Below are 54,641 nucleotides of genomic sequence, written 5' to 3'. Positions count from 1 at the left end.
CCGGCGTCCGCGCTGGCGTGCTCACACCTGGAGCCCGGCCGTGAGCAGGTCGACGAAGCCGACCTCCTCCTTCGCCACACCGAAGACCTCGGCGCGCAGCATGGTGCGCTCGGCCCAGGCCCGGTGGGGCTTCACCTCGTTCATCTTGTTCGTGTAGGCGGAACGCATCACGCCGCCGCCGCCGCGCTCGGGCCGCAGGATGTCCTGCGCATCGCAGAACTCCTCGTGCGAGACCACCGACAGTGCGTGCACGGGCGTGACGTGGGCGGGGTGGATGCAGGTCTTGCCGAGCAGCCCGTTGGCCCGGTCCAGCTCGATCTCGCGCAGCAGCCCGTCCAGGTCGTGCTCGATCAAGGCGGTGCGCAGTTCCTCCACGCCCTCCTCCAGGAAGGGGCTGCGGCGCAGCTGGGGCTTGAAGAGGCGCTGCTGGCTGCGGAAGTACTCCCAGACGGGCCCGGTCACCGTGAAGCCGGTGCCGTCGGCCCGGCTGAGGACGTTGACGACGTCCGCGATGACGCCTGCCACGATCTGGACGTCGTAGGCGGTCATGTCGGGCGTGCGCCGCAGGCCGTAGGCCGAGCAGAAGTCGGTCACGCCGAGCCGCAGCGCCAGGACGCGCTCGCGGTGGCTGTTGACCGTGCGGGAGATGCCGGCGAGGGCCTCGACGCGGGTTTCGAGGTGGAGGAGGTCCGGGGTCTCCAGGACGGGCATGGCGTACAGGCGGGGCAGTCCGCTCAGCGCCTCCGCCTCGGCGACGGCTTCGAGGAAGGCGATCCCGCGGTTCTCGTCGAACTTCGGGAGTACGAATCCGGCCAGTCGCCGCACGGAGCCGCCCAGCCGGCGTACCAGGTCGGGTATCTGCTCGGGCGTGCGGACGCGGATGAAGAGCAGCGGGAGCTCCGCGCCGTCGGCGTCGAGCTCGGAGAAGTGCCGGACGAGGTTCTCCTCGGCTCCGGCTACATCGCCGTCGCTGATGGAATCCTCCAGGCAGAGAACCATCGAGACGACTCCGCGGCCGGCCTGCTTGCGGATGTCGGCCGCGAGCGTGGGCCGGGTGGCCGGGCTGTAGAGGGTGGCTCCCAGCGCCGCCGCGAGGACGCGGGAGGGCGAGGCTCCGGTGAATTCCGCCGGTTCCTGGTGGAAGAGGTCCTTACGGACGGTGGGCGATATGTGCCCAAAGTGACGCATGTGCTTCCCCCGTACTGCCTCGGCGGCCCAACTGGCATGGCCGGTAATAGTACGTACGAACGTGAGTCAAGAGTTCCTCAAGCACATGAAGTTCAGGTAACCCTCTTGCACCATGCCCAGGTCTCGCGTTCGAGACAAGGCCCTACGGGGGGCCGCATTGTCCCTGTCCACCCCGGGAGGGCAGGATGACGTGCATGACGCACGCGATGCAGAAGGGCTCGAACATCCCGGTGGCCGCCGTGGCGGTCCGGGCGGTGCTGCGCTGGACCGGCGGCCCCGAGGTGCCGGACGTGGACGCCTCGGCACTGCTCGTCGGCCCGGACGGCCGGGTGCGTTCGGACGAGGACTTCGTCTTCTACAACCAGCCCCGGCACCCCTCGGGGGCCGTCTGGCGGCTCGGCAAGAAGCAGATCGGTGACGCGATCACCGACGCCGTCCAGGCGGACCTGCGCACGGTGACGCCCACGGTGGACCGGATCCTGGTGGTCGCCTCCGCCGAGGACGTCCCGTTCCAGCGGGTCCACGACCTGCGGATCCTCCTCTACGACGCCACCGCGACCGGCGGCTCCGAACCGCTGGCCTACTTCGACGTACGGCCCGAGACCGGCGCCGAGACGGCGCTGATCTGCGGGGAGCTGTACCGGCGCGGTGAGGGATGGAAGTTCCGGGCGCTCGGCGAGGGCTACTCCGACGGACTGGTGGGGCTCGCGACCGACCACGGGATCTCGGTCGACGAGAACGCCGCCGAGGCCGAGGCGGCCCCCGCGGCAGGCGCCGGCACCGGTCCCGCCTCCGGGCCCGCTTCCGAGCAGACGGCGATGATGGCCCCGCCCACCCAGGCCCCGCCGCCCGTCCAGCCCGCCTACGGGTACCCCCAGCCGGTGTCCCCGGCTCCGGTGCCGGGTCCGGGCGGCGATCCGTCCTTCCGGCTGCCGGTGCAGGGCCCGCAGTTCATCCGTCGCTGACGCCACTGACGCCGCTGACCAGCTGACTCCGCCGTCGCCGGCGCCGGACCGAGGGCCCCGCGGACGATCACCCGTCCCGGGGCCCCGGTCAGCTCTTGGTGCTCTTGTAGCCCCGCCCCCACTGGAGCCCCCAGCCGTACAGCCGGTCCAGCTCGGCCTGGAACCCGTACACGAACTTCACCTCGCGCCGGACCACGAGCTCCCCCTTGACCTTCTCCAGGGAGACGACCGCGCAGGAGCGGGCCTGCGGGTGCCGCTCGTCCAGCGGGATCTCGATCCGCGGCCCCGTGACGGGGTAGAGGGTCACCATGGCGTGCGTCCGGTCGAAGGCCGGGGTCTGGTCGTAGATGTAGACGAAGACCAGCAGCCGCTTGATCTCGTCGGCGTGGTCGAGGTTGACGTAGAGGGTCTCCCCCGACGCCGAGCCGAACCGGTCGTCCCCGCTGAGCTTGACGTACGGCGGGTCGTTGAGGTCGCCCAGCAGGTTCCCCAGCGGCTGCACGGCGCCGCGGGTGCCGTCCGTCAGCTCGTACAGGCAGCCCATGTCGAGGTCGACATTGACCATGCCCTGGGTGTGCGCCTGCACCATGTCCGGCTTGAACAGCTTGAACGGATGCCGGAAGAGCTGGCCGCTCTGGCCGGAGCGGCCTCCGATGTCCGAGGTGCGCATGCGCCAGGACAGATTCACGCGCAGATTGCCGTGGACGGCTCCCTGTTTGGTGAGCGACACGGTCGCATGTCGCTTGGTCAGCTCGATCGCGTTCGACGAGGCACTGCCCGACTGGAACTGCACGGCCCGGCTGCCCATGATGCCGTCGAAGAAGCCCATCCCCTACCCCCCTGGTCCCCTGATCCCCTGATCGCCCTGAGCCTACGGAAGCGGGGCGGCCCGCCGGGTCCTCGGACCCGGTGGACCGCCCCGCAATGGAGCGTTCCGCATTACCGGCGCGGTCATGCCTCGGCGGTGGAACCCTCCAGTTCCATGCGCTTGTTGCGGCGCACCGAGGACCAGAAGGACCATCCGATGAGCAGCACGCCGACGAGACCGGTGATGATCTCGTTGATCTCGTACTGGATGGTGACGAGCAGGATCACGGCGAGGGCGCCGATGGCGTAGTGCGCGCCGTGCTCCAGGTAGACGTAGTCGTCGAGGGTGCCCTGGCGGACCAGGTAGACCGTCAGCGAACGGACGTACATGGCACCGATGCCGAGGCCGAGGGCCATGAGCACGATGTCGTTGGTGATGGCGAAGGCGCCGATGACCCCGTCGAAGGAGAAGGAGGCGTCGAGGACTTCGAGGTAGAGGAACATGAAGAAGGCGGCCTTGCCGGCCATGGCGGCGGCCGAGACGGGCTTGCCGGTCCGCTTGGCCTCTTCCTCCGCCTCGTGCTCGGCCTCCTCCTCTTCCTCCAGCTTGTTCTCGAAGTAGCCGGAGAGGCCGCCGACGACCATGTAGGTGATCAGGCCGAGGATGCCGGAGATCAGGACGGTCTGCGCCTTGTCCACGTGGACGCCACCGTGCTGGTGGGCGTTGGCCCCCACGGTCATCGAGGCGATGACCAGGACGATCAGCGCGATGCAGGCGGACAGCATGTCGACCTTGCCGAGCTTGGCGAGCGGACGCTCCAGCCAGGCGAGCCACTTGATGTCACGGTCCTCGAAGATGAAGTCGAGGAAGATCATCAGCAGGAACATGCCACCGAACGCGGCGATGGACGGGTGCGCGTCCGTGACGAGCTGCTCGTACATCTCCTTGTCGTTGAGGGCCAGTTCCACGGCCTCGATGGGCCCGATCTTGGCGCTGATCGCGACGATCACGACGGGGAAGACCAGCCGCATGCCGAAGACCGCGATCAGGACACCGACGGTGAGGAAGATCTTCTGCCAGAAGGCATTCATCTTCTTCAGGATTCCGGCGTTGACCACCGCGTTGTCGAAAGACAGCGAGATCTCGAGGACCGACAGGATCGCGACGATACCGAAGGCCTGCCACCCCCCGTAGAACACCGCTGCGACCAGACCGAGCGCAGTGATTGCGAACGACCAGCCGAAGGTTTTGAGAACCACTGGCACCCCATCGTCTTGTACGGCTTTACGAAACGTTGACCCCGAAGTCTAGAGCGATGCCTCGGAGCCCCGACGCGTACCCCTGCCCCACCGCACGGAACTTCCATTCACCCCCGTACCGGTAGACCTCGCCGAAGATCATCGCGGTTTCGCTGGACGCGTCCTCGGACAGGTCGTAGCGGGCCAGTTCCTGACCGTCGGCCTGGTTCACCACACGGATGAAGGCGTTGCTGACCTGGCCGAAGCTCTGTCGGCGGGAGTCCGCGTCGTGGATCGAGACCGGGAAGACGATCTTGTCCACGGCCGCCGGCACCTTGGTGAGGTCGATGATGATCGACTCGTCGTCGCCTTCACCCTCGCCGGTGAGGTTGTCCCCCGTGTGTTCGACGGAGCCGTCGGGGCTCTTCAGGTTGTTGTAGAAGACGAAGTACTCGTCCCCCAGCACCCGTCCGCTGTTGCAGAGCAGCGCGCTGGCGTCGAGGTCGAAGTCGGCTCCCGTGGTCGAGCGCGCGTCCCATCCGAGGCCGATCAGAACCCTGGTGAGGTTCGGTGCGGCCTTGGAGAGGGAGACATTGCCCCCCTTGGCGAGTGTGACGCCCATGTTGTGGTCCTCCCCGGACGACGGTGTGGCGGTATGGCGATGTGCCGGTGTGGCGGGTGTGGTGCGGTGTGGCGGGTGTGGTGCGGCGTGGTGCGGCGTGCCGCCCGCGGTGATGTCCGCGGGTAAAGCCGGTCCGGCGCCGTACACACAGTGCACGGCGCCGGACGGACGGACTGTTCTCAGGCTCAGACGTTGACGCCGAAGTCCTGCGCGATGCCGCGCAGGCCCGATGCGTAACCCTGGCCGATGGCGCGGAACTTCCACTCCGCACCGTTGCGGTACAGCTCGCCGAAGACCATGGCGGTCTCGGTCGAGGCGTCCTCGGAGAGGTCGTAACGGGCGAGCTCGCTGTTGTCGGCCTGGTTCACCACGCGGATGTACGCGTTGCGGACCTGGCCGAAGCTCTGCTGGCGGCTCTCGGCCTCGTAGATCGAGACCGGGAAGACGATCTTGGCGACGTCGGCCGGAACGCCGGCCAGGTTGACCTTGATCGCCTCGTCGTCGCCCTCGCCCTCACCGGTGGTGTTGTCACCGGTGTGCTCCACCGAGCCGTCGGGGCTCTTCAGGTTGTTGAAGAAGACGAAGTTCGCGTCGCTGGTGACCTTACCCTGGTCGCTGGTCAGGATCGCGCTGGCGTCGAGGTCGAAGTCGACACCGGTGGTGGTGCGAGCATCCCAGCCCAGACCGACGATGACCGCCGTCAGGTTAGGCGCGGCCTTGGTCAGCGAGACGTTGCCGCCCTTGCTGAGGCTGACTCCCACGGGTCCTCCATTGGGTTCTGTGTGTGGGGCGGTGCCCCGTCGTGCAGAGGCCCTCCCGGCCGTGACCGGGGGAGCTACCGGATCAACGTTTCGATCCTAGTGACGGGTTCCCGCCTGTAAGCGGTTTTCGCAGGGAAAATGCGTGTACGGCCCGCTCGGGCGCGCTCAGAGACCGTCGAGTGCCTTGATGTACTCGTTCAGGTCACGCGCGTCGGGCAGTCCGTTGACGACAGTCCAGCGCACGACGCCGTCCTTGTCGATGATGAAGGTGCCGCGGACCGCGCATCCCTTGTCCTCGTCGAAGACGCCGTAGGCGCGCGAGGTCTGCCCGTGCGGCCAGAAGTCCGACAGCAGCGGGTACTCCAGGCCCTCCTGCTCCCCGAAGACCCGCAGGGTGGGCACGGAGTCGTTGGAGACGGCCAGGAGCTGCACGTCGTCGTTCTGGAAGCGCGGGAGCTGGTCGCGCAGCTCGCACAGCTCGCCGGTGCAGACGCCGGTGAAGGCGAACGGGTAGAAGAGCAGCACCACTGCCTTCTCGCCCCGGAAGTCGGAGAGCCGCACGGTGGCGCCGTGGTTGTCCTTGAGCTCGAAGTCCGGGGCCTTGTCGCCGACCTCGATCGCCATCTCTCGCATCCCTTCGTTCCCGCATCCCCGCGTTGGGCTGTTCGGGTGAGTCACAGACTAGGCCCTGGACGTGGGCAGGTCATGGAACGCACACACCCCGCAGACCGGGGTCACCTGGTCGGCGGGGTGTGGAAGCGTGTCCGCTCGGCAGCGGGCGCGGCTCAGCGCTTGGACTTGGCGGCGGTCTTGGGCGTCACCAGCTTGGTGGCGGCCCACTCCTTACCGACACTGATGCTCCTGGTCTGCGAAAGGCCGGCGGTCTCGGCGGCCTCGCTGATGTCGCTGGCCTCGACGTAGCCGGGGCGGCCCGTCTTGGGGGTCAGCAGCAGGATCAGTGCGCCGTCCTCGACCAGCTCTGTGGCGTCGACCAGCGTGTCAGTCAGATCGCCGTCTTCCTCCCGGAACCACAGCAGCACCGCGTCGGCAACGTCGTCGAAGTCCTCGTCGACGAGGTCGTTGCTGATGTGGTCCTGGATGGACTCACGGAATTCCTGATCGACGTCTTCGTCGTAGCCGATCTCCTGGACCACCTGTTCGGACTGGAAACCCAGCCGGGCGGCCAGGCTCTCCGCGTGGTCCGCGGTCGCGCTCACGGGGTGCCTCCTGCTCATGTTCGGTGAATGTCTTCGGCGGCGCGCGTACGCGCAGCATTGGGCGTAGTCCACACGGGCGCGGCGGATCGCGCAAGTACCCGGCCGCCGAGACCGTCGAAACGGTGACGATTGCGGCCGTCTCGCCGCAACTTTCAGGCTTCCCGTGTGCACCTCTCGTGATTCATCCCACACCATTCCAGCTCATTCGGCATCATCGTCGACGCCTGAGGACTTTCCTACCTGTTTGAGGGACGAACGGTCTTACGAAGTCAGTGCCCGTCTTGGGCGTAAGGTTGCGGTTTGGCCGGACTCGCGACGGATCCCCGCCGATCCTTCCCTCCCGGGTTCCCTGCGGTTTCCAGGGATTACCCGGTGGTAAAGATGAAGATTTCGGCCCAGCGTAAGAGCATGGGAGGCGGCGAACCCAAGGCACGACTCCCCCGACAGCGAAGGAACAGCGTGGCTTCCGCATCCGATCGCAATCCGATCATCATTGGCGGCCTGCCGAGTCAGGTCCCGGACTTCGATCCGGAGGAGACGCAGGAGTGGCTCGACTCCCTCGACGCCGCAGTCGACGAGCGGGGCCGTGAACGGGCCCGCTACCTGATGCTGCGGCTGATCGAGCGGGCCCGCGAGAAGCGCGTGGCCGTGCCCGAGATGCGCAGCACGGACTACGTCAACACGATCGCCACCCGGGACGAGCCGTTCTTCCCCGGCAACGAGGAGATCGAGCGCAAGGTCCTCAACGCCACCCGGTGGAACGCGGCCGTCATGGTCTCGCGCGCCCAGCGTCCCGGTATCGGCGTCGGCGGCCACATCGCCACGTTCGCCTCCTCCGCCTCCCTCTACGACGTGGGCTTCAACCACTTCTTCCGGGGCAAGGACGAGGGCGACGGCGGCGACCAGATCTTCTTCCAGGGTCACGCCTCCCCCGGCATCTACGCCCGCGCCTACCTCCTGGACCGGCTCACCGAGCAGCAGCTCGACTCCTTCCGCCAGGAGAAGTCGAAGGCCCCGTACGGCCTTTCGAGCTACCCGCACCCGCGCCTGATGCCGGACTTCTGGGAGTTCCCGACCGTCTCGATGGGCCTCGGTCCGCTCGGGGCGATCTACCAGGCACGGATGAACCGGTACATGGAGGCGCGCGGTATCGCCGACACCTCCAAGTCCCACGTCTGGGCGTATCTCGGCGACGGCGAGATGGACGAGCCGGAGTCGCTGGGCCAGCTGTCGATCGCTGCCCGTGAGGGTCTGGACAACCTGACCTTCGTCGTCAACTGCAACCTGCAGCGCCTCGACGGCCCGGTGCGCGGCAACGGCAAGATCATCCAGGAGCTGGAGTCGATCTTCCGCGGCGCCGGCTGGAACGTCATCAAGCTCATCTGGGACCGTTCCTGGGACCCGCTGCTGGCCCAGGACCGCGACGGCATCCTCGTCAACAAGATGAACTCCACGCCCGACGGACAGTTCCAGACGTACGCCACCGAGTCGGGCGAGTACATCCGCGAGCACTTCTTCGGCGGCGACCAGCGGCTGCGCGCGATGGTCGAGAACATGTCCGACCAGCAGATCCAGCACCTGGGCCGCGGCGGTCACGACCACAAGAAGGTCTACGCGGCGTACGCGGCGGCCAAGGCCCACAAGGGCCAGCCGACGGTGATCCTGGCCCAGACGGTCAAGGGCTGGACGCTCGGCCCGAACTTCGAGGGCCGCAACGCGACCCACCAGATGAAGAAGCTGACGGTCGACGACCTCAAGCGCTTCCGCGACCGTCTGCACATCCCGATCACGGACGCGCAGCTGGAGGGCGGGGCCCCGCCGTACTACCACCCGGGCCCGGACTCCCCCGAGATCCAGTACATGCACGACCAGCGCAGCGCGCTGGGCGGGTACGTGCCGACCCGCGTGGTGCGCGCGAAGCCGCTGCAGCTGCCGGACGACAAGACGTACGCGGCTGCCAGGAAGGGGTCCGGGCAGCAGTCGATCGCCACGACCATGGCCTTCGTCCGCATCCTGAAGGACCTGATGCGGGACAAGGAGATCGGCAGGCGCTTCGTGCTGATCGCGCCCGACGAGTACCGCACCTTCGGTATGGACGCCTTCTTCCCGAGCGCCAAGATCTACAACCCGCTGGGCCAGCAGTACGAGGCGGTCGACCGCGACCTGCTGCTCGCGTACAAGGAGTCCCCGACCGGCCAGATGCTGCACGACGGCATCTCGGAGGCGGGCTGCACGGCCTCGCTGATCGCCGCGGGTTCGGCGTACGCGACGCACGGCGAGCCGCTGATCCCGGTCTACGTCTTCTACTCGATGTTCGGTTTCCAGCGCACGGGTGACCAGTTCTGGCAGATGGCCGACCAGCTCGCGCGCGGTTTCGTCCTCGGCGCGACCGCCGGACGGACCACCCTCACGGGTGAGGGCCTCCAGCACGCCGACGGTCACTCCCAGCTGCTGGCCTCGACGAACCCGGGCTGCGTGGCGTACGACCCGGCCTACGGCTACGAGATCGCGCACATCGTCAAGGACGGTCTGCGGCGGATGTACGGCCCGGAGGCGGAGGACGTCTTCTACTACCTGACCGTCTACAACGAGCCGATCCAGCACCCGGCCGAGCCGGCGGACGTCGACGTGGACGGCATCCTCAAGGGCATCCACCGGGTGTCGCAGGGCACCGCGGGCGCGATCGGGGCGCAGCTGATGGCCTCGGGCGTGGCGGTGCCGTGGGCGCTGGAGGCGCAGCGGATCCTGGCGGCCGACTGGGGCGTCCGGGCGGACGTCTGGTCGGCGACCTCCTGGAACGAGCTGCGCCGCGAGGCGGTCGAGGTGGAGCAGCACAACCTGCTCCACCCGGAGGAGGAGCAGCGCGTCCCGTACGTGACGCGGAAGCTGTCGGGTGCGGAGGGGCCGTTCGTGGCGGTCTCGGACTGGATGCGGGCGGTTCCGGACCAGATCTCGCGGTGGGTGCCGGGTGCGTACACCTCGCTGGGCGCGGACGGCTTCGGCTTCGCGGACACCCGCGGCGCCGCGCGCCGCTTCTTCCACATCGACGCCCAGTCGGTGGTCCTGGCGACGCTCACCGAGCTCGCCCGGGCGGGGAAGATCGACCGCTCGGTGCTGAAGCAGGCGATCGACCGGTACCAGCTGCTGGACGTGACGGCGGCGGACCCGGGCGCTGCGGGCGGCGACGCCTGACGCCTGCCGCGGGCCGGACGGACGAGCAGGGCGGGTGGGGCTGAGACCGAGTCACCGGGTCCGGCCCGCCCCCGCCGCAGGCCGGGTCCGAGTACCGGCGGAGCGGGTCCCGGCTTCGGCCGGGGCCCGCTCCCCTTTACGGGTTCCTTACGATGCTCGGCATGAAGGAACCCTCCCGCCAGCTGCTGTGGGAGCGGCGGAGCCAGACCCCGCTGCTCCTGCTCGCCGTGGCTTTCGCCGTGGCGTACGCCGTGCCCATCGTCACCCCCGACGCGCGTGCGGAGGTGCACCGGGCCTGCACGCACGTCGAATGGGTGGTGTGGGGGGCCTTCGCCGTCGACTACCTGGTCCGCCTCGCCCTCGCGGCGGACCGCAAGCACTTCGTCCGGACCCACTGGCTGGACCTGGCCGCCGTGGTGCTGCCGCTCGTGCAGCCGCTGCGCCTGCTGCGGCTGGTCGCCACCCTGATGCTGGTGGGCCGGCGGGCCCGGATGGCTCCGCAGATCCAGCTGACGACGTATGTGGCCGGGGCCGTCGTGGGGCTGCTGATGTTCGGCTCGCTGGCGGTGCTCAGCGTGGAGCGGGACGCCCCCGACGGGAACATCAAGAACCTGGGCGACGCCGTGTGGTGGTCCTTCACCACGATGACGACGGTCGGGTACGGGGACCATTCGCCGACCACCGGCCTCGGCCGGGTCCTGGCCGTCGGTCTGATGCTGTCGGGGATCGCCCTGCTCGGTGTGGTGACCGCCAACATCGCCGCGTGGTTCATCTCCCGCTTCGAGCGCGACGACCGGGCGGACATGCTCCAGCTGGCGGCCATCCGGGAACTGCAGGACGAGGTACGGGCGCTGCGCGGTGAGGTCGCCAAGCTCGGCGGAACCACGGCCGCTGCCACGGGCTCGGCGGCAGCCGTGGCCGTGGCAGCGACCACGGTCGCGACCGTGGCCGTGGCCGATCCGCCGAACGCACCGGCGCAGCGGGAAGCTACCTCTCCCACACCTTGAACGCCCGCACCTGGTAGGGCGACTGGGGCAGCCAGACCCCGTCGCCCGGATAGGTCTGGAACTCGCCCGTCTCGGCGCACTCGGCCGACTGGTAGGTGGTCACCGGGCGCCCGGTGCGGTTGGTGAGCGACTGGGCGCTGGTCCCGGCCGGCAGCGCGGTGCAGCTGTTGATGTCCAGGTTGCTGAGCTCGTGCGTCTGCCGGGCTCCCTTGAACTCCGGTTTCGCCCACAGGCACAGCTGCCCGGTCGCGCAGGCCCCGAGGGTCGGCGGGCCCGCGGCGTGGGCCGTGGTGGCCGTACTCGGGATGAGGGCGGTGAGGGCCAGGACGGTCGCGGCGAGGGTGGTCGTGGTGGTGGCGCGGGTGCTTCGACACGTACGCATGACGGGTCAACTCCTTGTTGACGGCGGGCGCCCGGACCGTTTCCGGAGCTCCGCCGACACCACGCTGACCTGCGACGACGGGCGGACGGAAGAGGCCCCGGGCGGGTCCACCCAGATAGGCGACAGCCCCGGCGCGGCCCTCCGGCATAGCCTTCATACGTACGGAGTTGACGCTTCCGGGAGCCGGGGGCGCCGGGCTCGCGGCCGCCCCGGCCGGGGTGCGGGCCCCGCCGGGCCCGCACCCGAACGTGTCATGCGCGAGCGCTCCCGCGGGCCGGCCGAGGACCTCGGACGGCGCGTCGCAAACGGCTTAACGCAGCGGCCGCCACCCCGTCGGTCACCGATACGCTGACCGCCCACTCGGCGTCAGAAGGGAGCCCCGCCGTGATGACCGACGAGCGGTCGGCGACGGCCGCGCCGGTGACCGGACTGCGCGAGCGCAAGAAACGGCGCACCCGGAACGCGCTGCTGCGCGCCGCCCTCCTGCTGTTCCTCTCCCAGGGGTACGAGCGCACCACCGTCGACGAGATCACCGACGCCGTGAACGTGTCCCAGCGCACCTTCTTCCGTTACTTCGCCAACAAGGAGGAGGTCGTCTTCGCCCTCCAGGAGCTGGTCGAGTCGCGGTTCGTCGCCGAACTGCACGCCCGGCCGGCCGCCGAGGGGCCCTTCGAGGCGCTGCGGGGTGCGGCGCTCGCCGCCTGGGACAGCGTCGAGCTGGCCCTGTCCGAGGTGGTCCCGGTCGATCTCTACATGCGCAGCTACCGGTTGATCGAGTCCACCCCCGCCCTGCTCGCCGTGCACCTGCGGCGCTCCACGGAGCTGGAGGAACGGATCTCCCGGCTGATCGGCGCCCGCGAGGGACTGGACGTGGACGCCGATCCGAGGCCGCGGGTCGCGGTCGCCGCGTTCTGCGGCGTGATGCGCGTCACGGGGCGGCTCTGGGGGCAGGGCGAGGACACCAGTGTGGAGTCGATCCGAGGGCTGACGGAGACCTACCTCGACGGGATCGGCCCGGCGCTGACCTCCAGTTGGCGCGGGTCCGCGTAGCCCGTCGGCCCGCGCCGTCCGGTGCGCCGACGCGCCGGCGGGTCCTCCTCCCGGGCCTCACGGAGTCCCACGGTCGGCCGTGAGTCCTGTCACCCGGCACGCCTGTGGCGTAAGACGTCTCATAGGCTGGTCACAGTGAACGTGCCCGGCCTTGCCCACCCCACCGCCCTCGGCGCCGACCCGCGCCCTGCCGCTTTGCGTGCCCTGCTCGCGCTGGCGGTGGTCTTCATCATGCTGGCGACCACCGGCTGGACGGCCGTGCACCGGCCCGAGAAGGACACCCCGCTGCGGGTCGCAGCCCTCGGCGCCTGGGCCAAGGCCCGGATCGACGGCCGCCCGGTGCCCCCCGCGGACGCCCCCGCACGTACGGTGGCCCGTTTCTTCGCGGGCCTCGACGGTGCCCAGCGCGCCCGGCTCGCCGACGGCTATCCGCTCGTCGTGGGCAACCTCGACGGGGCCCCCGCGGCCGTCCGCTACCGGGCCAACCAGCAGGGCCTGGAGCAGGCCCGCCGGGTCGAGGAGGCCCGCAGCCACGATGTCGCGCTGACCCCGGCCGACCGGTCCACGGCCACCCGGCGCTCCCACCGCTTCGCCTCGCTCACCGAGCCGGGCCGCCAGATCCTCGCCTTCGACCCGAGCGGCAACGGCCGCGTGGCCGAGGTCTTCGGTGACCTCGCCGGGGCCGAGCGGGTCTCGGTGATCGTCCCCGGTGTCGACACCGACGTGCTCACCTTCGAGCGCAGCCAGCGCCGCCTGACCTCCCCGGTCGGCATGGCCGAGTCCCTCTACGAGGCCCAGCGGGCGGCCGAGCCGGACAGCCGGACGGCGGTCATCGCCTGGGCCGGCTACACCGCCCCCACCGGCATCGGCGTGGACGCCGCCACGGGCCGCATGGCCGTCGACGGCGCCGTCCTGCTGAAGTCGCTGACCACGGCCCTGCCCGGGGACGCGAGCGTGGCGCTGTTCTGCCACAGCTACGGATCGGTGGTCTGCGGGGTCGCGGCGCACGAGCTGCCGCGCCGGGTGACCGACGTGGTGGTGGCGGGCAGCCCCGGGATGCGCGCGGAGAACGTCGCCGGGCTGCACACCTCGGCGCGGGTCTGGGCGACGCGCGACGAGGGCGACTGGATCGCGGACGTTCCGCACCTGGAGGTCGGCGGTCTGGGCCACGGCGCCGATCCGGTCTCCCCGGCGTTCGGCGCGCGGCTGCTGTCCTCGGCCCGGGCCAAGAGCCACACCGGCTATTTCGCGCCAGGTACGGACTCGATGGACAACTTCGCCAAGATCGGAACCGGCGCGTTCGCTTCCGTTGTCTGTGCGACCGGGAACGATGCGTGCCGGCGCGGGATCTCCGGGACAGAGCAGGACTGACGCGCGTAGAGGCACGGAAATCGGTCCCCGCAACCGGGGGGACGTGCGGGGGCGCCGCCGTTTACGATGTGCCGCATGGGTGACGTACTGGCCGGAAATCATGCCGTCTGGGAGTTCGACTCGGACTCGGTGCTCATCCGCTTCGCACGGGGGATCAGAACGCCGAGGCTGCCACGACTCTGGCATGCCCTGGGCTCGCGCCGGATCCCCCTTGAAGCGGTGTCCGCCGTGACCGTGACCGTGACCGGCAACAAGCGGGACACGGTGGTTCTGCGTGCCCTGCCGCGGCCGGGCGCGGATCCGCTGATGGAGGCCGCCGCCGGGCAGCTCAAGGAGGCCTGCGACCCGTACCGGCTGGTGCTGCCGGGCGACCGGGCGCCGGCCGCCACGGCGTTCGCCGACGCGCTGCGGTCCCGGCTCGGGCCGGAGGCCGCCGAGCCGTCCGCGCGCTTCCTCGTCGACGTGCCGCAGCCGCCGCTGCACCTGAAGGCGTACGACGCCCGGGTGGGCTTCGACGGCTCGGCAATCACCTTCCACTGGTCCCGTACGGGCGCCTCCAGCACCAAGTGGAAGGCGGGCGACCAGCGCTTCCCGCTGGCCGCGCTCACCGGCGTCGAGTGGAGCTCCCCGGAGGGCCCCGGCGGGCACCTGCGGCTGCTGCTGCGGGACACCACCGGTGACCCCCGCCCGGACCACGACCTGGCGGCGGCCGTCTTCGGCACGGGCTACGGGGCGGTGCACGACTCGCTGCCGTTCGCCGCGGCCGTCCTGGCCGCCCTGCGCGCCCGTACCCCGGTCGCCTCCGTGCCACGGGCCCGCTCCGGCGACGACCGGCTGCGGCACCTGAGCGAGCTGCACACGGCGGGGCTGCTCACGGACGCGGAGTACGCGGCGCTGCGGGACCGGTTCGCCGCCGAGTCGCTCTGAGCGGGGCCCGGCGGCCGAGACGGCCTAGCCTTCCCGTGCCGCCGAGGTGAAGCTCATGTCCGGGTAGCGGTTCCCGGCGACCTGCGCGGCGATCGGCTCCAGCAGGTCCAGCTCGGCCCGGGTGAGGGTGATCCGGGTCGCCCCGGTGTTCTCGCGCAGCCGTCCGGGCTTGCGGGTGCCCGGGATCGGGACCACGGTCAGCCCGTGCACCTTCGCCCGCTGCTGCACCCAGGCCAGGGCGATCTGCGCCGGGGTCGCACCGCGCTGCGCGGCGATCTCCCGGACCGGGACCAGCAGCTCCGCGTTGGCCTTGGCGTTGTCGCCGTTGAAGCGCGGCTGGTAGCGGCGGAAGTCGTCCTGCGACAGCTCCGCGGACGCGTCCGCGAAGGACCCGGTCAGGAAGCCCCGGCCGAGCGGGGAGTACGGCACGAAGGCCACACCCAGCTCCGCCGCCGCGCCGACCGCGCTGCGCTCCACGTCCCGGCTGAACAGCGACCACTCCGACTGGAGCGCCGCGATCGGGTGCACGGCGTGCGCCTCGCGCAGCTCCGCGCCGGTGACCTCGCTGAGGCCCAGGTGGCGGACCTTGCCCTCCTGCACCAGCTCCGCCATGGCGCCGACGGACTCGGTGAACGGCACGGCCGGGTCGCGCCGGTGCATGTAGTACAGGTCGATGACGTCCACGCCGAGCCGGCGCAGGCTGGCCTCCACGGCCGCGCGGATGTAGGCGCGGTCGTTGCGGACGCCCCGGTACTGCGGGTCGTCGGTGCGCTCTATGGCGAACTTCGTCGCCAGGGTGATCTCGTCCCGGTGGGCGGCCACGAAGGACGCCAGGAACTCCTCGTTGCGCCCCCGCCCGTAGACGTCCGCGGTGTCGAAGAGGGTGACCCCGGCGGCCAGCGCCGCGTCCAGGGTCTCCCGGGCCGCCGCCTCGTCGGTGTCCCCGTAGAACTCGCTCATGCCCATGCAGCCGAGCCCCTGGACGCCGACCAGCGGGCCGCCCTTGCCGAGCTCGACCTGTTCGAGGGTGGTGCCGTGCTCCGTCATTGCTGTGCCTTCCCCGATACCGTTTTCATGGCGTACATATCGATCTTGTAGTCCAGTACGGCGAGCGCGTCCGTGAGCTCCGTGATCCGCGAGCGCACCTCGCGGCGCGTGCGTTCCAGCAGCTCCCGGCGTTCCCCCACCGTGTGCTCGCCCTCGCGGACCAGTTCGGCGTACCGCACCATGTCCGCCACCGACATCCCCGTGGCGCGCAGCTTGCCCACGAAGGCGAGCCAGTCGAGGTCCTTGTCGGTGAAGCGCCGCTGCCCCGAGTGGGAGCGGTCCACGTGCGGCATCAGGCCGATCCGCTCGTACCAGCGCAGGGTGTGCTGGGTCAGACCGGTCCGGGCCTCGACCTCGCTGATCGTGTACCGCGTCTGCGTCAGGCTCTGGCTCATGACTCCACGCTAAAACCCTTGAGTGCACTCCAAGCAAGTAGGCTCGGCGACATGGACAGCGCGGAGGACGGAAACGGCATGGAAAGCCTGCGGATCATCGAGACCTGGCCGGTGCCGACCGCCGCGGCGGCCGTCGTACGGGCCGACGGGAGCCTGGCGGGCTCCCACGGGCCCGTCGACCACCGGTTCGCCCTGGCGTCGGTCACCAAGCCGCTCGCCGCGTACGCCGCCCTCGTCGCGTACGAGGAGGGGGCGATCGAGCTGGACGAGCCGGCCGGGCCCGAGGGGTCGACGGTCCGTCACCTGCTCGCGCACACCAGCGGCCTGGCCTTCGACGAGCACCGGGTGTCGGCCCCGCCCGGGCAGCGCCGGCTGTACTCGAACGCCGGTTTCGAGGAGCTCGGCGACCACATCGCCAAGGCCACCGGCATCCCCTTCGCGGAGTACCTGCACCAGGCGGTCTTCGAGCCGCTGGGCATGGAGCGGACCACGCTGGAGGGCTCGCCCGCCAAGGACGGCGTCTCGACCGTCGCCGACCTGCTGCGGTTCGCCGCCGAGCTGCAGGCGCCGCGGCTGCTGGACGTCCGTACGGTCGCCGAGGCCACCTCCGTGGTGCACCCCGGGCTCAAGGGCGTCCTGCCGGGCTACGGGCACCAGTCCCCCAACGACTGGGGCCTCGGCCTGGAGATCCGCGACCACAAGTCCCCGCACTGGACGGGCGTTTCCTCCTCGCCGCGCACCTTCGGCCACTTCGGCCAGGCCGGCACCTTCCTGTGGGTGGACCCGGACGCGCGCGCCGCGTGCGTGGCGCTGACCGACCGCGCCTTCGGCCCGTGGGCGGCCGAGGCCTGGACCCCGTTCACCGACGCGGTGCTGGCCGAGCTGCGCTCCCGCTAAGGGCTGTCCCGTAATCCCCGGTGGATCAGCGCACGGCGTCAGAAGCGGTGCATCGCAAGGCGGAGGGGCGTCCTCATACTGGGCGTATTCGGGCGTTCCGACAACGCGGCGAGGTGCCGTAGCTGACGTCGTGCGCCCGCCGGGGATTGCGGGACAGCCCTTAGGCCGTCTCCTTCGGATCAGGCCGGGTCGGGGAATTCCCAGATCAGCAGCTCCCCCGGGGACCCGGCGACGACCTCCAGGTCCCGTTCGGCGGTGATCCGCACCGAATCCCCGGGGCCCAGCTCCGCCCCGTCCAGGCGCACGTCCCCGCGCACCACGTGCAGGTACACCCGGTCGGCCGCGGGTACGGCGACGCGCTCGCCCGCGCCGGGCCGCCGGACGTGCAGCACGGCGCCGGCCCCGGGGACCTCGTAGGGCGCGGCGTCGGTGACCCCCCGGACGACCCCGTACGAGGGCTCGCCGCCCGCGGCGAGGGGCGCGAGCCACATCTGCACGAAACGCAGCCGCCCGGCGCCGTCGTTGCGCTCCACGTGCCGCGCCCCGGATCCGGCGCTGAGCCGCTGTACGTCCCCGGGCCGCACCACGCTCTTCTCGCCGGTGCTGTCCTGGTGGGTGAGTTCGCCCTCGATCACCCAGGTGACGATCTCGGTGTGGCTGTGCGGGTGCTCGTCGAAGCCGGAGCCCGGCGCGAGGGTCTCCTCGTTGCAGGCGAGCACGGGCCCGAAGCGCAGATTGTCCGGGTCGTAGAAGGCGCCGAAGGAGAAGGCGTGCCGGGTGGTGATCCCGGCGGCCGGGTCCCCGCCCTCGTACCGGTCGGCGCCGGGGCGAACATCAATCATGGACGCCACGGTAGACCCCGGCGCGGGCCGGGGCGCGGGCCGCAGGCGGGACCGGACTCCGCGTACCCGTCCCGATAAGGCAGTCTTGTCACGTGCCCCAACCCGAACGTGAGCATTCGCCCGCCACACATGCCGCGCATCCCGCTCCCGCCCATCCGCACACCGCGACCCTCCGCCGACTGGAGAAGTCCGCGGGCCGGCTGGCCGCCAACGCGATCGCGCGCATGGACGAGACCCTGCCGTGGTACCGGGCTATGCCGCCCGAGAACCGGTCCTGGATCGGCCTGGTCGCCCAGGCCGGTATCGCCGCGTTCACGGAGTGGTTCCGGCACCCGGAGACCCCGCAGGCCATCTCCACCGATGTCTTCGGGACGGCTCCGCGCGAGCTGACCCGGGCGATCACCCTGCGCCAGACCGTCGAGATGGTCCGCACCACGATCGAGGTCATGGAGTCCGCGATCGAGGAGGTGGCGGCCCCGGGCGACGAGTCGATCCTGCGCGAGGCGCTGCTGGTGTACGCCCGGGAGATCGCCTTCGCGACCGCCCAGGTGTACGCGCAGGCCGCCGAGGCGCGCGGGGCCTGGGACGCCCGGCTGGAGTCCCTGGTCGTCAACGCGGTGCTGTCCGGCGAGGCGGACGAGGGTGCGCTGTCGCGGGCGGCGGCGCTGGGCTGGAACTCCCCGGAGCACGTGTGCGTGGTGCTCGGCACCGCGCCGGAGGGCGACAGCGAGCTGACGGTCGAGGCGATCCGGCGCGCGGCCCGTCACCACAAGCTCCAGGTCCTCACCGGCGTGCTCGGGGACCGGCTGGTCGTCATCGCGGGCGGCAGCGACAACCCGATCCAGGTGGCCAAGTCGCTGATCGGACCGTTCGCGGCGGGTCCGGTGGTGGCCGGACCGGTGGTGTCCGACCTGCTGAACGCGACGAAATCGGCGCAGGCCGCGGCGGCCGGGCTGAAAGCGTGCACGGCCTGGCAGGATGCCCCTCGGCCGGTCCTGGCGGACGATCTCCTGCCGGAACGTGCCATCGCCTCCGATCCCGCCGCCAGGGATCAGCTGGTGGAGGAGATCTACAGACCACTGGAGGAGGCGGGGTCCGCGCTGCTGGAGACCCTGAGCGTGTACCTGGAGCAGGCGAGCAGCCTGGAAGGGGCGGCGCGGATGCTGTTCGTGCACCCCAACACGGTGCGCTACCGGCTGCGACGTGTGACCGACGTCACCGGATGGTCTCCTTCCGATGTCCGCTCGGCGTTCACGCTGCGAATCGCCCTGATTCTCGGGCGTCTGGCCGACGGCGACCCCCAGTCCTAGACTTTTGTCGGACATCAACAATTACCCCGACGGTTCTTCGTCCCTGTCCCCACGGGCGGCAGGGACCATCCACAAGAGAGAGTGTGAGGGTGCTCGTACTCGTCGCTCCCGGCCAAGGCGCTCAGACGCCCGGCTTCTTGACTCCCTGGCTCGAACTTCCCGGTGCCGCTGACCGCGTCGCCGCGTGGTCGGACGCCATCGAGCTGGACCTTGCCCACTACGGCACGGACGCAGACGCCGACGCGATCCGCGACACGGCCGTGGCCCAGCCCCTGCTGGTCGCCGCGGGCCTGCTGTCCGCGTCCGCGCTCGGTTCCCCGACCGCCTTCGGCGCCGTCGCAGGCCACAGCGTCGGTGAGATCACCGCCGCCGCCTACGCCGGCGTGCTGTCCGAGGCCGACGCGCTGTCGTTCGTCCGGACCCGCGGTCTGGGGATGGCCGAGGCCGCCGCCGTCACCGAGACCGGCATGGCCGCGGTCCTCGGCGGTGACCGTGACGTGGTCGTCGCCCACCTGGAGAAGCTGGGCCTGACGCCCGCCAACATCAACGGCGCGGGTCAGATCGTGGCCGCCGGCACGATGGAGCAGATCGCCGCTCTGGAGGCCGACAAGCCCGAAGGCTCCATGAAGGTCGTCGCCCTCAAGGTCGCGGGCGCGTTCCACACGCACCACATGGCCCCCGCGGTCGCCACGCTGGAGAAGGCCGCCGAGGCCCTCACCCCGGCGGACCCGGCGCTGAAGTACGTCTCGAACAAGGACGGCCTCGTCGTCGCCACGGGCGCCGATGTCGTCGCCCGCCTGGTCGGTCAGGTCGCCAACCCGGTCCGCTGGGACCTGTGCATGGAGACGTTCGCCGAGCTGGGCGTCACGGGGATCATCGAGCTCTGCCCCGGTGGCACCCTGACGGGCCTGGCCAAGCGCGCGCTCAAGGGCGTACCGACCGTGGCTCTGAAGACCCCGGACGATCTCGACAAGGCCGCGGCGCTCATCGCCGAACTGACGGTCTGAGAGAAGGAGCCCACACAGCATGTCCAAGATCAAGCCGGCCAAGGGCTCCCCTTACGCCCGCATCCTCGGTGTCGGCGGCTACCGCCCGACCCGCGTGGTGCCCAACGAGGTCATCCTCGAGACCATCGACTCGTCCGACGAGTGGATCCGCTCCCGCTCCGGCATCGCGACCCGGCACTGGGCCTCGCCCCAGGAGACCGTCTCCGCGATGTCGGTGGAGGCCTCGGGGAAGGCGCTGGCCGATGCAGGTGTCGCCCCGGAGCAGATCGGTGCCGTGATCGTCTCGACGGTCTCGCACTTCAAGCAGACCCCGGCCGTCGCGACCGAGATCGCGCACCGGATCGGCGCGGGCAAGCCCGCCGCCTTCGACATCTCCGCCGGCTGTGCCGGGTTCGGCTACGGCCTGACCCTGGCCAAGGGCCTGGTGGTGGAAGGTTCCGCGGAGTACGTCCTCGTCATCGGCGTGGAGCGGCTCTCGGACCTGACCGACCTGGAGGACCGCGCGACGGCCTTCCTGTTCGGTGACGGCGCCGGCGCCGTGGTCGTCGGTCCCTCGGACGAGCCGGCCATCGGCCCCACGGTGTGGGGTTCGGAGGGCGACAAGTCCGAGACGATCAAGCAGACCGTGCCGTGGGACGAGTACCTCGGCAAGGACGGCGGCGAGAAGTTTCCGGCCATCACCCAGGAGGGTCAGGCGGTCTTCCGCTGGGCCGTCTTCGAGATGGCCAAGGTGGCCCAGCAGGCGCTCGACGCGGCCGGGATCACCGCGGACGACCTGGACGTCTTCATTCCGCACCAGGCGAACATGCGGATCATCGACTCGATGGTGAAGACTCTGAAGCTGCCGGAGCACGTCACGGTCGCCCGTGACGTGGAGACAACCGGCAACACGTCGGCCGCCTCGATTCCGCTCGCTATGGAGCGGCTCCTGGCGACCGGAGCGGCGAAGAGCGGCGACACCGCGCTCGTCATCGGCTTCGGGGCGGGGCTCGTCTACGCCGCGACGGTCGTTACCCTCCCCTAGGGCCGGGATCCACATCCCACCCTGTTCCACCTCAGTTAGCTATAGAAGGAGCGCCACATGGCCGCCACGCAGGAAGAGATCGTCGCGGGTCTCGCGGAGATCGTCAACGAGATCGCCGGTATCCCCACCGAGGACGTCGCGATCGAGAAGTCCTTCACCGACGACCTGGACGTCGACTCGCTCTCCATGGTCGAGGTCGTCGTCGCCGCCGAAGAGCGCTTCGACGTCAAGATCCCGGACGAGGACGTCAAGAACCTCAAGACGGTCGGCGACGCCGCTGACTACATCCTGAAGCACCAGGCCTGAGCCTGACGAGCGTTTGTCGCCACCTGGCGGTGGCGCCGTGACAATTCAGCACCCCCTGAGACGTGGAGAAAGAATTCCTGTGAGCCCGACCAATCGCACCGTGGTCGTCACCGGTATCGGCGCAACCACTCCGCTGGGTGGCGACAGCGCTTCGACCTGGGAAGGTCTGCTTGCCGGCCGTTCCGGCGTGAAGCCCCTGGAGGGCGAGCGCTTCGCCGAACTCCCGGTACGCATCGCCGCTCGGGCCGCCGTCGACCCGAGTGAGGTCCTGCCCCGGCCGCTGGCCCGCAAGCTGGACCGCTCGGCGCAGTTCGCCATCATCGCGGCCCGCGAGGCGTGGGCCGACGCCGGTTACACCGCCCCGGCCGGCGAAGAGACGGAAACGGGCGCCTTCGTCGCGCCCCAGCGTCTGGGCACCGTGATCGCCTCCGGCATCGGCGGTGTCACCACCCTGCTCGACCAGTACGACGTCCTGAAGGACAAGGGCGTGCGCCGGGTCTCCCCGCACACCGTCCCCATGCTCATGCCGAACGGCCCGTCGGCCAACGTCGGCCTGGAGGTCAACGCCCAGGCGGGCGTGCACACTCCGGTCAGCGCCTGCGCGTCCGGTGCCGAGGCCATCGGCTACGCCGTCGAGATGATCCGTTCCGGCCGCGCCGACGTGGTCGTCGCGGGCGGCACCGAGGCGGCGATCCACCCGCTGCCGATCGCCGCGTTCGCCAACATGATGGCGATGTCCAAGAACAACGAGAACCCCGAGCAGGCCTCCCGCCCGTACGACAAGGCCCGTGACGGCTTCGTACTGGGCGAGGGCGCGGGCGTCGTCGTCCTGGAGTCCGCCGAGTTCGCCGCCGCGCGCGGTGCCCGGGTCTACTGCGAGGTGCTGGGACAGGGTCTGTCCGCGGACAGCCACCACATCGCGCAGCCGGAGCCGACCGGCCGCGGTGTCGCGGCCGCGGTGCAGAACCTGCTCGACAACACGGGTCTCGACCCGGCCGAGCTGGTCCACCTGAACGCGCACGCCACGTCCACCCCGCAGGGTGACACGGCCGAGCTGAAGGCCCTGCGCAAGGTGCTGGGCGACGACCTCGACCACATCGCGATCTCCGCGACCAAGTCGATGACGGGTCACCTGCTGGGTGGCGCGGGCGGTATCGAGACCGTCGCGACGGTGCTGGCGCTGTACAACCGGCTGGCCCCGCCGACGATCAACATCGACGACCTCGACGAGGACATCGACGCGGACATCGTCGTCGGCGAGCCGCGCAAGCTGCCGGCCGACGGCCCGATCTCCGCGATCAACAACTCCTTCGGCTTCGGCGGCCACAACGTGACCCTGGCATTCCGCACGGTCTAGTACGTCCGAGCTGCGCGAAAGGCCCACCCGGTGAATCCGGGTGGGCCTTTCGCGTGCTTATTGCGTGCCCGCCGCATGCCTGCCGCGGGCTCAGACCACCTGGTGGAGCCAGCGGACCGGGGCACCCTCGCCCGCGTAGCGGAAGGGCTCCAGTTCGTCGTCCCACGGCTTGCCGAGCAGCTTGGCGATCTCCGCCTCCAGGTCGGTCTCGCCGCGCGCGGAGCGGGCGAGGGCGGCGCGCAGCCGGTCCTCCGGGATCAGGATGTCGCCGTGCATACCGGTGACGGCGTGGAAGATGCCGAGCTCCGGGGTGGAGCTGTAGCGCTCGCCCTCGGCGGTCGGGCACGGTTCCGCGGTCACCTCGAAGCGCAGCAGGTGCCAGCCGCGCAGCGCGGAGGCGAGTTTCGAGGCGGTGCCCGCTTCGGCCTGCCAGGAGAACTCGGCTCTCCAGGTGCCCGGGGAGGCGGGCTGTCTGATCCAGTCGAGGTTCACCCGCACCCCGAGCACGCCCGCAACAGCCCATTCCACATGCGGGCAGAGCGCGCGCGGTGCGGAATGCACGTACAGAACTCCACGTGTCGTCACCGGGACCTCCAGTGTGGGACGAGGTCGGGAATAAACTCCAGAAAACGGACAGTATGTGACGTGATGTAATGTAACGGAAATTATTTGACATTGCGCTACGGGACCTGCGGCCGAAACGCCACGGGAAAAAGCTACCGTGCGTCAGGGGTCATGGTGTGACGTACGGTCGCTCCAAGACCCGTAAACACAGAGCTTTCACTCAGCAGGACCCCCCGAACGATGTGGGGACGACAAGGAGGCCCCTTCCCATGCGCACCACCGCTCCGCGCCGCGGCGCGCGCCGGACCCTCGCGGGCGCGGGCGCGGCGGTCGCCCTGCTGGCCGGGGCGGCCACCGGGTGCAGCTCGGGCGGGCCGGGCGAGCAGGGCGGAGAGAGCGGGGCGCAGGGCGCACCGCGCTGGAACACGGCACCCGCCTCGATCGCGGCCGTGGGCGACTCCATCACGCGCGGTTTCGACGCCTGTTCGGTCCTGGCCGACTGCCCGGAGGTCTCTTGGGCCACCGGGAACGACCCCGCGGTCCGCTCCCTCGCCGCCCGGCTGCTCGGGGACGCCGAGGCGCCCGCCCGGAGCTGGAACTACGCGGTGACCGGCTCACGGATGGCGGACCTGCCGGCTCAGCTGGCGGGGGCCGCCGCGCACAAGCCCGACCTGGTCACGGTCATGGTGGGCTCGAACGACGCCTGCCGGCCCTCGGCTTCGTCGATGACGCCGGTGGCGGAGTTCCGGTCCGGTTTCGAGCAGGCCCTCGCGGGCCTGCGGGCCGCGTCCCCCGCCTCCCAGGTGTACGTCTCCAGCGTGCCGGACCTGCAGCGTCTGTGGGAGCAGGGCAAGGACCTCCCGATGGTGCGGCAGATCTGGAAGCTGGGGATCTGTCAGTCCATGCTCGCCGATCCGCTGTCGGCGGCCTCGGGGGCGACGGCCCGCCGCGAGCAGGTGCGGGCGCGGGTGGTGGAGTACAACGAGGTGCTGCGCGAGGTCTGCGCGAAGGACGCGCTGTGCCGCTACGACGGTGGCGCCGTGTTCCAGTACCCCTTCGCGGCGGATCAGTTGAGCCGCTGGGACTGGTTCCATCCGGGCAAGGACGGGCAGGCACGGCTCGCGGAACTGGCGCACCGCCAGGTGACGGCGGCCGAACCGCCGCGTTGACGCCCCGGCACCCGGCGGGTCCGGGGGCGGGAGTCAGGGCCCGCCCCCGGACCGGTTCTCAGGGGTGATTTCCGGCCATACGGCGTGTCACGCGATGTCGAGCGTCGCGGTCAGCCGGGTGTCACCGTGCGAGTGGCTCGCGCGCACCTCGTAGGTGCCGCCGATCCGCCGCCAGCCGCGGGCCTCCTCGTCCCAGATCTCGAAGGCCCGGGCGGGCAGGGCGATCTCGGTCTCGACGCTCTCGCCGGGGCCCGCCGCGACGCCCGCGAAGGCGGCCAGCCAGCTCGCCGGGCGCTCGGCACCGTCGTGCGCGGGCGCCAGGTAGACCTGGACGACCTCGCGGCCGGGGCGGGCACCCGTGTTGGTGAGGCGGACCCGGACCGTGTCGCCGGTGACCTCCAGGGAGTCGTACGTCCAGTCGGTGTAGCCGAGTCCGTGCCCGAAGGGGTAGGCGGGGGTCACGCCGTGCTTCTCGTACGCCCGGTAGCCGATGAAGAGCTCCTCGCGGTAGTCCAGGCGCCCCTCGGTGGGGACGACCTCGGTGACGGGCGCGTCCGCGAACCGTGCGGGCCAGGTGGTGGGCAGCCGTCCGCCCGGCTCCGCGTCGCCGAGGAGTACGTCGGCCAGCGCTGCCCCGCCCTCCTGCCCGGGGAACCAGGTCAGCAGGACGGCGGCCACGTCCTCGCGCCACGGAAGCTCCACCGGGGAGCCCGTGTTGACGACGACCACCGTGTTCGGGTTCACGGCGGCCACCGCGCGCACCAGGTCGTCCTGGCGGCCGGGCAGGGTGAGGTCCTGCCGGTCGAAGCCCTCGGACTCCACGCGCTCGGTGGTGGCGACGACCACGACGGCGGTGTCGGCCTCGCGCGCGGCGGCCACGGCCTCGGCGATCAGCTCGTCGGCGTCGCGCCGCGGGCCGAGGTGGAGCAGCGAGAACATGATCGCTCTGAGCGGCAGCGCGGACATGTCGGGGACCTGGAAGGTCAGTGACACCTCGACGGGCTCGCCCTCGGTGAGGGTGAGGCGGGCGCGCTCGTCGGGGGCGCCGAAGAAGGCCTCGAAGGGGTCGGCCTCGTTGCCCATCTCCTGGACGCCGCTCCACAGCTGCTCGCCGCCGACGGCCAGGGCGAAGGCGCCGAGGCCGCGGGTGCCGAAGGCGTGCTCGCCGCTCTCGCGCGGCACGAACGTGCCGCGGACCTCGATGCTCGCCATGGTCTCGTACGTGACCCCCGCGGGCAGGTCCTCGCCGATCCACTGGACCTGGCCCGAGGGCAGGCCGCCCTCGCCGAGGACGGCTCCGGAGGCGTCGCGGCAGACGGCGTGGAGCTCGAAGCCCTGACCGGCGGGGGTGAGCTCGTCGGAGGGGTCGGCGCCGACGGTGTAGGTGAGGGCCCCGTCGGGGAGGGCGGCGGTGAGGCCGTCGAGCGGGGAGACGATCCGCTCGGGGAAGACGGTGGCGCTGCCCCCGCCGAGGACACGGGCGTCACGGGCGGCGGCGCCGGAGAGGGCAACGGTGCGGCCGGCGGCCCCGTCGAGCGGCAGCGCCCCTTCGTTGCGGACCAGGACGAAGCCGCGGGCGGCGAGCTCGCGGGCCAGCGCCTGGCCGTCGATCGGGGCCGGGGCGCTCTCCACGGCGGCGGGGGCGCCCTGTAGGACGCCGACGCGGGCGGCGAGGCGCAGGACGTTGCGCACGGCCTCGTCCACGGCGGCCCCGGGGACCTCGCCGGCGCGGACGGCCTCGGCGAGGGCGGGGCCGTAGACGGTGGTGGGGCCGGGCATGGCCACGTCCAGGCCGCCCAGGATGTCGCCGGCGGTGGAGCGGGCGGCCATCCAGTCGGAGACGTTGCAGCCGTCGAAGCCCCATTCGGCGCGCAGGACTTCGTTCACCAGGTACTGGTGCTCGGTCATGGTCGTGCCGTTGACCTGGTTGTAGGCGGTCATGATGCCCCAGGGGTGGGCATTGGCGACGATGGCCTCGAAGGGCGCCAGGTACAGCTCGCGCAGCGGGCGCGGGGCGATGACGCTGTCGACGGTGAACCGGTCGGTCTCGGCGTCGTTGCCGACGAAGTGCTTGACGGTGGTGCCGACGCCGCCGTCCTGGACGCCGTTCACATAGCCGGAGCCGACGGCGCCGGTGAGGTACGGGTCCTCGGAGTAGCACTCGAAATGCCGGCCGCCGAGCGGGGACCGGTGCAGGTTGACGGTGGGCGCGAGGAGGACGTGCACGCCCTTGCGGCGGGCCTCCTGGGCGAGGAGCCGGCCGGCGCGGCGGGCGAGCTCCGGGTCCCAGGCGGCGGCGAGCGCGGTCGGGGACGGCAGGGCGATGGACGGGTCGTCGGCGGTCCAGCGCACGCCCCGGACCCCGATGGGCCCGTCGGAGAAGACCAGGGACTCCAGCCCGATCGCGGGGACGGCGGGCAGGGACCACATGTCCTGGCCGGCCAGGAGCCGGGCCTTGGTGTCGAGGTCCAGTTTGCCCAGCGCCGCCTCGACGGCGTCGTTGCGGCTCTGTTCGCGGACCTGATCGGCATCGGTCACAGCCGTGCCTCCTCGTTGAGTGCGGTTGCTCGGTGCGGTGCCCCCATCGTGGACCGGGTACCTGTTGAACGGTAGGGTTCGTAATGTGTTCGTGATATTTGGATGCCGTACGGTCCTGTGGGCAGGGCAGAGCGCGTGAACGGGAAGGGGTGCCGGGTCGATGGTCAGGGCGAGGAGCGAGGAACGCCGCGGGGAGATCGTCCGCGCGGCCGTCGAGGTGATCGCGGAGCGCGGCTACCGGGGCGCGTCCCTGGCCACCGTCGCCGAACGCGTGGGCCTGACCCAGCAGGGGCTGCTGCACTACTTCCCGGCCAAGGAGGACCTGCTGGTCGCGGTGCTGGAGGAACGCGACCGCTGGGACACGGGCGGCGGCTCGCGCTCCGCCGCCGGCACCTGGCGCCTGGACCTGCTGGACTCGCTGGTCGAGTACAACGCCATGCGCCCGGGCATCGTGCAGACCTTCTCGGCGCTGCTGGGCGAGAGCGTCACCGACGGGCACCCGGCCCGGGAGTTCTTCACCGAGCGCTACGCCCAGGTCCGCTCGGAGATGGCCGCGGTGCTGCGCGCCGAGTTCGGCGACCGCCTCCCCTCCGGCCTCACCCCCGAGCAGGTGGCCCCGCTGCTGACGGCGGTCATGGACGGCCTCCAGTACCAGTGGCTGCTGGCCCCCGAATCGGTGGACATGCCCGCCGCCTTCCGCTCCTTCCTGACCCTGCTGCGGGGGCCGGAGTCCTAGGACTCAGGGGTGTCTAGCGCTGTGACCGGCAAGGTTCACCGGGTTGCGACGCCCGGCACGGCACTAGTCGACCTGGAGCTCGCCCATGCGGCTCCAGCCGGTCGCACCCGCGATGGTGGTGCTGACGATCTCGGGCGTACGGGTCACCATCGGCCGCATGGTCTCCAGCGCGGCGCTGAAGTGCTCGGAGGTGACGTGCGCTTCGGCGGCGTCGTCCTGGAAGGCCTCGACCAGCACGTAGGTGTTCGGCTCCTCCAGGCTGCGCGACCACTCGAACCACAGGTTCCCGGGTTCGGCGCGGGTGGCGCGCGTGAACGGCGCGACCTTGTCGGGCCACGCGTCGACGTATTCGGGCTTGACGGGGAATTTCACCACGATGAAGATCACACCGGCATTTTATGCAGGTTGATCCACACCGCGGGCGAACTTCCACGGCCCCGGCCGAGTCACGCGCCGCCGGGTCTACGCCGCCACCCCGCCCGGGATCGCCCCCTCCCCCGCCGCCCTCGCCCTCCTGGCCCTGCTCGAGGAGGTCGCGGCCGGGCTGGCATCCTGACCCGGTGAAGATCGCCGCAGCGCAGCTGACCTGCGCCCCCGCCGATGTCCGGGCCAACGTCGCACGGGCCGCGGACCTCGCCGCCGCGGCCCGCGCGCAGGACGCCGAACTGGTGGTGTTCCCCGAGTTCACGCTCACCGGCTACGAGCTCGCCGCGCTGGCCGCCGACCCGGGCCTGTGGACGGCCGCCGACGACCCCCGGCTGGATCCGCTGCGCTCCGCCGGGATCGCCACCGCGGTGAACGTCGCCCTGCCCACCGGCGGCCCCCGCCCCGCCATCGCGACGCTGGTCCACGACGCGGACGGCGCGCACGTGACGACGTACGCGAAGCAGCACCTCTACCGGCACGAGCAGGAGGTCTTCGAGCCGGGCCGGGACGACGGGCGCTTCGAACTCGGCGGGATCCGCTTCTGTCTGGGCATCTGCTTCGACAACCACTTCCCCGAGCTGCCGGGCCGGGGCGCCGCCGACGGCTGCCGGGTCCACCTGGCGAGCTCCCTGTACGGCACGGGCGACGGGATCCACGAGCGCGCCACCGTGTACCCCGGGATCGCGAAGGAGCACGGCCTGTACGTGGTCCTCGCCAACCACGTCGGCCCGGCGGGCCCGTGGACCGGCTGCGGCCGCTCGGCCGTGTGGGGTCCGGGCGGCGTCCTGCTGGCCGAGGCCGACGACCGTACGCCCTCGGTGGTGACGGCCTCGGTCGCGGCGGTCCCGGTGTGATGAGGTGGGGGCCATGAGCGACTTCGAGACGATCACGGTTCCGGAACGCCTCCACGGATATCCGGGGGTGGCCTTCGGCGGCTACGTGGCGGGCGTACTGGCCGCCCGGGCCGCCGCGAAGGACGTACGGGTGGACTTCCGGCGGCCCGTGCCGACCGGTGCGCCGGTGCGGCTCGCCGCGACCGCGGACGGCGGGTGCGAGCTGACGGACGGCGAACTGCTGCTGGCCGCGGCGACCCCGGCCGAAGCGCCCTCCGCCGACTCCCCCGAAGCCCCGTCCTGGGACCGGGCCGTGGCTGCGGCCGAGGCCTTCCGGGCGGACCCGCCGGACGGTCAGGCCGACTGCTTCGGCTGCGGCCTGGACCGGACGCCCGCCACCGGGCTGCGCCTGCACTGCGGTACGGTGCCGGGCCGCGAGCTGGTCGCCGCGGCCTGGACGCCCGCGCCCGGACTCGGTGGCGCGGACGGGCTGCTGCCGCCCGAGCTGGTGTGGGGCGCGCTGGACTGCCCCGGGAACGCGGCCGGGCGGCTGCTCGACGGCCGCCGGGCCGGTGCGGTCACGGCCGCGCTCGGCGCCCGGCTGCTGCGGCCGGTGCCGGTGGGCGAGGGGCTCGTCTCGTACGCCTGGATGCTGTCGTCCTCGGGCCGCAAGTACACCGTGGGCACGGCCCTGGCCACGGCCGACGGCGAACTGTGCGCCGTCGCCGAGGCGCTGTGGGTGGAACCCCGCGGGTAAGGGTTCACGCAGAATCGGGCAGCAGGTGCTTGCTGCCCCACTCGCCCAGGGCCTCCAGCGCCGTGTTCAGATCCTGGCCCAGCGGGGTCAGGGAGTACTCGACGCGCGGCGGGACCTCCTCGTACACCTCGCGGTGCACGATGCCGTCGGTCTCCAGCTCGCGCAGCTGTGCGGCGAGCACCTTCTCCGAGACCCCCGGGACGAGGCGGCGCAGCTCGCCGAAGCGGCGGCGCGGGCAGCGCTCCAGCTCCCACAGGAGCGACACCTTCCACTTGCCGTCGATCACGGACATAGCCGCAGCGATCCCGCAGTGATCCGCACCGGGCCTTCGCGTCCCCGCCATCGCGCACTCCTCCCACCTGCTCGCTCACCTTGGGGTAACCACCCACTCCAAAGTGCGTACTTGAGCGCCTCACGCCCTGCAACCAGGCTAAACGGCATGACCGACAACACATCTGAGAACTCGCTCACCCTGCTCGGACTCGGCGACATGGGCACCGCCCTCGCGCGCACCTGGCTCGCCGCCGGGCACTCCCTGACCGTCTGGAACCGCACCCCCGCCAAGGCCGGGGCGGTGGCCGCCGAAGGGGCCGTCGTCGCCGCGAGCCCCGCCGAGGCGGTCGCCGCGAACACGCTGGTCGTGGTCTGCCTGCTGGACGACTCCACCGTCGGCTCCGCCCTGGACGGCATCGACCTGACCGGCAAGGACCTCGTCAACCTCACCACCGGCACCCCGGGCGAGGCGCGCGCCCGCGCCGCCTGGGCCGAGGAGCGCGGCGCCCGGTACCTGGACGGCGGGATCATGGCCACTCCGACGATGATCGGCGTCCCCGAGGCCGGCGGGTACGTCTTCTACAGCGGCTCCCGCGCGCTCTTCGACAGCCGCCGGGCGGTCCTGGAGGTCCCGGCCGGGTCCCGCTTCGTCGGCGCGAACCCCGGGCACGCGGCCCTGCACGACGTGGCGCTGCTCAGCGCGATGTGGGGGATGTTCGCCGGCATCTCGCAGGCCTACGCACTGACCGAGGGCGAGGACATCGCCCCGAAGGACCTGGCTCCGCTGCTGTCCGAGTGGCTCGGCGCGATGGGCTTCTTCGTCGGCAACGCCGCCGAGCGGCTGACCTCGCGGGACTTCACCTCGGGGGTGGTGTCCAACCTGGCCATGCAGGTCGCGGGCAGCGGCACGATGCTGCGCACCGCCGAGGAGCAGGGCGTCAGCGCCGAGCTGATCACCCCGTACGTGGACCTGCTGCGCCGCCGGCTGACCGCGGACCCGGCCGCGCACGGCGGGGAGGACACGACGGGGGCCATCCTGCTGCTGAAGCGGTAGGCGGCCGAAGGCCTGGGGCGACGCGGGTCAGGCAGGATCCGGAAGAGACGGCCTACGAGTACGCGGGCGGCGGCGGTCCGAAGCCCGCGGGGGTGGTTTCGGCGGCCGGAGCCTCGTCGGTCCGCATGAGGTCGCGGGCCATCAGCGTGGCGCCGGCCACCGCGCCCGGCATCAGGAACACCGCGACCAGCGGCACCAGGAACGCCAGCACCAGCGGCACCCCGAAGCCCAGCACCAGCATCCGCCGCGAGCGCATCAGCTCCAGCCGGCCCTGCAGCTCCACCTTGCGCCGCTGCAGGGCCACGGCGGTGAGCTCCTGGGTCAGGAAGTACCCGGAGACGCAGAAGCCGAGCACCGGGATCACCGTCTGGCCGATCACCGGGATGAACCCGAGGGCGAAGAGCAGGATCCCGTACAGCAGCACCCGCACGAGCACCTTCATGCTGTCCCGGGCCGAGACCCACAGCTCCAGCCAGAGCGGGAGCCCCGACCGCGGCACCTCGCCGCCCTCGCTGCGGTCGACCTGCTCCGAGAGGGACTCGTAGAACGGCTGGCCGATCAGCAGGGTCACGGCGGTGAAGGTGATCACCGCGAGGAACAGCCCGAGGCTGAAGAACAGGGCGGTCAGGAAGCCGCGGAAGAGCGGGAGCCAGGGCGAGGACCAGTCGTCGGCGAAGGGGGTGGCCCAGGCGGTCAGGTCGTCGGCCCCGTAGCCGAGCCCGATCAGGGCGCCCACGTACAGGACGAGCGCCACGAGCCCGGGCAGCAGCCCGAAGCCCAGCCACCGGCCGTGGCGGAACACCCATCGCTGTCCGGCCAGCAGATACCGGAAGCCCCCCGCAAGATCACGCATGGGGCCAGTTTACGGCGAAGGCCGCACCCCGGTCGGGGTGCGGCCTTCGCGCTGCGAGCGCCGGATCAGACGGCGAGCTCGACGGTGATGTTGCCGCGGGTCGCCTTGGAGTACGGGCAGACCTCGTGGGCCTTCTCGATGAGGTCCTTGGCGGTGGCGGCGTCCACGTTCGGGATCACGGCGGAGATCTTGACGATCAGGCCGAAGCCCTCGTCGTTCTTGCCGATGCCGACCTCGGCGGTGACCGTGGAGCCGGAGATGTCGGCGTTCACGTTCTTCGCGACGACGCCCAGGGCGCCCTGGAAGCAGGCGCTGTAGCCGGCGGCGAACAGCTGCTCCGGGTTGGTACCGGCGCCGCTGCCACCGAGCTCCTTCGGCGGGTTCACGACGACGTCGAGCTGGCCGTCGTTGGTGGCGACGCGACCGTCACGGCCGTTCTCGGCGGTGGCGACAGCGGTGTAGGCGACGTCGGACTGCTGGATGGACATAAAGGAAAATCCTCCTGGTAATCGCCGTGAGTCGCGCCCACGATCACGACGGTGTGCAGTGAGCCTAACCGGTGAAAGAAACGATCATCTTTCCGGTGTTCTCGCCGCGCAGCATGCCGAGGAAGGCGGAGGTGGCGTTCTCGACACCCTCGACGACCGTCTCGTCGTACCGCAGCTCGCCGGAGCGCAGCCATCCGGCGACGTCCTGGACGAACTGCTGCTGCAGTCCGTTGTGGTCGTTGACGAGGATGCCCTGGAGGCGCAGGCGCTTGCCGATGACCTGCATCAGGTTGCGCGGACCGGGGGCGGCCTCGGTGTCGTTGTAGCCGGCGATCGCGCCGCACAGGGTGGCGCGGCCGTTCACCTTCATCGAGGAGATGGCGGCCTCCAGGTGGTCGCCGCCGACGTTGTCGAAGTAGACGTCGATGCCCTCGGGAGCGGCGGCCGGCAGCTGCTCGGCGACGGGGCCGTTCTTGTAGTTGAAGGCGGCGTCGAAGCCGTACTTCTCCGTGAGCAGCGTCACCTTCTCGTCCGAGCCGGCGGAGCCGATCACCCGGGACGCGCCCTTGATCTTCGCGAACTGGCCGACGAGGCTGCCGACCGCACCGGCGGCGCCGGAGACGAAGACGGAGTCGCCCTCCTTGAAGGAGGCGACCTCGAAGAGGCCGGCGTAGGCGGTCAGACCCGGCATGCCGAGGACGCCGAGGTAGGCGGAGAGCGGGGCGAGCGAGGCGTCCACCTTGACGGCGTGCGCGGCGTCGAGGTCCGCGTACTCGCGCCAGCCGAAGGGGTGCAGGACGTGCTCACCGACGGCGAAGCCCTCGGCGGAGGAGGCGACGATCTCGCCGACCGCACCGCCCTGCATCGGCTCGTCCAGCTGGAAGGGCGGGATGTACGACTTCACGTCGTTCATCCGGCCGCGCATGTAGGGGTCCACGGACATGTACAGGTTGCGCACGAGAATCCGGCCGGCGGCGGGCTCGGCGGACACGGGCACCTCGCGCAGGGCGAAGTCCTCGGCGACGGGCCAGCCCTGCGGGCGACGGACGAGGTGCCACTCGCGGCTGACGGCGGGGATCTGGGACATGCGGCGCTCCTGGTCAGAACGAAATTGCTTCACTAGGTGAAACAACCATGCGCCTAGATATTTCATGTTGTCAAGTAAATGGGTACGCTGGTTCCATGCCCAGTCGTCGAGTGGACCCAGTGACCATCGAAGTCGTCGAGCTCATCGGCGACGTCGTGGCCCGCTATCACATGGAGTACGAGCACGCGGCCGCCAGCCACCAGCTCACCGGCGCCCAGGCCAAGGTGCTGAACATGCTCTCGCTGGAGCCCATGCCGATGCGGCGCATCGCGCTGAAGCTGCGGTGCGAGCCCTCGAACGTGACCGGCATCGTCGACCGCCTGGAGACGCGCGGCCTGGTCGAACGCCGCCCGGACCCGGCGGACCGCCGGGTGAAGCTGGCCGCCCCCACCGAGGAGGGCACGCTGACCGCGGAGCGGCTGCGCGAGTCGCTGGACTTCGCCCGCGAACCGCTGGCGGGGCTGTCCGTGGAGGAACGGACGGTCCTGCGGGACCTCCTCAGGCGCATGCTGACCTGACGGGGCACGTCGGCACCGGCGGCGGCAGGACACCCCCTAGAACCAGCAGAAGATCCAGCAGCTCTTGGTCGGCGTGGGCGACGGCGTCGGGGACGGCGTGGGCGACGGTGGCTGCGTGCTCGCGGAGGCGCTCGGCGAGGGCTTCCCCGATGCGGTCTTCCCTACGGACGGCCCCGGGCCGGGAGTACGGGACGCCGGGTCCGACGCCGCGGGCGCGGAGGCGGACGAGGCCGGACCCGGCTGCGCGACGTTCCCGGAAGGCGCCGCGGCACCGGCCGTCTTCGTACCCGCGGCGGGGGCCTTCGCCGTGGCCTTCCCCGGACCCGTGGGCGCACCGGCCGTCGGAGCGTCGGGCAGCGGGGCGGGCTGCTGCGGGCCGTCGTCGGTCAGCACCACGGTCGCGGCCCGGTCGGCGCGCTCCCCGTCGACGGCCATGCGGGCCACCGCCATGGAGCCCCCGACCGCGATCAGCAGGCCGAGCGAGAGCGACAGCACGGTCCGGCGGCGGCGCCGGTGCGTGACCCGGCGGCGGGCACCGGCGCGCCGCTCGTTCGGCTCGGACAGCACGACGAGCGAGTCGGCGAAGACCTCGGCCAGTGCGGTCGGCGGTCCGGGAACGGGCGCCTCGGCGGCGGGCCCGGCGGCCGGCACGGCGCCGGCGGCGGCGGGTATCAGGTACTCGGCGGGGGTTCCGCATCCGGCGCACGCCAGTGCGCCGTTGAGGTGCCTCCGGCAGGCGTGGCAATAGTTCATGGCGCCCGCAGGCTACGTGCTCTGCGGCAACATCCGGATCCCGAGAACGTAAGGATCCTGTGTGGAATCGTTCCTTCCATGACATCTTTCGGGCCGACCGGATTCCAGTTGGTGCTCTTGCGGCGGATGGCCGACTTCCAGCCGGACCTCGCCGACGAGGCCCGTCGCCGGCTGGGCGCCTCGCTCGCGGACCAGCGGACGGCGAACAAGCACTGGCAGGCGATGGTGCGCTCACCGCGATCCCGCGGGGCCCTCGCCCGGTACCGCTCGGTGCTCGGTCCGCCGGAGTCCGCCGAGCACCGCACGATCGGCGATCTGGAGTGCGAGGCCCTGCTGTGGCCGCTGCCGCTCTGGCCGGACCTGCGCTTCGAGGTACTGGCCGCGCCGGACGGGGCCGTGTGGAACGAGTGGCTGGTGCGGGCCCCGGGCGCGCGGGAGCCCGTACTGGAGTCGCCGGACGATCTGCGGCCCTGGTCGGCGACGGTGGACGAGGTGGCGCGGGCCTTCGCCCCGGTCCGGCCGATGGAGGGCACCGCGCCGACCCGCTGGCGCCTGGCCTTCGCCGCACGGGGGCGCCCCTGCGTGGCGGAGTTCACCTACGGCCTGCTCCAGCGGTTCTCCCTGGACGACACCCCGCTTCCAGGGCACTAGGAAGAGAGGAAGGCGCGCACCCCGGCCGAGGTGCCGTCGTCGCCGAGCAGGTCGTTGTGCTTGAGGCAGCCGACCGGCGTGTTGGCGGCTCCGGTCAGCGGGACGCTGTCGTCCGGGTTGACGATCTCGTCGCAGTTGGACCAGAAGGTCGCGTACTTCACCGCGCCCGGGGTCTCGTCCCCGCCGTTCAGGTTCTTCACCACGTACGACCCGGGGGTCATGTCCCGGCACGCCTGGTCCCACAGCGCGCAGGCCCAGGCGGTGGAGGTGCCCCGGTTGGGTCCGGCCAGCGAGACCCAGTGGTCCACGGCGGCCGCGCCGCCGCCGAACTTCACGTACCAGCGGCTGACCAGCGAGCCGAAGGAGTGCGCGACGACGTCGACCTTGGCGGCGCCGGTCTCCCGGCGGACCTGGTCGACGTAGGCGCCGAGCTGCCCGGCGAGGGCCTCGTTGACGGACTGGTGGGTGTCGTAGCCGAAGGAGAAGAGCTCCGCGTCGGTGTACCCGGCGGCGCGCAGGTCCGCGCGCAGGGCTCCCCAGACTCCCGGGTCGGCGTTGTAGCCGTGCACGAGGACCACCGGAGTGCGGGAGGAGGCCCGGGCCGGGGAGGCCGTCGGCAGCGCGAGGCACAGCGTCAGAAGTGCCAGGAGCACCGGAAAGGTCAGGAGCGCCGGGAGGGGCGGGCGCGCCGGGAGTGCCTGCAGTCTCTGTCGGGCCGTCAGCATCGGGTCCCCTCTACCTTGTTACGCGTGAGTAGCGCGTGCGGTGCGGGCATGGTGCTGCCTGTCGGTACAGAAATCCACCCCCATGCAGCCACGACGCACCCCCCGGCCGGAGCATCTCAACGGGCCATGAGACCGAATCGCCCGCGATGATATGAAAAGTGACCGACATTTCCGTCGGCCCTCTTGCGTCAGTGCTCTCGGGAGGATCTGCCGTGACCGTCAGTCTTGAGCAGTTGCGCCGCTGCCACGTCGCCGTCGACCTGGGGGCGGCAAGAACCCGCGTGTACGTCAAGGGCGCCGGCCTCGTGGTCGACGAACCCAGCGTCGCCGCGGTCAACACGCGCACCGGTGCACTCATCGCCGTCGGCTCCTTCGCCGAACGGATGACCGGCCGCACGCCCGACTACATCCGGGTCGTACGCCCCGTCTCCGGCGGCACCGTCGTCGACATCGAGATGGCCCAGCGGATGCTGCGTCACCTGCTCGGCGAGAAGCTGCGGCGCGCCCTGCGCCGCAAGCCGCGGCTGCGGGCCGCCGCCTGCACCCCGCACGACGCGGACCCGCTCGCCCAGCGGGCCACCGTGGAGACCCTCGTCGGGCTCGGCGCCCGACGCGTCGAACTCGTCGACACCCTGATCGCGGCGGCCGTCGGCTGCGGACTCCCCGTGGAGCAGCCGACCGCGACGATGATCATGGTGTGCGGGGCCGCGGCCACCCAGGTGGCCGTCCTCTCCCTCGGATCCATCGTCACCGCCCAGCGGATCCCGGTCGGCGGCGAGGCCATCGACCACGCGGTCGTCCAGCACCTGCGCCACGCGCACGAGCTGATGCTGCCCAGCCAGGCCGTCCGGCCGCTGCAACTGGCCCTCCACGGCAACGGCCTCACCGCCGAGGGGCCGGCCTCCACCCTGATCCACGGCCGCGACGTGGCCACCGGACTGGCCCGCTCCGTCCACGTGGACACCGCGGCCGTCCGGGACGCCATCCACACGCCGCTGACCGCCGTCCTCGACGGCATCGGCAAGGTGCTGCGGGACTGCCCGCCGGACCTGGTGGCCGATCTGACGGACCGGGGGATCATGATGGTGGGCGGCAGCGCCCTGCTGCCGGGCCTGGACCAGATGCTGCGGGACGCCACCGGAATGCCCGTCGCCATCGCGGAACGGCCGGACGTGTGCGCCGTACTCGGTCTCGGCGCGATGCTCGAAGGGAAGATCGCCCCCATGGTCCTCAACCCGCTGGCCGAATGAGGCCCCAGGAACCGAAAGAGCCCAAGGAGACCGAGGAGTCCTACGAGCCCGCGGAGCCCGACGAGGAGGCGACGAGCCTTCCGGTGCTGCTGGAAGCCGTCCTCGACGTCGGGTCCGAGCCGGAGCTGCACGCCACCCTCCAGCACATCGTGGACTCCGCGACCGAGCTGTGCGCGGCCCGGTACGGAGCGCTCGGGGTCGTCGACCCCGAGCGCGCCCTGCTGACCCGGCTGTTCACGACAGGGCTCACCGAGGAGGAGCGGGCCGCGATCCCGCACCTGCCGGACGCGCGCTCCGGCGTGCTCGGAGCCCTCGTCAGCGACCCGCGCCCGCTGCTCCTGGACGACGTCGCCCAGGACTCGCGGGCGACCGGATTCCCGCCGGGCCACCCGCCCATGCACAGCCTCCTGGGCGTCCCGATCCGGGTGCACACGGAGGTCTTCGGCAATCTCTACCTCACCGAGAAGCGGGGCGGCGGCCCCTTCACGGACGAGGACCTCGCCCTGCTGCGCGTCCTGGCCTCGCAGGCGGGCATAGCGATCGGCAACGCCCGGCTCTACGAGACCGCGCGCCGCCGGGAGCGCTGGATCGACGGCGCCGCCGCCGTGACCACGACCCTGCTCGCCGGACGCCCCGCGGCGGACGCCCTGATGTGCGTGGCCGAACGGGCCCGGCTGCTGGCGGACGCCGCGGCCGGGGTGGTGCTCCAGCCGACCCCCGAAGGCGGCATGGAGATCGTGGCCGCCTCCACGCAGGGGGACCCCGGGGACCTGGTGGGGACGGCGATCGCCCCCGGTTCGCCGGTGCTGGTACAACTCCTCGGCGGCGAACCCGTCTTCATCGACGACTCGGCGACGGACCCCCGGATGACCACGCACGTGCGGGAGCGGTTCGGGCCGAGCATGATGCTTCCGCTGCAGAGCGGAGGCCAGCTGATCGGCACCCTGGCCCTGCCCCGTGCCCGGGGCGGCCCCGCGTACGACGCGGTGGACCGGCTGCTCGCCTCGCAGTTCGCCTCCCAGGCCGCGCTGGCCCTCGTACTCGCGGACGCCCAGCACGACCGGGAGCAGCTGGCGGTGTACGAGGACCGCGACCGGATCGCGCGGGACCTGCACGACCTGGTGGTCCAGCGGCTCTTCGCCACCGAGATGATGCTCGAAAGCACCCGGCGGCGGGCCGCGAACGCCCCGTCCGGGGACACGGTGGGCGACGAGCTCAGCCGCGCCGTGGACGAGCTCGACTCCACCATCCAGGAGGTCCGGACGGCCATCTTCGCCCTCCAGCAGCCGCCGACCGACGCCCCGGCGACCTTCCGGGGGCGGGTGCTGCGCGAGACGGGCGGGGCGGCGGCCGTGCTCGGCTTCCAGCCGTCGGTGCACTTCGCGGGCGCGGTGGACGCCCTGCTGCCGGATCCCGTGGCGGTCGACCTGCTCGGGGCCCTGCGCGGCGCCCTGGCCGCGGCGCACCGGCGCGGCGAGATCACCTTCATCGACGTGCAGGTGGACGCGAACCCGTCCCGGGTCCGCCTGACGGTGGCGGACGACGGCCGTACGGAGTCGGGCGCGCGGGGCACGACGGTGACGTGGGAGTCGGCGCTGTGACGGTCACATCGGCCTGTCCGGCCGTGCAGCGGACGGTGCCCGTGCACTGCTGCGCGGCGGCAGCCGGGTGACCGGCCGTCTCCTCTTTCCCTAGTACTGCCCCGGCCGGGTGGCCGCGCGCAGCGCGATCCGGGTGTTGGACTGGGCAACCCCCGCCTCCCGTTTCATCCGGCGGAGCAGCCCGTCGAGGGCGGCTGGGTCGGCGGCCCGGGCGCGTACGAGGTAGTCGTGCTCGCCGGTCACGTGCACGACCTCGGTGATCCCGGAGAGCTTGGCGACCTGCCGCTCGAACTCCTCGTTGGTGGTGTCCTGGCGCAGGGTGACGTCGATGAAGACGACGAGCCCTCCGGCGGTGTCGGCCGCCGGGTCCACGATCGTGGTGAACCCGCGGATCACCCCTTCGCGGCGCATCCGCCGTACCCGGTCGGCGGTGGCGTTGGCGCTGAGGCCGACGCGGACTCCCAGGTCCCGGTACGAGATCCGCGCATCCTGCTGCAGGATGCCGAGGATTTCCCTGTCGAGGCGGTCCATACCGCGATTCTCGCAGCCGGGCCCGGTATGCGCGCTCATCCCCCGAAGGCCGGGCCCGACGCTCGCCCCATGAGCGAACTGATGACACCGACGCTGGCGGGCGCGGCCGCCGGCCTGGGCGTGGCGATGCCCATGGGGGCGATGAGCGTGCTGCTGCTGCAGGAGGCGATGCGCGACCGTCGCACGGCCGTCGCCGCGGCCGCGGGAATCGCGGCGGTCGACCTCGGCTACGCGGCCCTCGCCACCGCCCTGGGACCCTGGGTGGCCTCCCACATCTCCCCGGTCGAGGCCTGGGTCCGGCTGGCCTCGGCGGTGATCCTGCTGGTCATCGCGGCGCGCGGCCTCGCCGGAGCCCGCCCCGCCGGCCGCGCCCCCGGCTCCGGCGCGGTGCCGGGCTGCAGCCCGGTCGCCGCCGACGCCGCTGCGTCCGACTCCGGGCTCGGCTCAAGTGCCGGGTCCGGGTCCGGGTCCGGGTCCGGGTCCGGCGCCGGGTCCGGGTCCGGCGCCGGCGCCGGCCGGGCGGGCGTGTTCGTGCAGGCGCTGCCCGGGAAGGCCTTCGTCCGGTACGTCGGCATGACCGCCCTCAACCCCACCACCGCCCTCTACTTCGCCGCCCTCACCACCGCCCAGGGCGCCGCGCTGCGGACCGGTGCGGCCGGGGGCGCGTTCCTTCTCGGGGTCGGCGCCGCCTCGCTCCTCTGGCAGCAGGCCCTCGTGGCACTCGGCTCCCTCGCCGGTACCCGCATCCCGGACCGCGCCCGCGTCTGGACCTTCCGCCTCGGCTACGGGCTGGTCGCCGCGTACGCCCTCAAGATCGCCTTCCCCCTGCCGACCCTCGGGTGAGGCGCCGGGGAGGGGTCAGGGGCGGCTCGGGGTGGCCTCGGGGTGATGCCGGATACGAGTCGACGCCCCGGCCGAAATGATCAGTACATGACCAATCAGCCGCTGAGCGGCCACCGCGCGACCCTCACCCGGGCCGCCTTCGTCACCGCCCCCCTGTGCATGCTGGCCTACGGCGCCATCCGGCTCAGCGACCCCGACCACGGCCCGGGCCCCGCCTGGACCGCGGGCCACGTCCTCCTGCTGGCCGGGGTGCTGCAGTTCGCCCTGATCCTCCCGGCCCTGCACCGGCTGACCGGGCCCGCCCGCGGGGCGGGCCGCCTCGGCGCCGGCGCCGCCACCCTCCTCGGGCTGACCGGCACCCTGGCGGTCGCCGCTCAGGCCTCCATCGACCTCGTCGTCGGCTTCCGCGCCGCCGACCGTCCGGAGATGGCGCGGCTCTTCGAGGAGATCCAGAGCCACCCCGGGGTGCTCCCCGCCGTCTACACCGTCGGGCCGATGCTCTTCTACGTCGGCCTCCTCTGGCTCCTGGTCCACCTCGCCGTCCAGCGCCGCGTCAGCCCCTGGCGACCCGTCATGGTGGTGCTGGGCACGGCCACCACCGCCGTCAGCCTCGATCTGCTGCCGCTCGGCGCCCTCTTCTTCACCGCGGCCCTCCTCCCCCGCTCCCTCCCCCTGACCACCCCGCGGGTGCAGCCCCTAGGGTGACCCCGTGACGACCCGCCTCTCGGCCCGCGCGGCCATCGCCTCCGTGACCGACCCCGGCAGCTTCACCGAACTCCCCGCGCCCCGGCGGGAGTCCCCCGCCGACGGCCCCCTGGAATGGACCGGCTACGACGGCTCCCGCGCCCGCGCCGCCGAGCGCACCGGCGAGCAGGAGTCCGTGGTCACCGGCACCGCCCGGGTCGGCGGCCACGAAGCCACCGTCGTCTCCTTCGAGTTCGGCTTCCTCGGCGGCTCGCTGGGGCAGCACACCGGGGACCGGCTCGAAGCCGCGTACGCCCACGCCCGCGAGCACCGGCTCCCCCTCGTCTCGCTCATCGCCACCGGCGGCTCCCGGATGCAGGAGGGCATGCTCGCCCTCACCCAGCTCCAGCGCGTGGCCCGCCAGTGCGTCCTGACCCGGGCCGCGGGGCTCCCCCAGCTCGCCGTCCTGCGCGATCCGACCACGGGCGGCGGCTGGGCCACCCTGGGCGCCGGCGCCGATGTCGTCCTCGCGCTCCCCGGGGCCCAGGTCGGCTTCGCCGGGTCCCGGGTACGTCCGGCGGACGCGGATCCGGCGGCCTACTGTGCCGAAGGCCAGTACGCCGCCGGTCACGTGGACGCCGTGGTGCCCGCCGCCGAGCTGCCGGGCACCCTCGCCGACTGGCTCCGCGTGCTGGCCGCGCCCCGCCCCGCGGGGCCGGCCGAACCGCCGGGCGCACTGGCGGACGTCGCACCGCCACGGACCGGCTGGGACGCCGTCCTGCAGGCCCGGCACCCCGGCCGGCCGCACGCCGCCGCGTACCTGGACGCGTACTTCGAGCTCCGTCTGCCCCTCTCCGGGGACCGGGCGGGCGGCACCGACCCCGGCATGCTGTGCGGATTCGGGCTGCACGAGGGCCACGCCGTCGCCTACGCCGCCCAGTGCGGCACCGCCACCCGCCCGGCGGGCTACCGTACGGCCGCCCGCCTCATCCGCCTCGCGGACCGGCTCGGCGTCCCGGTGCTCACCCTGGTGGACACCCCGGGCGCGGCCAACGACGCCGCCGCCGAACACGCGGGCGCGGGCGCAGCCATCGCCGACACCTTCGCGGCGCTGGCCGCGGCCACCGTCCCCGTCACCACCCTGCTGATCGGCGAGGGCGGCTCGGGCGGCGCCCTCGCGCTGGCCGCGCCCGGGAACACCTGGGTCACCCCGGACAGCTACTTCTCGGTGATCGCCCCGGAACTGGCGGCGGCCATCCTCAAGCGGCCCCCTTCGGCCGCGCCCGCCACGGCGGACCAGCTCCGCGTCCGCCCCCAGGACCTGGTCGCCCTGGGGGTCGCCCGCGGCATCGTCGGCCCGGCCCGGGCCCAGGCCCAGCCCCGGTCGGACTAACGCCGGCGCTGCGGCAGCCGTACGCGCCCGGTCCCGTCATGGTCCGTGACCACCATGCCCTCGATGTTGTCCACCAGCGGGTGGTTCTGCGGCAGCTTCGACGGCGCCCCGAACGTCGGGCAGTCGTCGAAGTCCCCGATCGCCGTCTTCCGGGCGACCCGCAGACCCGCGCCCTCCGACAGCGTCCGCACCCCGGAGGTGTCCGTCGCGCCCAGGGGATCGGCGACGTACGGCCGTACCGTGATCGCGAACTCCCGGGTGAAGCCGCGCTCAAGCACGATCAGCCGGCCGTCGCGCGTCGGCGCGAGCTCCACCAGCCCCTTCACAGCCGGCCGGATCGGGCGAACCTCGCCGGGCTGATCCCGACATGCCGCCCGAAGTGCCGCGTCAGGTGCGCCTGGTCGTAGAACCCCGCCGCCACCGCCGCCTCGGCCGGCCGCACGCCCGCCAGCAGCAGCCGCCGCGCCAGCGCCACCCGCCGCGCGGTCAGATACGCGTGCGGCGGCAGCCCGTAGGCCGCCTTGAAGCTCCGGATCAGGTGCGTGGGATGCGGGTGCCCGAGCTCGGCCGAGGCCTCCTCCAGGGTGATCCCCTCGGTCACCCGCGCGTCGAGGAGCTCGCGCAGCCGTACGGCGACCCGCGCGCCCGGCAGCGGCCCCGGCACCTGCCCTTCGGCCGCGCCCCCCGCCAGCCGGCGGTGCAGCCGCTCCCGTACGAAGGCCAGGCGCGACCCGGCCTCGAAGGGGTCCCGCTCCGCGAGCGCCAGGTGCAGCCCGTGCACGCGGTCGCGGAGCGCGGGGTCGGCCAGCAGCGGGGTGTCGACGGCGGCCCCGGTCAGCCGCTCCGGGAGCACCGAGGTGTCCAGGTACAGCACGCGCTTGCGGAAACCGGCCTCGGTCACGGTCCGCCCGTCGTGGCTCACCCCGGGCGGCAGCAGGACCACCACGTCCGACACCCCGAGGCCGTGCCGCTCCCCGTCGAGGGCGAAGTCCACCCGGCCGCCGTCGAGGATCATCAGCGCCCAGGTGTCGTGCACGTGGGCCGGGTACGCGTGCTCGGTGAAGCGGGCGTGGAAGACCTCGGCGATGCCGGGCACCGACGGCTGCCAGGCGGACACGGTGCTGCGCGGGCGTATCGCGGCCATGTCAGGAACGTACAAGACCGCCCGCGGGCGTGCCGACAGGCTGTCCACATGACGACACACAAGGTCAACATCGCCGAGAAGCTGGCCGGTTTCACCGAGCAGTGGGCCCCGCGGCGCATCGCCCGCGTCAACGACTACGAGGTCAAGGCCGCCCGGCTCCAGGGCGAGTTCATCTGGCACACCCACGAGGACACCGACGAGCTCTTCCTGGTGGTCGGGGGCACCCTGACGATCCGTCTGCGCGACGGGGACGTGGTCCTGGGCCCCGGCGAGATGTACGTGGTCCCGCGCGGGGTCGAACACTGCCCGGCGGCGGAGGAGGAGGCGCAGATCCTGCTCTTCGAGCCGGCCGGCACCGCCAACACCGGCACCGAGGGCGGCGACCGCACCCGGGAACCGGTGGACGCGTAGCCCGGCCGGTCGTGCCGGGGCCGGGTGTGTGCCGGGGCGCTCCCCGCAGGGCGCCGAACGCACTACCGCCCGGCCGTGCGACCCCCCGCCACGTTCGGCGCCCGAGGAGACGCCCCGGCGCGCGCCCGGCCCCGGCACGCGCCCGGCCCCGGCACGGGTCGGCGCGGGCCGGCACGTGTGTCGACCCCACCAGCAGGCAGCAGCGCCCGGCCACCGCCGAGACCGGCCACCGCCCGATGTGCCGTCCGGCCCAGCGGTCCCAGCGGCTACGCCTGAGGGGAGCGGGCGTCGTACCGGGCGAAGTTGCGCCAGCGCAGCGCGAGCAGGCCCAGCACCAGTACACAGGCCAGCCCGCCGCCCGTGACGGCCACGGTCGGGGAGATCAGGTCGGCGGTGGTCCCGGCGAGGAAGTCTCCGAGCCGGGGCCCGCCCGCGACGACGATGATGAAGACGCCCTGCAGGCGGCCGCGCATGTCGTCGGGGGTGGCGGCCTGGAGCATGGTCGTGCGGAACACCATCGAGGCGGTGTCCGCGTACCCGGCCAGGGCCAGGAAGAACATGCCGAGCCACAGGTTCCGGGTGAGCCCGAACACCGCGACGGCCAGCCCCCAGGCGGCCACGGCGAGCAGGATCGCCAGCCCGTGCCGGCGGATGCGGCCCTGCCAGCCGGAGAACAGCCCGCCGAGCAGCGCCCCGGCGGCCATCGCGGCGACCAGCAGGCCGACCGTGCCGGGGCCGCCGCCGTACCAGAGCACGGCGATGGCCGGGAACAGCGCCTTGGGCTGGGCGAGCACCATGGCGGCCAGGTCGGAGAAGAAGGTCATCCGGATGTTCGGCCGGGTGCCGAGGAAGCGCAGTCCGTCGAGCACGGAGGCCCTTCCCCGGGCGCCCTCGGCCCGGTCGGGCTTCATCGACGGCAGCTTCCACATCGCGTAGAGCGCGGCGCCGAAGGTGACGACGTCGATCAGGTAGGCCGTCCCGTAGCCCGCGACGGTGACGATGACCCCGCCGAGGGCCGGGCCGACCATCGACCCGAAGGTCATGGTCATCGAGTTCAGGGCGTTGGCGGCGGGCAGCTGTTCGACCGGGAGCAGCCTCGGGATCATGGCGGACCGCGCCGGTCCGGTGAGCGCCCCGCAGACCGCCTGGAGCGCAACGACGGCGTACAGGAACCAGACGCGGTGGAAGTCGAGCAGCGCGGCGGCGGCGAGCACGACCGACAGCGCGGCGGCGCCCATCGAGCTGTAGAGGCCGAGTTTGCGCCGGTCCACGGTGTCGGCGATCGCGCCGCCGTAGAGGCCGAAGACGACGAGCGGGACGAGCGAGAAGAGACCGACGAGCCCGACGGAGAAGCTGGACCGGGTGATGTCGTAGACCTGGAGCGATATCGCGAGGGTGGTCATGGCCTGGCCGACCCACGAGATGGTTCCGCCGAACCACAGCCGCCGGTAGTCCGCGGATGCGCTCAGCGGGGTGAGGTCGGCGAATATGCGCTGCCAGAGCTGGGGTGGGGCGGTCGTCCGGGTCACAGCGGATGATAACCACCGGCCGCCCCGCGCCCCCGGGGATTTTTCGCCGCTTCACACACCGGCAACAGTCGCCACACCCGGCTCCGGGCTCCCGGCCCGGGCGGCGTATTACCGGTAACTCGCCACTATCACCGGACATTTGACTGAATCGACGTGCGCTCCTCACCTCGGGTTCAGCTCATGATGAAAAGACTCGTATGTCCAGGGAGGCGTAGTGATCGAACCTGGCAACAGCACCACGAGCACCGGCGCGACGCAGAACACGGTGCGCACCACCGTCCCCCTCACCGTCGGCGTCGAGGAGGAGTTCCTGCTCGTCGACGCCCGCAGCTTCCGGGTGGTTCCCGCCGCCCCGCTGGTCCTCGCGACGGCCGGCGGGCTGCCCGGCGAGCTCCACCCCGAGGGCACCCGCTACCAGGTGGAGCTATCCACCCCGATAGCCCACTCGGCGGCCTCGCTGCGCGCCGAGCTCGCCGCCCTGCGGCGCACCCTCGGCCGGGCCGCCCGCGCCCACGGCTGCCGGCTGCTGGCCGCCCCCTCACCGGTCGTCGCCGTGGAAGGGCCGCTGCACCTGACCGACGACGAGCCGCGCCAGCGCGAGCAGCACCGCCGCTTCGGCGCGCTCACCGACACGCTGGTCAGCTGCGGCCGCCACATCCACATCGGCACGCTCGACGTGGACACGGCGGTGGCCGTGTCCAACAGGATCAGACCCTGGCTTCCCACGCTGATCGCGCTGGCCGCCAACTCGCCGTTCTGGGGCGGCCGTGACACCGGTCACGCCAGCTGGCGGGCGATGGCCTGGTCCGGCTGGCCCTCGGCGGGCCTGCCCCCGCACTTCACGTCCACGGCACACTTCCGGCGCTCGGTGCAGACCCTGCTCGGCTCCGGGGCGGCCCTGGACACCAAGATGGTCTATTGGGACCTCCGCCCCTCCGGGCACTGGCCGACGCTCGAGATCCGGGCGCCCGACATGTCCCCGGACATCGACTCGGCCCTCCTGCAGGCCGAACTGGCCCGGGCGCTGGTCTCCACGGCGCTGCGCGAGATCGCGGAGCGCCGCCCCGAACCGGCCGTACGGGACGACGTGCTGCGCCTCGCGCGCTGGCGGGCGGCCCACGACGGCCTGGAGGGCTTCGGCCTCGACCCGTACACGGGGACGGAACTCCCCGCGGCGGACCTCGCGGAGGCCCTGCTGGACCTGGTCGCCCCGGAACTGGCCGCCGCCGGCGACCTCGACCACGCCGCCAAGACCATGGCGGGCCTCCTGCGCGACGGCTCGGGCGCCCACCGCCAGCGGGTGGCGTTCGCCCGTCGGCAGGACCTGACGGACGTACTGCGCCACCTCACGGACGAGACGGAGGACTTCTGACCCACGCCCGGCCCTGCCCCCGTACCCCCGGCACTCCTGAGCCGGGGGTACGGGTCCGCGCGGCATGAACCGACGCGCGAGCGGGACAAGTTGATCTTTTTGGCTGACGCAAAGAAGAAGCTCGACCGCGAACTGGAGATCGCCGGTGCCGTCATCGTCGCTGGCACGGCCCTGGCGTTCTTCACCCTCGGCGCCACCGAAATCGCTGCGGCGGCAGCCGCCGCCACCATTGTCGAGCTGGCGGCAACTGTGGGCGTGGCCCTCACTACCGAGGTCGCCACCATCGCCGGCACCGTCTTCGCGACCGCCGCCATCGCGGGCATCGAATCCGTCACCGTGGACCTCGCCGTCGCGCAACCGCTCAAGATAGCGGCGGGACTCCAGCCCGGCTTCAACCTTGACGAGGCGCAGGATGCCGGAGTCTACGGAGGCCTTGCAGGCGGAGCCTTCGGTGGAGCCGGGAAGGCCTTCCAGGTCGCGAGGGAGGGCGGCGGTTGGACCAGCCTCCTGGGAGGTGTCCGACTACCTGGCTACACCCCGGAATTCGCGTTGCCCAGCGGGCTCGCGGTCGAGGCGGGCGATCTCGGCATGCTCCTTCGCGACGGAGAGCCGAACGCCTGGCCTCGCAGTAAGCGCAAGGGACCACTCAGCCCCAAGTATCGTGCCGACATTGCGGGCGACGAAGGGAACAACGGCTCGCATACCCATCGAGCGGCACGTGAAGATGACGACGCGCGACCTCCGGTTGGCTGCGCCTTCTCGCGCTCGTCGAGGAGGCAGCTGCGGACGGCAGGGAGGAGTTCAACCCGCTCGTCGAGCTCAACCCGCAGGAGCGGCGCGACGTCATCACCCTGCCCGCGAGCATCGGCCGACTGACCGCGGTCAAGCATCTGAGGCTCTACGGCAGCAACCTGGTGCGGCTTCCCCCGGAGATCGGCGCCATGACCAGCCTGGAGGAGTTCAGCCCGTACACCTCTCACCGGCTGCACTGGTTCCCGTACGAGATCACCCGCTGCTCGAAGCTGGTGCGAAGCACGGTCAGCACCCGCTCGCTGTTCGGCAACTTCAAGTTTCGCCCGCCCTTCCCCCGGCTGCGGACGACGGACGGGCCTCCCTTCGGCGACCACCTCGCCGCGCTGGAGCCGAAGCGGTGGGGCACGACAAGCATCAGCTCCTGCAGCGTCTGTGACGGTCCGGTGGAGGGACGAGAGCTTCACCAACGGTGGATCTCCCTCACGGTCGCCACCGACGTCCTGCCACTCCTCGTCAATGCCTGCTCGACCGCCTGCGTCGCCGCGCTGCCGCCCAGCACGCTCACCAACCTCACACAGGCGGATGGGACGTGGCCCAGCCGTCGGCCGACTGGGCCTGATTCCCTCCCACACGCACAAATGCCCGCCGGTGGTGGGCTAAGCGGGCAGCGATGGCGCTGCGCAGACCGTCGCCGTCGTCGTCGCCGTCGCCGTCCGAACCGTCGGCTTGGTCAACGGTACTCAAGAAGCGGGACCTGCCGCCCGTGGCGTGCCCTTACTGCTAAGGGGGACGCATCGGTCCGATGTCCTCTCGGCCCAAGGCGGCGCGCGGCGAGCTGACCGTCGGGGCACTCCTGGTTCGCAAGCTGCGGCAGGAGGCGGCGACGCCCTGCGCCCGGATCACGTATCCAAACCCTGCGGCTCACTCATCGACGCCGTCCGCCCGAGAACGACACGCGCCTGCCCGAGGGGGAGCGCCGCAGGGGTCGACAGGGCGATCGTCTCGAAGCGCCTTGGGCCCTCGCCCGTGACGATCACCACAGACCTGTACGCGGCCGAGAAGGCGGCGTCCCTCGCGCCGCGTCGGCGGCTCGGCTGGCTCGCCTGATGGCACGACGGCCCCCGGAAACGCCAAAGCCGCAGGTGCAATCGTTTCTGCACCTGCGGCTCGCAGTGGGGCGGGTGGGACTCGAACCCACGGCCGACGGATTATGAGTCCGCTGCTCTAACCGGCTGAGCTACCGCCCCTTCACGGCGTGGCGCGTACACGTGTGCGCGCCGTCTGCCGCAGCATAGCCGCTCATACGATCTCCTGCCTCGGATGCCTCGCATGATCGGCTTCGCCTGTCCAGAGAGACCGCGCTGAGGGCTGCCCGGTTCCCGGACGGGGCGCCAAAGAAAAGAAGAGGACCCCTCAGGGCCCTCTTCTTGTTCCTTGCTCCCCCGGCTGGACTCGAACCAGCAACCCTCCGGTTAACAGCCGAATGCTCTGCCAATTGAGCTACAGGGGACCGCGCTCCCCCGACTGGACTCGAACCAGTAACCTGCCGGTTAACAGCCGGCTGCTCTGCCAATTGAGCTACAGGGGATTGCTGCGGTGCATCGAACAGCCCACCTCCGGCGTTGCCGGGGGGCGAGTGCCCGTTGCGAGTCATAGATTAGCGCAAGCAGGGGGGTGCTCCGCCAATCGGTATCGACAGCGGGCCGGGCACCACACGACGAAGGGTGACAGGCATGCGGTACAAGGTCACGTTCGTGGTCGGACTGGCCCTCGGGTACGTGCTCGGAACCCGGGCCGGACGCGAGCGCTACGAGCAGCTGCGGAAGTCCGCGCGGCAGCTCGCCCAGAATCCCGCGGTGCGCAATGCCGCCGAGACCGCGGGCCAGACCGGGCGTGAGTTCGCCGGGAAGGCCTTCACCGCGGTGAGCCACAAGGTCGGCGACGCCGTCCCGGACTCGCTCGCCGGGCGGGTACGGGGGCTGCGCGACCGGGTCGGCGGCGGCGCCGGCGAGGACGACTGGGGCACCAGCAACACCTGAGCTGCACAGGTCCGTGCCGGGGCCCACGGGATCCATGAGGTTCCGGGGGCTCCGGACCGGTCGAGTCCGGCCCCGCGTGCGGCAGAATTCACCGCATGGGGATAGTCGCCGGGCTGGACAGCTCTTCCGCGTTCACACGCATCGTCGTCTGTGACACCGAGACCGGCGCCGTGCTGCGCCAGGGGTACGCACCCCATCCACAGCCCACGGGTGAACCGGAAGGCGCGAATCCCCACGAGACCGACCCGCAGGCCTGGCTGCTCTCGCTCGGCGAGGCCGCCGGCGGCGGGCTCCTCGAAGGGGTCCAGGCCATAGGGGTCTCCGCCCAGCAGCACGGCCTGCTGCCGCTGGACCCGCAGGGCGCTCTGGTACGCCCCGCCCTCGTCGGCAACGACAAGCGCGGCCAGGTCGCCGCCGCCGACCTCATCGACGCCTACGGCGGCCGGCACGGCTGGGTCGAGGCGGTGGGCTCGGTCCCGCACTCCGCGCAGCCGGTCGCGAAGCTGGCCTGGCTGGCCCGCAACGAGCCCGAGGCCGCCCGCCGGATCGCCGTGCTGATGTCCCCGCACGACTGGCTCGTCTGGCAGCTGCTGGGCCGCCCGGCCCGCCGGACCACCGACCGCGGCGGCGCCTCCGGTACCGGGTACTGGTCGGCGGCCGCCGGAACCTGGCGCCCCGACCTGGTCGAGCTGGCGCTCGGGCACCGGGCGCTGCTGCCCGAGGTGCTCGGCCCGGCCGATGCCGCCGGGACCACGCCCGAGGGGCTGCTGATCTCCGCCGGAACCGGCGAGACGATGGCCGCCGCGCTCGGGCTGGGGATGGGCCCCGGCGACGCGGTGGTCTCGCTCGGTGCCTCCGGTTCGGTGATGGCCGTGCACCACGAGGCGGTGTCGGAGCCGGGCGGGCTGGTCACCTCGCTGGCCGACGCCAGCGGCATGCACCTGCCCGTGGTGAACACCTCCAACGCCGTACGGGCGCTGCGCGGCACCGCCGAGCTGCTCGGCACCGATCTGGAGGGGCTGTCCGAGCTCGCGCTGAAGTCGACGCCGGGCGCGCACGGCCTCGTACTCCTGCCGTACCTGGAGGGTGAGCGGACCCCGAACCTGCCGCACGCCGCCGGCACCCTGTCCGGGCTGCGCCGGGACTCGATGAAGCCGGAGCACCTGGCCCGGGCCGCCTTCGAGGGCATGCTGTGCGGGCTGGTGGACGCGCTGGACGTACTGCGCTCGCGCGGGGTCGAGATCCGCCGGGTGTTCCTGCTGGGCGCGGCGGCCGAGCTGCCCGCCGTGCAGGCCGCGGCCCCCGGGCTGTTCGGCACGCAGGTCGTCGTGCCGGCGCCGGCCGACTACGCGGCGCTGGGCGCGGCCCGCCAGGCGGCCTGGGCGCTCGGTGTGGCGCAGGGCACCCTGGCCCCGCACACCCCGCCGGTCTGGCCGGCCCCCGCGGCCCAGGTCTTCGAGCCGGGCGAGGAGTTCCCGGCGTGGCAGGCGGTGCGCCAGCAGTACATCGCGACGCGGGAGCAGATCCACCCCGGGGCGTTCTAGGTCCTGCCGGCCGGGCAGCGCCTACGTCGCGGGTCGGGGCGGGCTGGTCCTTTTGACCGGCCTTTGCGAAATCCGGTGGGGATCACAGGGCCCGTTGGCCCAAGATGGGTTGAACCCCTCGATCATGCCGACCGGAGCCTGCGCGTGCTCATACGACTTCTGCGGACCCATCTGGGTACGTACCGGAAACCCATCACGGTGCTGGTCCTGCTGCAACTGCTGCAGACCAGCGCCAGCCTCTACCTGCCCACACTCAACGCCGACATCATTGACAACGGTGTCGTCAACGGCGACACCGGTTACATCCTGCGCTTCGGCGCGCTGATGCTCGGCGTCTCCCTCGTCCAGCTCGTCTGCAACGTCGGAGCCGTCTACTACGGTGCCCGCACGGCCGCGGCCTTCGGCCGGGACGTCCGCGCCGCGATCTTCGACCGCGTGCAGAGCTTCTCGGCGCGGGAGCTCGGCCAGTTCGGTGCCCCGTCGCTGATCACCCGTACGACGAACGACGTCCAGCAGGTCCAGATGCTGGTGCTGATGACCTTCACCCTGATGGTCTCGGCCCCCATCATGTGCGTCGGCGGTATCGCCATGGCGCTCTCGCTCGACGTGAAGCTGTCGGGCGTGCTGCTCGCCGTCGTCCCTGTGCTCGGGATCTCGGTCGGCGCGATCGTCTTCAGGACGCGGCCTCTGTTCCGCCGGATGCAGGTGCGCCTGGACACCGTGAACCGGGTCCTGCGCGAGCAGATCACCGGCAACCGGGTGATCCGCGCCTTCGTCCGCGACGACTACGAGAAGGACCGCTTCCGCGAGGCCAACGCCGACCTGACCGGTGTCTCGCTGGCCGCCGGCAAACTGCTGGCCTTCATGTTCCCCACGGTCATCGTGGTCGTGAACATCTCCAGCGTCGCCGTCATCTGGTTCGGTGCGATGCGCGTCGACAGCGGCGGCATGGAGATCGGCCAGCTGACGGCCTTCCTCGCCTACCTGATGCAGATCGTCATGGCCGTGATGATGGCCACCTTCATGTTCATGATGGTGCCGCGGGCCGAGGTCTGCGGGGAGCGCATCCAGGAGGTTCTGGACACCGAGTCCAGCGTGGTGCCGCCCAAGGACCCGGTGCGCGAACTCGCCCGCCGCGGCCGCCTGGAGCTGCGCGGCGCCGACTTCCGCTACCCGGGCGCCGAGGCCCCGGTCCTGCGCGGGGTGGACCTGGTGGCCCGCCCCGGCGAGACCACGGCGGTCATCGGCTCCACCGGAAGCGGCAAGTCCACGCTGCTGGGCCTGGTCCCGCGCCTGTTCGACGCCACCGGCGGCGAGGTCCTCGTCGACGGGGAGGACGTCCGCGTACTCGACCCGGACCTGCTGGCCAGGACGGTCGGCATGGTGCCGCAGAAGCCGTACCTGTTCTCCGGGACCATCGCCTCCAACCTGCGCTACGGGCGCCCGGACGCGAGCGACGAAGAGCTCTGGCAGGCGCTGGAGGTGGCCCAGGCCAGGGAGTTCGTCTCCGCGCTGGAGGGTGGCCTGGACGCCCCCGTCAGCCAGGGCGGAACCAATGTCTCCGGCGGCCAGCGCCAGCGTCTGGCCATCGCCCGCACGCTCGTGCAGCGCCCGGAGATCTACCTCTTCGACGACTCCTTCTCGGCCCTGGACTACGCGACGGACGCGGCGCTGCGCGCGGCGCTCGCCCGCGAGACCGAGGACGCGACCGTGGTCATCGTCGCCCAGCGGGTCTCCACGATCCGCGACGCCGACCGGATCATCGTCCTGGACGAGGGCCAGGTCGTGGGTGAGGGACGCCACCACGAGCTGATGGCCGGCAACGAGACCTACCGGGAGATCGTGCTCTCCCAGCTGACGGAGGCGGAGGCCGCATGAGCGGGCCCGGAGGACGGATGATGATGGGGCCGGCCCAGCGGTCCATGGACTTCAAGGGCTCGGGCAGGCGGCTGCTGCGTCAGCTCGCGTACGACCGGGCCAAGATCTGGGGCATGGTCGCGGCCGTCGTCGGCAGCGTCGGCTGCGCGGTGGTCGGCCCGAAGATCCTGGGTGAGGCCACCGACCTGGTGTTCGCGGGGATCGTCGGCCGCGAGATGCCGGCCGGGACCACCAAGGAACAGGCGCTGGACGGCCTGCGCGCCCGGGGCCAGGACGGTATGGCGGACATGCTCGCCGGTACCGACTTCACCCCGGGGCAGGGCATCGACTTCGGTGCCGTCGGGGTCGTCGCGATCTGGGCGCTGGTGGTCTTCACCCTGGCCGGCCTGCTGATGCTGGTCGCCACACGGCTGTCGAACCACGTCATGAACGGCACCGTCTACCGGATGCGCGAGGAGCTCCAGGCGAAGCTGTCGCGGCTGCCGCTGTCGTACTTCGACCAGCAGAAGCGCGGCGAGGTGCTGAGCCGGGCCACGAACGACATCGACAACATCGGCCAGACGCTCCAGCAGACGATGGGCCAGCTGCTGAACTCGCTGCTGACCATCGTCGGCGTACTCGTGATGATGTTCTGGATCTCGCCGCTGCTGGCGCTGGTCGCGCTGGTGACCGTACCGCTGTCGGTGTTCGTCGCCGCGAAGATCGGCAAGAAGTCGCAGCCGCAGTTCGTGGCGCAGTGGAAGGCGACCGGCGCGCTCAACGCCCACATCGAGGAGATGTACTCGGGCCACAGCCTGGTCAAGGTCTTCGGCCGGCAGAAGGAGTCCGCGGCCGTCTTCGCCGAGCAGAACGAGGCGCTCTACCGGGCCTCCTTCAAGGCGCAGCTGGTCAGCGGCATCATGCAGCCGGTGATGTTCTTCATCTCGAACGTCAACTACGTGCTGATAGCCGTCGTCGGCGGGCTCCGGGTCGCCTCCGGCACCCTGTCGATCGGTGACGTGCAGGCCTTCATCCAGTACTCGCGGCAGTTCTCGATGCCGCTGACGCAGGTCGCCTCGATGGCGAACCTCGTGCAGTCCGGTGTCGCCTCGGCGGAGCGGGTGTACGAGCTGCTGGATGCGGCGGAGCAGGAGCCGGACGCCGAGGTTCCGGAGCGTCCGCAGGAGCTGCGCGGTCAGGTCACCTTCGACAAGGTGGCGTTCCGCTACGAGCCGGACAGGCCGCTGATCGAGAACCTCTCGCTCACGGTCGAGCCGGGCCACACGGTCGCGATCGTGGGCCCGACCGGCGCCGGAAAGACCACGCTGGTCAACCTGCTGATGCGGTTCTAC

The 54,641-nt window shown here is 71.8% G+C and carries 55 protein-coding genes and 3 tRNA genes (1 of these 58 cut by a window edge); 31 read left to right on the top strand and 27 right to left on the bottom strand.

The features are described from left to right. Window positions 1-21: 21 nt before the first annotated feature. Complete coding sequence (locus ACZ4YL_RS05885; RefSeq protein ID WP_468114021.1) at window positions 22-1,188, bottom strand: HpcH/HpaI aldolase/citrate lyase family protein; 1,167 nt, start codon at window positions 1,186-1,188, stop codon at window positions 22-24. A 194-nt stretch (window positions 1,189-1,382) separates the two neighbouring features. Here ACZ4YL_RS05885 and ACZ4YL_RS05880 point away from each other — a divergent pair, with 194 nt between their 5' ends. Then, complete coding sequence (locus ACZ4YL_RS05880; protein WP_468114020.1) at window positions 1,383-2,153, top strand: TerD family protein; 771 nt, start codon at window positions 1,383-1,385, stop codon at window positions 2,151-2,153. Window positions 2,154-2,241: 88 nt separating this feature from the next. On the opposite strand, the gene ACZ4YL_RS05875 is transcribed toward ACZ4YL_RS05880, so the two are convergent. The 6 genes from ACZ4YL_RS05875 to ACZ4YL_RS05850 form a co-directional block, all read right to left on the bottom strand. Then, window positions 2,242-2,982: a TerD family protein gene (locus ACZ4YL_RS05875; protein ID WP_351149271.1), complete on the bottom strand. Its 741-nt coding sequence runs from the start codon at window positions 2,980-2,982 to the stop codon at window positions 2,242-2,244. Between the two features lie 122 nt (window positions 2,983-3,104). Then, the gene (locus ACZ4YL_RS05870) at window positions 3,105-4,220 is read right to left on the bottom strand and encodes a DUF475 domain-containing protein (RefSeq protein ID WP_468114018.1); all 1,116 of its coding nucleotides are present in this window, start codon (window positions 4,218-4,220) and stop codon (window positions 3,105-3,107) included. Between the two features lie 25 nt (window positions 4,221-4,245). Then, a complete protein-coding gene (locus ACZ4YL_RS05865; protein ID WP_030715379.1) occupies window positions 4,246-4,821 on the bottom strand; it encodes a TerD family protein in 576 nt (191 codons plus the stop codon). 185 nt (window positions 4,822-5,006) lie between these two features. Further along, on the bottom strand, window positions 5,007-5,582 hold the full coding sequence (locus ACZ4YL_RS05860) for a TerD family protein (RefSeq protein WP_030715382.1): 576 nt from the start codon (window positions 5,580-5,582) through the stop codon (window positions 5,007-5,009). Between the two features lie 165 nt (window positions 5,583-5,747). Beyond that, window positions 5,748-6,206, bottom strand: coding sequence for a peroxiredoxin (locus ACZ4YL_RS05855; RefSeq protein WP_468114017.1), 459 nt, complete (start codon window positions 6,204-6,206; stop codon window positions 5,748-5,750). A 161-nt stretch (window positions 6,207-6,367) separates the two neighbouring features. Continuing rightward, window positions 6,368-6,799 carry a DUF3052 domain-containing protein gene (locus tag ACZ4YL_RS05850; protein ID WP_314250818.1) on the bottom strand — a complete coding sequence of 144 codons (432 nt, stop codon included), beginning with the start codon at window positions 6,797-6,799 and terminating at the stop codon, window positions 6,368-6,370. A gap of 459 nt (window positions 6,800-7,258) precedes the next feature. On the opposite strand from ACZ4YL_RS05850, the gene aceE reads away from it, so the two are divergent. Next, window positions 7,259-9,991, top strand: coding sequence for a pyruvate dehydrogenase (acetyl-transferring), homodimeric type (gene aceE / locus ACZ4YL_RS05845; protein WP_468114015.1), 2,733 nt, complete (start codon window positions 7,259-7,261; stop codon window positions 9,989-9,991). Window positions 9,992-10,152: 161 nt separating this feature from the next. Beyond that, window positions 10,153-10,998 (top strand): potassium channel family protein, encoded by an 846-nt coding sequence (locus tag ACZ4YL_RS05840; RefSeq protein ID WP_468114013.1) that lies wholly within the window; start codon window positions 10,153-10,155, stop codon window positions 10,996-10,998. Here the strand turns inward: ACZ4YL_RS05840 and ACZ4YL_RS05835 are convergent. After that, window positions 10,979-11,380, bottom strand: a complete 402-nt coding sequence (locus tag ACZ4YL_RS05835; RefSeq protein ID WP_393782824.1) for a peptidase inhibitor family I36 protein — start codon at window positions 11,378-11,380, stop codon at window positions 10,979-10,981. The two genes, ACZ4YL_RS05840 and ACZ4YL_RS05835, sit on opposite strands and share 20 nt — an antisense overlap. 387 nt (window positions 11,381-11,767) lie before the next feature. Between ACZ4YL_RS05835 and ACZ4YL_RS05830 the strand changes: the two genes are divergently transcribed. From ACZ4YL_RS05830 to ACZ4YL_RS05820, 3 genes are all read left to right on the top strand, one after another. Next, a complete protein-coding gene (locus tag ACZ4YL_RS05830) occupies window positions 11,768-12,430 on the top strand; it encodes a TetR/AcrR family transcriptional regulator (RefSeq protein ID WP_468114011.1) in 663 nt (220 codons plus the stop codon). 219 nt (window positions 12,431-12,649) lie between these two features. Next, a complete protein-coding gene (locus tag ACZ4YL_RS05825; protein ID WP_468114100.1) occupies window positions 12,650-13,801 on the top strand; it encodes an alpha/beta hydrolase in 1,152 nt (383 codons plus the stop codon). 66 nt (window positions 13,802-13,867) lie between these two features. Then, window positions 13,868-14,728: a DUF4429 domain-containing protein gene (locus ACZ4YL_RS05820; RefSeq protein WP_468114009.1), complete on the top strand. Its 861-nt coding sequence runs from the start codon at window positions 13,868-13,870 to the stop codon at window positions 14,726-14,728. Between the two features lie 24 nt (window positions 14,729-14,752). Here the strand turns inward: ACZ4YL_RS05820 and ACZ4YL_RS05815 are convergent, their stop codons facing one another. Next, entirely contained in the window at window positions 14,753-15,775 is a 1,023-nt protein-coding gene (locus ACZ4YL_RS05815; protein WP_468114007.1) for an aldo/keto reductase, read from the bottom strand. After that, the gene (locus ACZ4YL_RS05810; protein ID WP_202201697.1) at window positions 15,772-16,170 is read right to left on the bottom strand and encodes a MerR family transcriptional regulator; all 399 of its coding nucleotides are present in this window, start codon (window positions 16,168-16,170) and stop codon (window positions 15,772-15,774) included. The genes ACZ4YL_RS05815 and ACZ4YL_RS05810 overlap by 4 nt, the downstream gene beginning before the upstream one ends. Before the next feature lie 78 nt (window positions 16,171-16,248). Here ACZ4YL_RS05810 and ACZ4YL_RS05805 point away from each other — a divergent pair, with 78 nt between their 5' ends. Continuing rightward, window positions 16,249-17,067, top strand: coding sequence for a serine hydrolase domain-containing protein (locus ACZ4YL_RS05805; protein ID WP_390799579.1), 819 nt, complete (start codon window positions 16,249-16,251; stop codon window positions 17,065-17,067). Window positions 17,068-17,246: 179 nt separating this feature from the next. Here the strand turns inward: ACZ4YL_RS05805 and ACZ4YL_RS05800 are convergent, their stop codons facing one another. After that, window positions 17,247-17,909 (bottom strand): pirin family protein, encoded by a 663-nt coding sequence (locus tag ACZ4YL_RS05800; protein WP_468114005.1) that lies wholly within the window; start codon window positions 17,907-17,909, stop codon window positions 17,247-17,249. Window positions 17,910-18,001: 92 nt separating this feature from the next. Here ACZ4YL_RS05800 and ACZ4YL_RS05795 point away from each other — a divergent pair, with 92 nt between their 5' ends. The 5 genes from ACZ4YL_RS05795 (at window position 18,002) to ACZ4YL_RS05775 (ending at window position 22,913) form a co-directional block, all read left to right on the top strand. Continuing rightward, window positions 18,002-19,219, top strand: coding sequence for a PucR family transcriptional regulator (locus ACZ4YL_RS05795; RefSeq protein WP_301371398.1), 1,218 nt, complete (start codon window positions 18,002-18,004; stop codon window positions 19,217-19,219). Between the two features lie 89 nt (window positions 19,220-19,308). Further along, the gene (locus ACZ4YL_RS05790; RefSeq protein ID WP_468114004.1) at window positions 19,309-20,226 is read left to right on the top strand and encodes an ACP S-malonyltransferase; all 918 of its coding nucleotides are present in this window, start codon (window positions 19,309-19,311) and stop codon (window positions 20,224-20,226) included. A gap of 19 nt (window positions 20,227-20,245) precedes the next feature. Next, a complete protein-coding gene (locus tag ACZ4YL_RS05785; protein WP_030009996.1) occupies window positions 20,246-21,250 on the top strand; it encodes a ketoacyl-ACP synthase III in 1,005 nt (334 codons plus the stop codon). A 57-nt stretch (window positions 21,251-21,307) separates the two neighbouring features. Further along, window positions 21,308-21,556 carry an acyl carrier protein gene (locus ACZ4YL_RS05780; RefSeq protein ID WP_384372313.1) on the top strand — a complete coding sequence of 83 codons (249 nt, stop codon included), beginning with the start codon at window positions 21,308-21,310 and terminating at the stop codon, window positions 21,554-21,556. Between the two features lie 79 nt (window positions 21,557-21,635). Next, entirely contained in the window at window positions 21,636-22,913 is a 1,278-nt protein-coding gene (locus tag ACZ4YL_RS05775; RefSeq protein WP_468114001.1) for a beta-ketoacyl-[acyl-carrier-protein] synthase family protein, read from the top strand. A 90-nt stretch (window positions 22,914-23,003) separates the two neighbouring features. On the opposite strand, the gene ACZ4YL_RS05770 is transcribed toward ACZ4YL_RS05775, so the two are convergent. Next, entirely contained in the window at window positions 23,004-23,498 is a 495-nt protein-coding gene (locus ACZ4YL_RS05770) for a DUF3145 domain-containing protein (protein WP_030160508.1), read from the bottom strand. A gap of 248 nt (window positions 23,499-23,746) precedes the next feature. Between ACZ4YL_RS05770 and ACZ4YL_RS05765 the strand changes: the two genes are divergently transcribed. Then, entirely contained in the window at window positions 23,747-24,646 is a 900-nt protein-coding gene (locus ACZ4YL_RS05765; RefSeq protein ID WP_468113999.1) for an SGNH/GDSL hydrolase family protein, read from the top strand. Window positions 24,647-24,733: 87 nt separating this feature from the next. Here the strand turns inward: ACZ4YL_RS05765 and ACZ4YL_RS05760 are convergent, their stop codons facing one another. Then, the gene (locus tag ACZ4YL_RS05760) at window positions 24,734-27,184 is read right to left on the bottom strand and encodes a beta-glucosidase (RefSeq protein ID WP_468113998.1); all 2,451 of its coding nucleotides are present in this window, start codon (window positions 27,182-27,184) and stop codon (window positions 24,734-24,736) included. 160 nt (window positions 27,185-27,344) lie between these two features. Here ACZ4YL_RS05760 and ACZ4YL_RS05755 point away from each other — a divergent pair, with 160 nt between their 5' ends. After that, on the top strand, window positions 27,345-27,920 hold the full coding sequence (locus ACZ4YL_RS05755; protein WP_468113996.1) for a TetR/AcrR family transcriptional regulator: 576 nt from the start codon (window positions 27,345-27,347) through the stop codon (window positions 27,918-27,920). A 63-nt stretch (window positions 27,921-27,983) separates the two neighbouring features. Here the strand turns inward: ACZ4YL_RS05755 and ACZ4YL_RS05750 are convergent, their stop codons facing one another. Continuing rightward, the gene (locus ACZ4YL_RS05750; RefSeq protein ID WP_468113994.1) at window positions 27,984-28,307 is read right to left on the bottom strand and encodes a putative quinol monooxygenase; all 324 of its coding nucleotides are present in this window, start codon (window positions 28,305-28,307) and stop codon (window positions 27,984-27,986) included. Window positions 28,308-28,480: 173 nt separating this feature from the next. Between ACZ4YL_RS05750 and ACZ4YL_RS05745 the strand changes: the two genes are divergently transcribed. Both ACZ4YL_RS05745 and ACZ4YL_RS05740 read left to right on the top strand, forming a co-directional pair. Beyond that, window positions 28,481-29,200: a carbon-nitrogen hydrolase family protein gene (locus tag ACZ4YL_RS05745; protein WP_468113993.1), complete on the top strand. Its 720-nt coding sequence runs from the start codon at window positions 28,481-28,483 to the stop codon at window positions 29,198-29,200. A gap of 13 nt (window positions 29,201-29,213) precedes the next feature. After that, complete coding sequence (locus tag ACZ4YL_RS05740; RefSeq protein ID WP_468113991.1) at window positions 29,214-29,936, top strand: PaaI family thioesterase; 723 nt, start codon at window positions 29,214-29,216, stop codon at window positions 29,934-29,936. Window positions 29,937-29,940: 4 nt separating this feature from the next. On the opposite strand, the gene ACZ4YL_RS05735 is transcribed toward ACZ4YL_RS05740, so the two are convergent. Beyond that, window positions 29,941-30,228: a winged helix-turn-helix transcriptional regulator gene (locus ACZ4YL_RS05735; RefSeq protein WP_468113990.1), complete on the bottom strand. Its 288-nt coding sequence runs from the start codon at window positions 30,226-30,228 to the stop codon at window positions 29,941-29,943. Window positions 30,229-30,375: 147 nt separating this feature from the next. On the opposite strand from ACZ4YL_RS05735, the gene ACZ4YL_RS05730 reads away from it, so the two are divergent. After that, complete coding sequence (locus tag ACZ4YL_RS05730; protein WP_468113988.1) at window positions 30,376-31,263, top strand: imine reductase family protein; 888 nt, start codon at window positions 30,376-30,378, stop codon at window positions 31,261-31,263. A 52-nt stretch (window positions 31,264-31,315) separates the two neighbouring features. Here the strand turns inward: ACZ4YL_RS05730 and ACZ4YL_RS05725 are convergent, their stop codons facing one another. The 3 genes from ACZ4YL_RS05725 to ACZ4YL_RS05715 all read right to left on the bottom strand — a co-directional run bounded on the left by ACZ4YL_RS05725 (window position 31,316) and on the right by ACZ4YL_RS05715 (window position 33,691). Next, entirely contained in the window at window positions 31,316-32,116 is an 801-nt protein-coding gene (locus ACZ4YL_RS05725) for an EI24 domain-containing protein (protein WP_468113986.1), read from the bottom strand. 65 nt (window positions 32,117-32,181) lie between these two features. After that, complete coding sequence (locus ACZ4YL_RS05720; RefSeq protein WP_030011104.1) at window positions 32,182-32,604, bottom strand: organic hydroperoxide resistance protein; 423 nt, start codon at window positions 32,602-32,604, stop codon at window positions 32,182-32,184. Window positions 32,605-32,668: 64 nt separating this feature from the next. Then, window positions 32,669-33,691 (bottom strand): NADP-dependent oxidoreductase, encoded by a 1,023-nt coding sequence (locus tag ACZ4YL_RS05715; RefSeq protein ID WP_266391159.1) that lies wholly within the window; start codon window positions 33,689-33,691, stop codon window positions 32,669-32,671. 95 nt (window positions 33,692-33,786) lie between these two features. On the opposite strand from ACZ4YL_RS05715, the gene ACZ4YL_RS05710 reads away from it, so the two are divergent. After that, window positions 33,787-34,209 carry a MarR family winged helix-turn-helix transcriptional regulator gene (locus ACZ4YL_RS05710; RefSeq protein WP_382540813.1) on the top strand — a complete coding sequence of 141 codons (423 nt, stop codon included), beginning with the start codon at window positions 33,787-33,789 and terminating at the stop codon, window positions 34,207-34,209. 36 nt (window positions 34,210-34,245) lie between these two features. Here ACZ4YL_RS05710 and ACZ4YL_RS05705 read toward each other — a convergent pair whose 3' ends face one another. Further along, a complete protein-coding gene (locus tag ACZ4YL_RS05705; protein WP_468113983.1) occupies window positions 34,246-34,962 on the bottom strand; it encodes an SCO2400 family protein in 717 nt (238 codons plus the stop codon). Window positions 34,963-35,040: 78 nt separating this feature from the next. Between ACZ4YL_RS05705 and ACZ4YL_RS05700 the strand changes: the two genes are divergently transcribed. Then, window positions 35,041-35,613 (top strand): hypothetical protein, encoded by a 573-nt coding sequence (locus ACZ4YL_RS05700; protein WP_468113982.1) that lies wholly within the window; start codon window positions 35,041-35,043, stop codon window positions 35,611-35,613. On the opposite strand, the gene ACZ4YL_RS05695 is transcribed toward ACZ4YL_RS05700, so the two are convergent. Then, window positions 35,610-36,338 (bottom strand): esterase/lipase family protein, encoded by a 729-nt coding sequence (locus tag ACZ4YL_RS05695; protein WP_468113980.1) that lies wholly within the window; start codon window positions 36,336-36,338, stop codon window positions 35,610-35,612. The genes ACZ4YL_RS05700 and ACZ4YL_RS05695 overlap by 4 nt on opposite strands. A gap of 212 nt (window positions 36,339-36,550) precedes the next feature. On the opposite strand from ACZ4YL_RS05695, the gene ACZ4YL_RS05690 reads away from it, so the two are divergent. Further along, entirely contained in the window at window positions 36,551-37,588 is a 1,038-nt protein-coding gene (locus ACZ4YL_RS05690; protein WP_030715469.1) for a rod shape-determining protein, read from the top strand. Next, the gene (locus ACZ4YL_RS05685; RefSeq protein WP_468113978.1) at window positions 37,585-39,189 is read left to right on the top strand and encodes a GAF domain-containing sensor histidine kinase; all 1,605 of its coding nucleotides are present in this window, start codon (window positions 37,585-37,587) and stop codon (window positions 39,187-39,189) included. Before ACZ4YL_RS05690 ends, ACZ4YL_RS05685 begins: the two co-directional genes overlap by 4 nt. Window positions 39,190-39,279: 90 nt before the next feature. Here the strand turns inward: ACZ4YL_RS05685 and ACZ4YL_RS05680 are convergent, their stop codons facing one another. After that, on the bottom strand, window positions 39,280-39,720 hold the full coding sequence (locus ACZ4YL_RS05680) for an Lrp/AsnC family transcriptional regulator (RefSeq protein ID WP_030012642.1): 441 nt from the start codon (window positions 39,718-39,720) through the stop codon (window positions 39,280-39,282). 69 nt (window positions 39,721-39,789) lie between these two features. Here ACZ4YL_RS05680 and ACZ4YL_RS05675 point away from each other — a divergent pair, with 69 nt between their 5' ends. From ACZ4YL_RS05675 to ACZ4YL_RS05665, 3 genes are all read left to right on the top strand, one after another. Next, window positions 39,790-40,563, top strand: coding sequence for a hypothetical protein (locus tag ACZ4YL_RS05675; protein WP_468113976.1), 774 nt, complete (start codon window positions 39,790-39,792; stop codon window positions 40,561-40,563). Between the two features lie 87 nt (window positions 40,564-40,650). Next, complete coding sequence (locus ACZ4YL_RS05670; RefSeq protein WP_468113974.1) at window positions 40,651-41,268, top strand: hypothetical protein; 618 nt, start codon at window positions 40,651-40,653, stop codon at window positions 41,266-41,268. 4 nt (window positions 41,269-41,272) lie between these two features. Beyond that, the gene (locus tag ACZ4YL_RS05665) at window positions 41,273-42,640 is read left to right on the top strand and encodes a carboxyl transferase domain-containing protein (RefSeq protein ID WP_468113972.1); all 1,368 of its coding nucleotides are present in this window, start codon (window positions 41,273-41,275) and stop codon (window positions 42,638-42,640) included. Here ACZ4YL_RS05665 and ACZ4YL_RS05660 read toward each other — a convergent pair. Together ACZ4YL_RS05660 and ACZ4YL_RS05655 are read right to left on the bottom strand one after the other, a co-directional pair. Then, complete coding sequence (locus tag ACZ4YL_RS05660) at window positions 42,637-42,954, bottom strand: esterase-like activity of phytase family protein (protein WP_468113970.1); 318 nt, start codon at window positions 42,952-42,954, stop codon at window positions 42,637-42,639. The genes ACZ4YL_RS05665 and ACZ4YL_RS05660 overlap by 4 nt on opposite strands. Window positions 42,955-42,962: 8 nt before the next feature. Then, window positions 42,963-43,784, bottom strand: coding sequence for a helix-turn-helix transcriptional regulator (locus ACZ4YL_RS05655; RefSeq protein ID WP_468113968.1), 822 nt, complete (start codon window positions 43,782-43,784; stop codon window positions 42,963-42,965). Between the two features lie 48 nt (window positions 43,785-43,832). On the opposite strand from ACZ4YL_RS05655, the gene ACZ4YL_RS05650 reads away from it, so the two are divergent. Further along, complete coding sequence (locus ACZ4YL_RS05650) at window positions 43,833-44,195, top strand: cupin domain-containing protein (RefSeq protein WP_468113967.1); 363 nt, start codon at window positions 43,833-43,835, stop codon at window positions 44,193-44,195. Between the two features lie 266 nt (window positions 44,196-44,461). Here ACZ4YL_RS05650 and ACZ4YL_RS05645 read toward each other — a convergent pair whose 3' ends face one another. Then, on the bottom strand, window positions 44,462-45,724 hold the full coding sequence (locus ACZ4YL_RS05645; protein WP_468113965.1) for an MFS transporter: 1,263 nt from the start codon (window positions 45,722-45,724) through the stop codon (window positions 44,462-44,464). Window positions 45,725-45,938: 214 nt separating this feature from the next. Here ACZ4YL_RS05645 and ACZ4YL_RS05640 point away from each other — a divergent pair, with 214 nt between their 5' ends. After that, window positions 45,939-47,096: a carboxylate-amine ligase gene (locus ACZ4YL_RS05640; protein ID WP_468113963.1), complete on the top strand. Its 1,158-nt coding sequence runs from the start codon at window positions 45,939-45,941 to the stop codon at window positions 47,094-47,096. Window positions 47,097-47,195: 99 nt separating this feature from the next. Beyond that, complete coding sequence (locus ACZ4YL_RS05635) at window positions 47,196-47,972, top strand: hypothetical protein (RefSeq protein ID WP_468113962.1); 777 nt, start codon at window positions 47,196-47,198, stop codon at window positions 47,970-47,972. Between the two features lie 1,050 nt (window positions 47,973-49,022). Here the strand turns inward: ACZ4YL_RS05635 and ACZ4YL_RS05630 are convergent. The 3 genes from ACZ4YL_RS05630 to ACZ4YL_RS05620 form a co-directional block, all read right to left on the bottom strand. Next, a tRNA-Ile gene (locus ACZ4YL_RS05630) sits at window positions 49,023-49,096 on the bottom strand. 190 nt (window positions 49,097-49,286) lie between these two features. After that, a tRNA-Asn gene (locus ACZ4YL_RS05625) sits at window positions 49,287-49,359 on the bottom strand. Between the two features lie 5 nt (window positions 49,360-49,364). Next, window positions 49,365-49,437: transfer RNA gene (locus ACZ4YL_RS05620), tRNA-Asn, on the bottom strand. Between the two features lie 145 nt (window positions 49,438-49,582). Here ACZ4YL_RS05620 and ACZ4YL_RS05615 point away from each other — a divergent pair. From ACZ4YL_RS05615 to ACZ4YL_RS05600, 4 genes are all read left to right on the top strand, one after another. Further along, window positions 49,583-49,888 (top strand): YtxH domain-containing protein, encoded by a 306-nt coding sequence (locus ACZ4YL_RS05615; RefSeq protein WP_351149383.1) that lies wholly within the window; start codon window positions 49,583-49,585, stop codon window positions 49,886-49,888. A gap of 95 nt (window positions 49,889-49,983) precedes the next feature. Then, on the top strand, window positions 49,984-51,432 hold the full coding sequence (locus ACZ4YL_RS05610; protein WP_468113960.1) for an FGGY family carbohydrate kinase: 1,449 nt from the start codon (window positions 49,984-49,986) through the stop codon (window positions 51,430-51,432). A gap of 144 nt (window positions 51,433-51,576) precedes the next feature. After that, window positions 51,577-53,310, top strand: coding sequence for an ABC transporter ATP-binding protein (locus ACZ4YL_RS05605; RefSeq protein ID WP_468113958.1), 1,734 nt, complete (start codon window positions 51,577-51,579; stop codon window positions 53,308-53,310). Next, window positions 53,307-54,641, top strand: the 5' portion of a protein-coding gene (locus ACZ4YL_RS05600) for an ABC transporter ATP-binding protein (RefSeq protein WP_468113956.1). The gene runs 588 nt beyond the window's last position; only the first 1,335 of its 1,923 coding nucleotides appear in the window; it begins with the start codon at window positions 53,307-53,309; the stop codon falls past the right edge of the window. Before ACZ4YL_RS05605 ends, ACZ4YL_RS05600 begins: the two co-directional genes overlap by 4 nt.

Source organism: Streptomyces sp. NPDC030021 (genome assembly GCF_055574035.1).
The sequence above is the reverse complement of the archived record's forward strand: the minus strand, read 5'-3'. Positions and strand labels throughout refer to the sequence as shown.

Coding starts and splice junctions, on each gene's coding strand:
- ACZ4YL_RS05720 (WP_030011104.1), bottom strand. CDS start 32,604: ATGTCCATCCAGCAGTCCGACGTCGCCTACACCGCTGTCGCCACCGCC.
- ACZ4YL_RS05815 (WP_468114007.1), bottom strand. CDS start 15,775: ATGACGGAGCACGGCACCACCCTCGAACAGGTCGAGCTCGGCAAGGGC.
- ACZ4YL_RS05680 (WP_030012642.1), bottom strand. CDS start 39,720: ATGGACCGCCTCGACAGGGAAATCCTCGGCATCCTGCAGCAGGATGCG.
- ACZ4YL_RS05730 (WP_468113988.1), top strand. CDS start 30,376: ATGACCGACAACACATCTGAGAACTCGCTCACCCTGCTCGGACTCGGC.
- ACZ4YL_RS05875 (WP_351149271.1), bottom strand. CDS start 2,982: ATGGGCTTCTTCGACGGCATCATGGGCAGCCGGGCCGTGCAGTTCCAG.
- ACZ4YL_RS05670 (WP_468113974.1), top strand. CDS start 40,651: ATGACCAATCAGCCGCTGAGCGGCCACCGCGCGACCCTCACCCGGGCC.
- ACZ4YL_RS05695 (WP_468113980.1), bottom strand. CDS start 36,338: ATGCTGACGGCCCGACAGAGACTGCAGGCACTCCCGGCGCGCCCGCCC.
- ACZ4YL_RS05755 (WP_468113996.1), top strand. CDS start 27,345: ATGGTCAGGGCGAGGAGCGAGGAACGCCGCGGGGAGATCGTCCGCGCG.
- ACZ4YL_RS05865 (WP_030715379.1), bottom strand. CDS start 4,821: ATGGGCGTCACACTCGCCAAGGGGGGCAATGTCTCCCTCTCCAAGGCC.
- ACZ4YL_RS05655 (WP_468113968.1), bottom strand. CDS start 43,784: ATGGCCGCGATACGCCCGCGCAGCACCGTGTCCGCCTGGCAGCCGTCG.
- ACZ4YL_RS05715 (WP_266391159.1), bottom strand. CDS start 33,691: ATGTCCCAGATCCCCGCCGTCAGCCGCGAGTGGCACCTCGTCCGTCGC.
- ACZ4YL_RS05800 (WP_468114005.1), bottom strand. CDS start 17,909: ATGATTGATGTTCGCCCCGGCGCCGACCGGTACGAGGGCGGGGACCCG.
- ACZ4YL_RS05885 (WP_468114021.1), bottom strand. CDS start 1,188: ATGCGTCACTTTGGGCACATATCGCCCACCGTCCGTAAGGACCTCTTC.
- ACZ4YL_RS05740 (WP_468113991.1), top strand. CDS start 29,214: ATGAGCGACTTCGAGACGATCACGGTTCCGGAACGCCTCCACGGATAT.
- ACZ4YL_RS05785 (WP_030009996.1), top strand. CDS start 20,246: ATGTCCAAGATCAAGCCGGCCAAGGGCTCCCCTTACGCCCGCATCCTC.
- ACZ4YL_RS05880 (WP_468114020.1), top strand. CDS start 1,383: ATGACGCACGCGATGCAGAAGGGCTCGAACATCCCGGTGGCCGCCGTG.
- ACZ4YL_RS05685 (WP_468113978.1), top strand. CDS start 37,585: ATGAGGCCCCAGGAACCGAAAGAGCCCAAGGAGACCGAGGAGTCCTAC.
- ACZ4YL_RS05830 (WP_468114011.1), top strand. CDS start 11,768: ATGACCGACGAGCGGTCGGCGACGGCCGCGCCGGTGACCGGACTGCGC.
- ACZ4YL_RS05650 (WP_468113967.1), top strand. CDS start 43,833: ATGACGACACACAAGGTCAACATCGCCGAGAAGCTGGCCGGTTTCACC.
- ACZ4YL_RS05615 (WP_351149383.1), top strand. CDS start 49,583: ATGCGGTACAAGGTCACGTTCGTGGTCGGACTGGCCCTCGGGTACGTG.
- ACZ4YL_RS05765 (WP_468113999.1), top strand. CDS start 23,747: ATGCGCACCACCGCTCCGCGCCGCGGCGCGCGCCGGACCCTCGCGGGC.
- ACZ4YL_RS05835 (WP_393782824.1), bottom strand. CDS start 11,380: ATGCGTACGTGTCGAAGCACCCGCGCCACCACCACGACCACCCTCGCC.
- ACZ4YL_RS05820 (WP_468114009.1), top strand. CDS start 13,868: ATGTGCCGCATGGGTGACGTACTGGCCGGAAATCATGCCGTCTGGGAG.
- ACZ4YL_RS05810 (WP_202201697.1), bottom strand. CDS start 16,170: ATGAGCCAGAGCCTGACGCAGACGCGGTACACGATCAGCGAGGTCGAG.
- ACZ4YL_RS05840 (WP_468114013.1), top strand. CDS start 10,153: ATGAAGGAACCCTCCCGCCAGCTGCTGTGGGAGCGGCGGAGCCAGACC.
- ACZ4YL_RS05610 (WP_468113960.1), top strand. CDS start 49,984: ATGGGGATAGTCGCCGGGCTGGACAGCTCTTCCGCGTTCACACGCATC.
- ACZ4YL_RS05725 (WP_468113986.1), bottom strand. CDS start 32,116: ATGCGTGATCTTGCGGGGGGCTTCCGGTATCTGCTGGCCGGACAGCGA.
- ACZ4YL_RS05805 (WP_390799579.1), top strand. CDS start 16,249: ATGGAAAGCCTGCGGATCATCGAGACCTGGCCGGTGCCGACCGCCGCG.
- ACZ4YL_RS05855 (WP_468114017.1), bottom strand. CDS start 6,206: ATGGCGATCGAGGTCGGCGACAAGGCCCCGGACTTCGAGCTCAAGGAC.
- ACZ4YL_RS05710 (WP_382540813.1), top strand. CDS start 33,787: ATGCCCAGTCGTCGAGTGGACCCAGTGACCATCGAAGTCGTCGAGCTC.
- ACZ4YL_RS05705 (WP_468113983.1), bottom strand. CDS start 34,962: ATGAACTATTGCCACGCCTGCCGGAGGCACCTCAACGGCGCACTGGCG.
- ACZ4YL_RS05700 (WP_468113982.1), top strand. CDS start 35,041: ATGACATCTTTCGGGCCGACCGGATTCCAGTTGGTGCTCTTGCGGCGG.
- ACZ4YL_RS05735 (WP_468113990.1), bottom strand. CDS start 30,228: ATGTCCGTGATCGACGGCAAGTGGAAGGTGTCGCTCCTGTGGGAGCTG.
- ACZ4YL_RS05675 (WP_468113976.1), top strand. CDS start 39,790: ATGAGCGAACTGATGACACCGACGCTGGCGGGCGCGGCCGCCGGCCTG.
- ACZ4YL_RS05780 (WP_384372313.1), top strand. CDS start 21,308: ATGGCCGCCACGCAGGAAGAGATCGTCGCGGGTCTCGCGGAGATCGTC.